This is a genomic window from Breznakia pachnodae (assembly GCF_030814225.1).
Taxonomy (GTDB): Bacteria; Bacillota_I; Bacilli_A; order Erysipelotrichales; family Erysipelotrichaceae; genus Breznakia; species Breznakia pachnodae.
The window spans coordinates 1,035,693-1,093,363 of record NZ_JAUSUR010000001.1; the positions used below are offsets into that span (position 1 = coordinate 1,035,693).

General features: G+C 32.4%; 47 protein-coding genes (1 of these 47 only partly in view). 9 read left to right on the forward strand and 38 right to left on the reverse strand.

Annotated elements, in window-relative coordinates:
- Nucleotides 1–106: 106 nt before the first annotated feature.
- The gene (locus J2S15_RS04960; protein ID WP_307406021.1) at nucleotides 107–2,032 is read right to left on the reverse strand and encodes a BglG family transcription antiterminator; all 1,926 of its coding nucleotides are present in this window, start codon (nucleotides 2,030–2,032) and stop codon (nucleotides 107–109) included.
- 225 nt (nucleotides 2,033–2,257) lie between these two features.
- Here J2S15_RS04960 and J2S15_RS04965 point away from each other — a divergent pair, with 225 nt between their 5' ends.
- Nucleotides 2,258–2,941, forward strand: coding sequence for a beta/alpha barrel domain-containing protein (locus J2S15_RS04965; protein WP_307406023.1), 684 nt, complete (start codon nucleotides 2,258–2,260; stop codon nucleotides 2,939–2,941).
- Nucleotides 2,942–3,048: 107 nt separating this feature from the next.
- On the opposite strand, the gene J2S15_RS04970 is transcribed toward J2S15_RS04965, so the two are convergent.
- Genes J2S15_RS04970 through J2S15_RS04980 form a run of 3 tightly spaced genes read right to left on the reverse strand, consistent with a single transcriptional unit; the run spans nucleotide 3,049 to nucleotide 7,154 of the window.
- Entirely contained in the window at nucleotides 3,049–4,479 is a 1,431-nt protein-coding gene (locus tag J2S15_RS04970; RefSeq protein ID WP_307406025.1) for a glycoside hydrolase family 1 protein, read from the reverse strand.
- Nucleotides 4,480–4,487: 8 nt separating this feature from the next.
- On the reverse strand, nucleotides 4,488–6,305 hold the full coding sequence (locus J2S15_RS04975; RefSeq protein ID WP_307406027.1) for a beta-glucoside-specific PTS transporter subunit IIABC: 1,818 nt from the start codon (nucleotides 6,303–6,305) through the stop codon (nucleotides 4,488–4,490).
- Between the two features lie 3 nt (nucleotides 6,306–6,308).
- Nucleotides 6,309–7,154, reverse strand: a complete 846-nt coding sequence (locus J2S15_RS04980; protein WP_307406029.1) for a PRD domain-containing protein — start codon at nucleotides 7,152–7,154, stop codon at nucleotides 6,309–6,311.
- 310 nt (nucleotides 7,155–7,464) lie between these two features.
- Between J2S15_RS04980 and J2S15_RS04985 the strand changes: the two genes are divergently transcribed.
- Nucleotides 7,465–7,635 carry an antitoxin VbhA family protein gene (locus J2S15_RS04985; protein WP_307406032.1) on the forward strand — a complete coding sequence of 57 codons (171 nt, stop codon included), beginning with the start codon at nucleotides 7,465–7,467 and terminating at the stop codon, nucleotides 7,633–7,635.
- Between the two features lie 89 nt (nucleotides 7,636–7,724).
- Here J2S15_RS04985 and J2S15_RS04990 read toward each other — a convergent pair whose 3' ends face one another.
- From J2S15_RS04990 to J2S15_RS05005, 4 genes are all read right to left on the reverse strand, one after another.
- Nucleotides 7,725–8,537 (reverse strand): HipA domain-containing protein, encoded by an 813-nt coding sequence (locus J2S15_RS04990; RefSeq protein ID WP_307406034.1) that lies wholly within the window; start codon nucleotides 8,535–8,537, stop codon nucleotides 7,725–7,727.
- Entirely contained in the window at nucleotides 8,537–9,091 is a 555-nt protein-coding gene (locus tag J2S15_RS04995; protein ID WP_307406037.1) for a helix-turn-helix domain-containing protein, read from the reverse strand. Before J2S15_RS04995 ends, J2S15_RS04990 begins: the two co-directional genes overlap by 1 nt.
- A gap of 81 nt (nucleotides 9,092–9,172) precedes the next feature.
- Complete coding sequence (locus J2S15_RS05000) at nucleotides 9,173–9,592, reverse strand: flavodoxin domain-containing protein (RefSeq protein WP_307406039.1); 420 nt, start codon at nucleotides 9,590–9,592, stop codon at nucleotides 9,173–9,175.
- Nucleotides 9,593–9,605: 13 nt separating this feature from the next.
- Nucleotides 9,606–10,046: a metal-dependent transcriptional regulator gene (locus tag J2S15_RS05005; protein ID WP_307406041.1), complete on the reverse strand. Its 441-nt coding sequence runs from the start codon at nucleotides 10,044–10,046 to the stop codon at nucleotides 9,606–9,608.
- 163 nt (nucleotides 10,047–10,209) lie between these two features.
- Between J2S15_RS05005 and J2S15_RS05010 the strand changes: the two genes are divergently transcribed.
- Nucleotides 10,210–10,584 (forward strand): winged helix-turn-helix transcriptional regulator, encoded by a 375-nt coding sequence (locus tag J2S15_RS05010; RefSeq protein WP_307406042.1) that lies wholly within the window; start codon nucleotides 10,210–10,212, stop codon nucleotides 10,582–10,584.
- Between the two features lie 84 nt (nucleotides 10,585–10,668).
- Here J2S15_RS05010 and J2S15_RS05015 read toward each other — a convergent pair whose 3' ends face one another.
- The 3 genes from J2S15_RS05015 to J2S15_RS05025 form a co-directional block, all read right to left on the reverse strand.
- On the reverse strand, nucleotides 10,669–11,250 hold the full coding sequence (locus J2S15_RS05015) for an NAD(P)H-dependent oxidoreductase (RefSeq protein ID WP_307406044.1): 582 nt from the start codon (nucleotides 11,248–11,250) through the stop codon (nucleotides 10,669–10,671).
- Nucleotides 11,251–11,390: 140 nt separating this feature from the next.
- A complete protein-coding gene (locus J2S15_RS05020) occupies nucleotides 11,391–13,190 on the reverse strand; it encodes an ABC transporter ATP-binding protein (RefSeq protein WP_307406045.1) in 1,800 nt (599 codons plus the stop codon).
- A complete protein-coding gene (locus J2S15_RS05025) occupies nucleotides 13,183–14,943 on the reverse strand; it encodes an ABC transporter ATP-binding protein (protein WP_307406046.1) in 1,761 nt (586 codons plus the stop codon). Before J2S15_RS05025 ends, J2S15_RS05020 begins: the two co-directional genes overlap by 8 nt.
- A 188-nt stretch (nucleotides 14,944–15,131) precedes the next feature.
- Between J2S15_RS05025 and J2S15_RS05030 the strand changes: the two genes are divergently transcribed.
- Nucleotides 15,132–15,809: a response regulator transcription factor gene (locus J2S15_RS05030; RefSeq protein WP_307406048.1), complete on the forward strand. Its 678-nt coding sequence runs from the start codon at nucleotides 15,132–15,134 to the stop codon at nucleotides 15,807–15,809.
- Nucleotides 15,799–16,902 carry a HAMP domain-containing sensor histidine kinase gene (locus tag J2S15_RS05035; protein WP_307406050.1) on the forward strand — a complete coding sequence of 368 codons (1,104 nt, stop codon included), beginning with the start codon at nucleotides 15,799–15,801 and terminating at the stop codon, nucleotides 16,900–16,902. The genes J2S15_RS05030 and J2S15_RS05035 overlap by 11 nt, the downstream gene beginning before the upstream one ends.
- A gap of 33 nt (nucleotides 16,903–16,935) precedes the next feature.
- Here the strand turns inward: J2S15_RS05035 and J2S15_RS05040 are convergent, their stop codons facing one another.
- From J2S15_RS05040 to J2S15_RS05050, 3 genes are all read right to left on the reverse strand, one after another.
- Entirely contained in the window at nucleotides 16,936–17,382 is a 447-nt protein-coding gene (locus tag J2S15_RS05040) for a hypothetical protein (protein ID WP_307406052.1), read from the reverse strand.
- A 120-nt stretch (nucleotides 17,383–17,502) separates the two neighbouring features.
- Entirely contained in the window at nucleotides 17,503–18,735 is a 1,233-nt protein-coding gene (locus tag J2S15_RS05045) for a GNAT family N-acetyltransferase (RefSeq protein ID WP_307406053.1), read from the reverse strand.
- A gap of 100 nt (nucleotides 18,736–18,835) precedes the next feature.
- Entirely contained in the window at nucleotides 18,836–19,717 is an 882-nt protein-coding gene (locus J2S15_RS05050) for a sugar phosphate isomerase/epimerase family protein (protein ID WP_307406055.1), read from the reverse strand.
- 155 nt (nucleotides 19,718–19,872) lie between these two features.
- Here J2S15_RS05050 and J2S15_RS05055 point away from each other — a divergent pair, with 155 nt between their 5' ends.
- Nucleotides 19,873–20,256, forward strand: a complete 384-nt coding sequence (locus J2S15_RS05055) for a hypothetical protein (protein ID WP_307406057.1) — start codon at nucleotides 19,873–19,875, stop codon at nucleotides 20,254–20,256.
- A gap of 31 nt (nucleotides 20,257–20,287) precedes the next feature.
- On the opposite strand, the gene J2S15_RS05060 is transcribed toward J2S15_RS05055, so the two are convergent.
- The 6 genes from J2S15_RS05060 to J2S15_RS05085 form a co-directional block, all read right to left on the reverse strand.
- Nucleotides 20,288–20,824 carry a hypothetical protein gene (locus J2S15_RS05060; protein WP_307406059.1) on the reverse strand — a complete coding sequence of 179 codons (537 nt, stop codon included), beginning with the start codon at nucleotides 20,822–20,824 and terminating at the stop codon, nucleotides 20,288–20,290.
- Nucleotides 20,825–21,002: 178 nt separating this feature from the next.
- Nucleotides 21,003–21,497 (reverse strand): GNAT family N-acetyltransferase, encoded by a 495-nt coding sequence (locus J2S15_RS05065; protein ID WP_307406060.1) that lies wholly within the window; start codon nucleotides 21,495–21,497, stop codon nucleotides 21,003–21,005.
- A 110-nt stretch (nucleotides 21,498–21,607) separates the two neighbouring features.
- Entirely contained in the window at nucleotides 21,608–23,053 is a 1,446-nt protein-coding gene (locus J2S15_RS05070) for a glycoside hydrolase family 1 protein (RefSeq protein ID WP_307406063.1), read from the reverse strand.
- Nucleotides 23,037–23,372: a PTS lactose/cellobiose transporter subunit IIA gene (locus J2S15_RS05075; RefSeq protein WP_307406065.1), complete on the reverse strand. Its 336-nt coding sequence runs from the start codon at nucleotides 23,370–23,372 to the stop codon at nucleotides 23,037–23,039. The genes J2S15_RS05070 and J2S15_RS05075 overlap by 17 nt, the downstream gene beginning before the upstream one ends.
- 17 nt (nucleotides 23,373–23,389) lie before the next feature.
- Nucleotides 23,390–24,688, reverse strand: a complete 1,299-nt coding sequence (locus J2S15_RS05080; RefSeq protein WP_307406067.1) for a PTS sugar transporter subunit IIC — start codon at nucleotides 24,686–24,688, stop codon at nucleotides 23,390–23,392.
- A gap of 19 nt (nucleotides 24,689–24,707) precedes the next feature.
- Nucleotides 24,708–25,025 carry a PTS sugar transporter subunit IIB gene (locus J2S15_RS05085; RefSeq protein WP_307406069.1) on the reverse strand — a complete coding sequence of 106 codons (318 nt, stop codon included), beginning with the start codon at nucleotides 25,023–25,025 and terminating at the stop codon, nucleotides 24,708–24,710.
- A gap of 182 nt (nucleotides 25,026–25,207) precedes the next feature.
- On the opposite strand from J2S15_RS05085, the gene J2S15_RS05090 reads away from it, so the two are divergent.
- Together J2S15_RS05090 and J2S15_RS05095 are read left to right on the forward strand one after the other, a co-directional pair.
- Nucleotides 25,208–27,103, forward strand: a complete 1,896-nt coding sequence (locus tag J2S15_RS05090) for a BglG family transcription antiterminator (protein WP_307406071.1) — start codon at nucleotides 25,208–25,210, stop codon at nucleotides 27,101–27,103.
- A gap of 87 nt (nucleotides 27,104–27,190) precedes the next feature.
- A complete protein-coding gene (locus J2S15_RS05095) occupies nucleotides 27,191–28,159 on the forward strand; it encodes an NADPH:quinone reductase (RefSeq protein ID WP_307406074.1) in 969 nt (322 codons plus the stop codon).
- A gap of 40 nt (nucleotides 28,160–28,199) precedes the next feature.
- On the opposite strand, the gene J2S15_RS05100 is transcribed toward J2S15_RS05095, so the two are convergent.
- The 6 genes from J2S15_RS05100 to J2S15_RS05125 are packed head-to-tail and all read right to left on the reverse strand — an operon-like array spanning nucleotide 28,200 to nucleotide 33,471.
- Nucleotides 28,200–29,117, reverse strand: a complete 918-nt coding sequence (locus tag J2S15_RS05100) for an ROK family protein (protein ID WP_307406075.1) — start codon at nucleotides 29,115–29,117, stop codon at nucleotides 28,200–28,202.
- Nucleotides 29,118–30,158: a PTS fructose transporter subunit IIC gene (locus J2S15_RS05105; RefSeq protein ID WP_307406077.1), complete on the reverse strand. Its 1,041-nt coding sequence runs from the start codon at nucleotides 30,156–30,158 to the stop codon at nucleotides 29,118–29,120.
- A gap of 2 nt (nucleotides 30,159–30,160) precedes the next feature.
- Nucleotides 30,161–30,472: a PTS fructose transporter subunit IIB gene (locus J2S15_RS05110; RefSeq protein ID WP_307406079.1), complete on the reverse strand. Its 312-nt coding sequence runs from the start codon at nucleotides 30,470–30,472 to the stop codon at nucleotides 30,161–30,163.
- Nucleotides 30,469–30,924 carry a PTS sugar transporter subunit IIA gene (locus J2S15_RS05115; RefSeq protein ID WP_307406081.1) on the reverse strand — a complete coding sequence of 152 codons (456 nt, stop codon included), beginning with the start codon at nucleotides 30,922–30,924 and terminating at the stop codon, nucleotides 30,469–30,471. The genes J2S15_RS05110 and J2S15_RS05115 overlap by 4 nt, the downstream gene beginning before the upstream one ends.
- Nucleotides 30,925–30,938: 14 nt before the next feature.
- Complete coding sequence (locus tag J2S15_RS05120) at nucleotides 30,939–32,324, reverse strand: glycoside hydrolase family 1 protein (protein ID WP_307406083.1); 1,386 nt, start codon at nucleotides 32,322–32,324, stop codon at nucleotides 30,939–30,941.
- A gap of 4 nt (nucleotides 32,325–32,328) precedes the next feature.
- Complete coding sequence (locus tag J2S15_RS05125) at nucleotides 32,329–33,471, reverse strand: GDSL-type esterase/lipase family protein (protein WP_307406085.1); 1,143 nt, start codon at nucleotides 33,469–33,471, stop codon at nucleotides 32,329–32,331.
- 136 nt (nucleotides 33,472–33,607) lie between these two features.
- Between J2S15_RS05125 and J2S15_RS05130 the strand changes: the two genes are divergently transcribed.
- Entirely contained in the window at nucleotides 33,608–34,312 is a 705-nt protein-coding gene (locus J2S15_RS05130; RefSeq protein ID WP_307406087.1) for a helix-turn-helix domain-containing protein, read from the forward strand.
- Nucleotides 34,313–34,623: 311 nt separating this feature from the next.
- Here J2S15_RS05130 and J2S15_RS05135 read toward each other — a convergent pair whose 3' ends face one another.
- From J2S15_RS05135 to J2S15_RS05190, 12 genes are all read right to left on the reverse strand, one after another.
- Entirely contained in the window at nucleotides 34,624–37,290 is a 2,667-nt protein-coding gene (locus J2S15_RS05135; RefSeq protein WP_307406089.1) for a glycoside hydrolase family 38 N-terminal domain-containing protein, read from the reverse strand.
- Between the two features lie 57 nt (nucleotides 37,291–37,347).
- Nucleotides 37,348–38,409, reverse strand: coding sequence for a PTS fructose transporter subunit IIC (locus tag J2S15_RS05140; RefSeq protein WP_307406098.1), 1,062 nt, complete (start codon nucleotides 38,407–38,409; stop codon nucleotides 37,348–37,350).
- A 76-nt stretch (nucleotides 38,410–38,485) separates the two neighbouring features.
- On the reverse strand, nucleotides 38,486–38,797 hold the full coding sequence (locus tag J2S15_RS05145) for a PTS fructose transporter subunit IIB (RefSeq protein ID WP_307406101.1): 312 nt from the start codon (nucleotides 38,795–38,797) through the stop codon (nucleotides 38,486–38,488).
- 9 nt (nucleotides 38,798–38,806) lie between these two features.
- Entirely contained in the window at nucleotides 38,807–39,265 is a 459-nt protein-coding gene (locus J2S15_RS05150) for a PTS sugar transporter subunit IIA (protein ID WP_307406103.1), read from the reverse strand.
- A 1-nt stretch (nucleotide 39,266) separates the two neighbouring features.
- Nucleotides 39,267–41,237: a BglG family transcription antiterminator gene (locus J2S15_RS05155; protein ID WP_307406104.1), complete on the reverse strand. Its 1,971-nt coding sequence runs from the start codon at nucleotides 41,235–41,237 to the stop codon at nucleotides 39,267–39,269.
- A 517-nt stretch (nucleotides 41,238–41,754) separates the two neighbouring features.
- The gene (locus tag J2S15_RS05160; RefSeq protein ID WP_307406106.1) at nucleotides 41,755–42,966 is read right to left on the reverse strand and encodes a hypothetical protein; all 1,212 of its coding nucleotides are present in this window, start codon (nucleotides 42,964–42,966) and stop codon (nucleotides 41,755–41,757) included.
- A gap of 115 nt (nucleotides 42,967–43,081) precedes the next feature.
- On the reverse strand, nucleotides 43,082–48,760 hold the full coding sequence (locus J2S15_RS05165) for a TIM-barrel domain-containing protein (RefSeq protein ID WP_307406108.1): 5,679 nt from the start codon (nucleotides 48,758–48,760) through the stop codon (nucleotides 43,082–43,084).
- Between the two features lie 173 nt (nucleotides 48,761–48,933).
- Complete coding sequence (locus J2S15_RS05170) at nucleotides 48,934–51,072, reverse strand: toxin Cry1Ac domain D-VI-related protein (protein WP_307406109.1); 2,139 nt, start codon at nucleotides 51,070–51,072, stop codon at nucleotides 48,934–48,936.
- A 12-nt stretch (nucleotides 51,073–51,084) separates the two neighbouring features.
- Nucleotides 51,085–52,464, reverse strand: coding sequence for an RNA polymerase sigma factor (locus J2S15_RS05175; protein ID WP_307406111.1), 1,380 nt, complete (start codon nucleotides 52,462–52,464; stop codon nucleotides 51,085–51,087).
- A 199-nt stretch (nucleotides 52,465–52,663) separates the two neighbouring features.
- Nucleotides 52,664–53,983, reverse strand: a complete 1,320-nt coding sequence (locus tag J2S15_RS05180) for an RNA polymerase sigma factor (RefSeq protein WP_307406114.1) — start codon at nucleotides 53,981–53,983, stop codon at nucleotides 52,664–52,666.
- A 93-nt stretch (nucleotides 53,984–54,076) separates the two neighbouring features.
- Complete coding sequence (locus J2S15_RS05185; protein WP_307406116.1) at nucleotides 54,077–56,698, reverse strand: Spy0128 family protein; 2,622 nt, start codon at nucleotides 56,696–56,698, stop codon at nucleotides 54,077–54,079.
- 298 nt (nucleotides 56,699–56,996) lie between these two features.
- A protein-coding gene (locus J2S15_RS05190) for a leucine-rich repeat domain-containing protein (RefSeq protein ID WP_307406118.1) crosses the window boundary here: on the reverse strand, nucleotides 56,997–57,671 show its 3' portion. The gene runs 2,313 nt beyond the window's last position; only the last 675 of its 2,988 coding nucleotides appear in the window; its start codon lies off the right edge, out of view; the stop codon is at nucleotides 56,997–56,999.

Genomic DNA, 57,671 nt, shown 5'->3' on the forward strand with positions numbered 1-57,671 from the left:
CGAGTTTTTTCCTCTTATCTGCGGAAATTTCGTTCATATTCTTCCAACTTTTCAGATTATTTCCTTAGTTCTGCGGAAATAAACAAAAGACAGGGATTTGGCCTGTCTAATGATTTAAATATGTTTGCAATTCATTTTTATACTCCTTAGCATTTAACTCTAATAAACGTTTGGTCTGTTCCTTATTTGAAATAAGTAAATGCAAGTATTGTAAAGACTGCTGAAACTGTGCAAGTTCATTTAAAGAATGTCCAATGAATATAAGTAAGTGAAAAACTTTTTTCTCACTTATTAATTGATCTGTTGCATTTACACAGAAAATAAAATCACTGCTTTGATTGTATAATGTAAATGCCACTGCTACACCATTTTGTACAAATAACTTCATATTCTTACTACTCTTCATAGCGTGCTGGATATCTTTTTTCTGATTTTCATCCATCTGCATTTTTCCTACAACTTCATTAATTTCACTCCACAAATTAACTCGTTTATCTGCAACTTTAATATCACTATAAAGTTCTTCTTTTTTTACATCATTAAATTTTGTACTAAGTTTTTCTTTTATATGATCCAAATCGTTACGAGACAAAATAGAATTAACATATAAAATTGGTACATTAGCTTTATAAGTTATTGGAACCGAACTTAGAATCAAATCATATGTATCATGATTTATATTAGGAAATTCATATAATTCGACAACATCCAAGCTTGAAATATAATCATCAAACTGATTCATAATTTTAAACTTTTGTATTTCAATTGAACTTCTACCCAATGATGATACAAGCAATATATTCTTTTTAGGAATACTTCCAATCATTTTTTCTATAGATAACCCTATGTAAAGTGCAATATATCCACACTCATCCTCAATTACCGACACTTTCATTTCATCCTCAATTACATTTTTGGCAAGTAAAGCTAATTCATACGCAAATGGATAATTCATCTTGATATCTTCTAACATCATATTTCGAGATATCAAACCGCTTTGTAACCGAAGTATAAGCGGGTTCAAATGTAGCTTTAATACATTTTTAAAATATTCATCATTCCCCAAATCAATGCCAGTCTTCATATAGATCTCAAAAATAATTTTTTCAATCATGAAATGAACTCGTTTAGATACCTTCTTTTCCCCATCGTCATGCAATATCATTTTTTTCGCTAGAATATGTGAAGCAAGATAACAAATCTCACTTGCATTCCATATTTCATTGAACTCTTTTCCTAGAACATCAGCAATGGTTTTTGCAACTTGATATTCTTCTAGTTGCTGAAATAATTCGATCTTTTCTTTATCATACTCTACATAATAAGAATATCTCATTCTACGTATCGATACGATTAAATGAATTACTAAGTTTTGAAAAGAAACATCTGACATAAATATATGATATTGATTTAATGTATCTAACAATAGTTTCTTTATTAATGATATTTCTTCTTGGTTTACTGAACTAGCAAACAAAATAGAATCTTCAGCAAAATATCCATCGTCTGCTGAATTATGAAAATAATACTCTGAAATACACAAGCGTTTCTTAATTTCCTCTCCCTCTATTATCAAACCTTTTCCGGTTTGGTGAGATAATTTAAGATCATATTTTTCCAATTTTTTTCTTACTTGCTTAATTTCTGAAGTTAATGTAGATCTAGATACATATAATTCTTCAGCTAAATCATCTATTTTTATACTAAAATTCAACATTAGTAATTTTTTTATAATATAGGATACTCGATCATTTGGATTATCTGGAATATTATGATATTGAGAAACATCTTTTAGTTTTAAATCATTTAAAAACTCTTCAAACATTTTATAATTTCTTATTTCCAATAAATAACCTTTTCCTGCTTGTGAGTTAATAAACGCAATGCTCTCGTTAATTGATTGTTTTATTGCATTTACATCATCTCGTATTGTTCTACTTGTCACACCGAAATGATCAGCAAGTTCATTACCTGTAACATACTGATTATTTTTAACAAGATAATAAATAATTTCTTTTTCTCTTCGTTTCATAATTTCACCTACTTATTTTGATTATACCAAATTATATAAATATACAAATTTATTTTTCAAAAAGGTGATGCAATACACATAATTTTGATTAATTTAAGAATTAAGTCTACCATAATTTATCATAATTTTCACATATAAAAATGGTAGGCAACCATATGCTTCATCTTGTATAATGAGAGTATAGTTTATTACATTATAAAATGTATATGAGATGGAGGAAAAACTATGAAAGATAAGAAGGCCCCTACAATAAACACAAAATTACGTGGTCATACTGTAATGATCCCAGAGAATATTCGTAGAGCCACCGGTATCATCATCAATGGAAAACGCGTAAAATCAATTCTGTTTTCTACTGATGTATCAATTATCGCAAACTGTAATGCAGATGCCGTTATTGCAGTCTACCCTTTCACACCGACACTACAAATAACAAAATCAATTATTGATGTTGCACAAATACCTGTATTTGCTGGAGTAGGTGGTGGTACCACTGCCGGAGATCGTGTTCGCGAAATAGCATTGGATGCTGAACTTCATGGTGCAATTGGAGTTGTTCTAAATGCACCAACCAAAACCGATTTCATACAGAAACTAGTAGATTATGTTGATATCCCTATTGTGTTATCAATTGTATCTTTAGATGAAGATTTAGAAGAAAGAATGCTTCATTCAGGAGCAGAAATCATTAATGTATCGGGAGGAAAGAACACAGTGGAAATTGTAAAGGCATTAAGAAAACTTGATCCTGACTTTCCAATTATTGCGACTGGAGGTCCTACTTCAGAGAGTATTGACGCTGTAATTGAAGCTGGAGCCAATGCCGTCACCTACACTCCCCCCACAAACGGTGAGATTTTCAAAACTTTGATGGAAGATTATCGAAGTAGAGTTAAGGTATCAGAATAATAATTACTTATTTGGTTAAAATAGACATATATAGGTGAAGATAATATTGAAAACTAAATTAGCAATTGAAAAGAAGATTCAAAATTAATTGAACCTTCTTTTTTTTATTATCCCAAATTATCTCCGTTTTCCTTGATTAAATTCTTATACCAATAATAAGAATCTTTTGGTGTTCTAGATAAATCTCCAGAACCATCATCATGTTTATCTACATAGATGAATCCATAACGTTTCTTCATTTCTCCTGTAGTTGCACTAACCAAGTCAATTGGTCCCCACATTAGGTATCCAAAACATTCTACACCATCTTCTAATACTGCATTCTTCAATTGAGTTAAGTGTTTATTTAAATAGTCAATTCGATAATCATCATGTACAACTCCATCTTCTCCTACTTCATCAACTGCTCCTAATCCATTCTCACAGATGATAATTGGTTTTTGATATTTACGATACATGAAATTTAATAGATAACGTAATCCCAATGGATCAACGGTCCATCCCCACGCAGACTTTTCTAAATAAGGATTCACTACTCCACCAAACAATGATTCTTGATCACCTTCTTCAGTAGTAACACTACTTACCTGACTCATATAGTAATTCAATCCAATAAAATCTAAGATTCCTTCTTTGAATGCTTTCTGATCTTCTGGTGATACTTCTAAATTAACTCCCATTTTTTTGTATTCATGTAGTTTGTATTTTGGAAATTCACCATAGGTCATTGCATCAATCTGGTAGAAATCACGAATTGTATCATTAAATGATTTCATTACTTCTTCAGGCTTACATGTTCTTGGATAAGATGGTGTTAATCCAAACACACATCCTACCTGATTATTTGCATCAATCTCGTGAATTAACTTCACTGCCTTAACTGATGCTAATGTCATATTGTATCCAATTACCGCAAGATCTTGTTCTTTGTTTTTTATTTTTGAATACTCTACTCCTGCAAGCATATAAGTAAATAACGAAGATACATCAGTTTCCGGATCAAGATGATTCATCTCATTGAAAGTAACCCAATATTTTACTTTACCTTTATAGGCAGTTACTACTGTTTCCACAAACCTTAAATATAAATTAATTGTTTCTCGATTTAACCAGGAATTATATTTTTTCATTATAGCTATCGGTAATTCAAAATGGAATAAAGTAATAATTGGTTCTATCTTATGCTTAATTAGTTCATCAATCATTGATTCATAGAATTTTAATCCTTGTTCATTTGGTTTCTCATCGTCTCCATTAGGATAAATACGAGACCAGTCTATGGAAATACGTAATGCTTTGAATCCCATATCTGCAAACATCGCAATATCTTCTTTATAACGATGATAGAAATCAATTCCTTCATGTGAAGGATAATACTTATTATCTTGAAGCACAGGGGTAATCTCTCTAGGTGTTTCATAACTTCCACCTGTTACTGTATCCATTACATTCAAACCTTTGCCATCTACATCATATGCACCTTCTAATTGGTGAGCAGCAATACTTCCACCCCATAAAAATTTACTATCTAATTTCATGATTCCTCCTATAAGATAACGGTTACTAATTCTTGTTCATTTGTCATATTCGGAACTACTTCCAAATAATCTTGTGTATTTGTAATCACCATTGCAACAGTAGTGTCATATCCTTTTTCTTTAACTTTCGCGAAATCAACTTCAATCAGTGGATCATTGGCACTTACTTTATCTCCCTGTTTTACTAATGCAGTAAAATGTTCTCCATTTAATTCAACTGTATCAATTCCAATATGAAGAAGAACTTCAATGCCATCTTCATTCTTAATACCTACTGCATGGTTTGTTGGAAATAAAGTTACTACTTCACCTGAAATTGGTGCTTTGATTAATTTATCTTCTGGAATAATTCCAATCCCTTTTCCTAGTGCTCCTGTTGAAAATGCTTTGTCTTTTATTTCTGATAAAGGAATTGTCACTCCAGCAACCGGTGAAACCAAATTCACTTTATTTAATGCTGACTTTCCTTCCATAATTTCTGGAGTTGCTTCTTGTTCTTCTGTTTTTGGCATCCACAATAAGTATCCTGCAACCACCGCACCAATAAAGGCAATCGCAAGTGCTGCAATCATAAAGTAGAAGTTACTGAAACCAGCATCATCAATAAATGATGTGATTCCAAATAAACTAACCATTGCATAACCTTTTACTTGCATAATTCCCGCAAATAAACCTCCAAGACCTCCACCTATAATAACCGCTAAGAATGGACGGCGATATTTAATAAATGCTCCAAATACTGCTGGTTCTGTGATTCCCATAAAAGCACTAAATGCTACCGTACCAAAGAATTGTTTTTGCTTTGCATTTCTTGCTCTTAAGAAATATCCTACCATTGCTCCACATACAGCAAAATCAGAAATGATATATCCAGGTGTAAACATTGCATCAAATCCATTTACTGCGTATTCATTCAGAATAAGTGGAACAATGAAGTTTCCTGCTCCCATCATAATTAAGAATGGCTGGCATGCTGCATACAATGTAACTACTAACCAACTACCAAATGTATCACTAATAAATTGGAATATATAACCTAATCCATCACTTAACCATGTTCCAATAGGACCAAAGAATAGTAATGTTACAGGTAATGTAACTAATATTGTAATTAATGGCGTAAAGAAATAATCCAATGACTTTGGCATCAATTTCGTCACCATTTTGTTTACTTGCCCCATAAACCATAAGCCAAGCAAAATTGGTAAGAATGAATTAGAATACGTAATTGTTGGTAATGATAAACCAAATAATTCTAAACCTTCTACTCCATTGATTGATGTTGATAATAATGTTACTGCTAGTAATATTCCTAAATACATTGGTGCACCAAGTCGCTTTGATGCAGATACTGCCATAAAGATTGGCAGGAAATAGAACATTGCTGTTCTAATTGAATCAAATATCACATAAGTAGAACTCTCTGGAGATATTATTCCTGTTACTGTAAAAATCGATAATACCCCAGCAATTAACCCAGCAGACATCATAGCTGGTAAAATTGGTGTAATTGATTCTGATACAATATCTAAAATTCTTTTAACAATATTCTTATTCGTTTTTGTTTCTTCATTTGATTCAAATCCTAACAAATGCATAATCTCCGGATGAATTTCTGCAACTTCAGTTCCAATAATAATCTGAAATGATACCTTATTTGATACCACATCAATAACACTATCCATTGCTTTAATTGCTTCTGCATCTGCTAAATCTCTATTTTTAAGGGTAAAACGTAATCTTGTCATACAGTGAACTACGGCTTCAATATTATCTTTTCCACCAACTAATTCAATAATTTGTTTCCCAAATTCTTCATACTTCATATATTATTCCTCGCTTTCATTTCGTTGTGTTACACGATGAATGTGTAACATTAAATATGTTTCTTCATCTTGTGTCAGTTCTTTCTGGAAGCGATTCAATAAATATACTCGTATCTTATTCACACATATATATGCTTTTGGATACATAATTCTGACTTGTTTATTTAATTCTGTATCTTCACTATTATAGATTTCCCCTAATGTAATTCGCTGCGCGAAATATTGTAGATGTGTTACTAGACGATTATAGTTCATTGATCCTTCATCAAACTGCATTTGGAAATGGATTCTGATAATCGTTAGAATATCACTAACTGTTTCCATAACCTTAATAGCATCTTTTATATCAACCTGAGATTCCTGAAGATTAATAAAGTGTAAAGCAATTGCAACTGCTTCACTTTCAGGGAATTCTACTCCAGTTTCATTTGTAATAATTTCTAAAGCACATTTTCCAATCTCATAATGCTTAGGATAGAATTTTCTTACTTCCCATGCCAATGGGCTGATAATAAACTGATCTTTCATTGCTCTTTTTAATGCAAAATCAATATGATCTAATAATGTCAAATATAAATAGTCATTTACTTTTTCTTCTATATTCTTTTCCGCATATTCAATGACTTTCAATGTAGCGTCAAGTGTACCTTGCTGGGCATGACTTAACAGATAACTATAGTTCTCTAACACATCATTGGAATCAGGCACAAATACTTTTTCTACTTCGTCCAGTTCCAACGTATCTCCTACTTTCTTACGAAAGGAAATCCCCTTTGATACTACAATTACATCGATCTTGCCACGTTCTACAAGAGCTACATTATTATTTAGTATTTGACGAATTTTCATAGTACTGCCTCCTTTCTACAAAAAGAAAACTCAAACTACACAGAAAAAATCTTCCATCATAGTTTGAGTCTGCCTGCATCCCAGTAACATACTCACTCTTCCATTCTATCATCGAATGAAAGCGTTTTCTTGTTTTGTATTTTTATCATATCATAATTTCTTAATTTGTCAACATTACGTAAAACTACAGATAAATCCTACTAAAAAATCTATAATTTTTTTGATAGTTTTAATCTAGATATACTGATTATTTCTATCTTTAATGATATAATTATTTTATAAATTACAATAGAGAAAGGCGGTGATTTCATTGAAAGAAGAAACAAAAAATATCATCGATAGAGTAAATGCTACAATGGCCTTAGAAGGAATGCCATTAACTGAAGAAATCAAAGAAAAACTTAGAAAATGTATAGAGGGAGAGAGCACCACTGAAATCGAAAGACAAAAGATTATTGATAAATATTTATCTAAAATATAGGTAGCGTAATTTATGAGGCAATACACTTAATTGCTTCTTTTTTTATTTTAAATGTGATCTTAGATAACGTTTAATAACTAATGTCTCTATTATCTACTAAATAAGTATTGATACTTATCCATTTGATAGAAAAGCACATCTTCTATTCTTCTCTTCACTTCTTCGGAATATAACTGATCCTGCTTTAATAAATTAGACACATCTTTTTTCGTGAACTGAAACCTTAAGTTTTTTCCATATAACTGTTCTGATGTGTCAAGTTGATCATCAAAACTAGCAGAAAATGTTTTTGACTCAACTGTCTCTATTAAATCATAAAATGATTCTTCTAAAGGATAATCTAGTCTTATGTCTGATAATAAGGACGCTCCGTTGTCAAAGATAGGACAATATTGATACTCACCATTTGAATCCAACAACACAGCAATATTATGCATATGTCTGTCTTCATTTAAGAATATTGCATCTATCGTTAGTAACTTGTTCATATATTGCCCAAACTCAGTTAGTCCTGTTATTCGTATTGTTTGATTTACTAAAAACTCCAATCGCTCTTTGTCTCCATTTATCTTATATATGGCTTGTTGAAGGCTATGTCCATAATAGTTATGAAATAAACGTTCTAGAGTAATTAACTGCCAACCTTCAGATAAAAAATTTATACTTTTACATCCTAACCAAATTCTCCTCTTATACTGTATTTCCTCTATTTCATAATTTGTAATTTCGTTATTATGTAGTGTTGATTTAGTTATCAGTTTAGATACTATATATTCTACAATTCCTTCATATCCAGTATAGTCAGCTTTATACCAATAAGATTCATTTCGCCACTTTAACTGGTTTCCCTTTGATGATTGACGATCAATTGTTTTAATGTCTTGTTCAAATAGTTCTATCATTATTTCTTCCTTTCGATTTTAATCCAAAAGTCGTCTTCAGCCATCCTTCCTTCCGTTTTTTCTATAATCAGAAATGGATCATAAAATGGTAAATTTAAGTCGTTTAGAATAAGTTTCATATCAGCACGTTCCTTGGGGAAACAACGTGATACAATAAAATTTATATATTGGTCGTAACTTGGTGTTTCTATCACTCCAAAGGCTTTAAAGATATCATCCTTTACATAATTATAAACCTTTACTTCCTTATGTCTTTCATCAATATCAATAACACTACAGACTTCATTCTTAAACATATACCATAGACGAAGTGGAACTTCTAGATTTGGTATTTCCAAATCCTTTACAATTTGAGGATTCTCACTTAATATCTTAACTAAAGAAGAAATTATTCCTTTTATTTCATTATTTTTTATTTCCCATGCAGCAACTGTTTTTTCCGATACATTTGCAAGCATAGCGAACTCTTTTTGCGTTAACTTTAATTGTTTACGTAGCTTCTTGATATCATTACCATCTATTGCTGATGCTATTGCATATTTATTTTGATTCATAATACACCTCTCAATATTATGATCTACTAAAAAAAAGTGGTTTTCAATTAAATAACCACCATTTTTTAGTATATTTATTTTTTATTTCATCTTATTAATTACAGAAGAAGAAAAATCCATTGCTCTATCTAAGTCACTTTTATTTGGATGTCCACGATGCATTGCAGTAAAGGAACCCCAACAATGATAATTCTTGTCTATCACATTAATGTCCTTCGCTTTAAACAATTCCGCCATCTCATTATTTCCTTTTTTTAGCATAGCCGATGTGCTAAATAATGCTACATTCTTTACCTTACTTGAGTCTAGTTTTGAAATAAATTCTTTCACATGGTCATCAATACCAAATGCATATACTGCAGTTCCAAAGAATAATAAATCTATTGGTTCTTCAATTGGAGCATTTGTATCTTTACTTTCAACTTTTGCCACTTCCGCAATTGCATCAGCAACTTTCTTGGTATTTCCTCCACGTGAGTAGTATCTAACTTCTATATTCATGAGTTTGTCCTCCTTACTCATTTTCAGTTCCATAAACTTTATTTATAAATGTTAATTCTTTTTCACAGATATTATCCTGTGTTCTTAGCTTCTTACAATTGATTACTTCTGCTGTACGATTAATAACCTGATCACTTAACGTTCGTTCCATTTGCTTTGCATCTCGTATTGCTGTTTCACTATCAATCCCCATGGACTGAAGCGCATGAGCCAAGACGCAGTGACGCTTAATAATTTCCTCAGCAGCCAGGTTACCTTTTTCAGTTAATATAATCCGATTATTTATTTTTTCTACATACCCTTTTTCAACCAATGCTTGAATTGCAATACTTATACTCGCTCTTGTATGATGCAAATGATTCACAATGTCAATTGAACGTACCGAGCCCAACTGTTTATACAAAACATAAATAGCTTCAATATAGTCTTTTTGTGATACACTTAAGTCTAGCATTCGAACATCTCCTTACTATGTTATAAAATCAACACTTATAAAATTAAATTGTATTCAATTTATCTCTATGATATGATTTTATTGCAAGAATAAGAATTATACAAGTACTAAGAATGTACATACTTAGTATGGTAAAACTTACTATTGGAAATGAGGTAACTTTATGAGCATTACACAAAAAAATCAGCAGTCACTTTGTCCACTTCGCCATATTCTAAATGTTTTTAGTGGGAAATGGAAATTACCAATTGTCTGTATGCTAGCTGCTGGTAAACCATTACGCTATAGTTCAATTAAACGAAAGATTGGTGATATTACGAATGTAATGCTGTCACAATCCTTAAAAGAATTAGAGAGAGATGGTATCGTTCATCGTGAGCAATACAATGAAGTGCCTCCAAGAGTTGAATATTCATTAACAGATAAGGGGAAAGATGTTGTCCCTGTGATTCAACAGGCTGCACAGTGGGCGTTGAAAGATATGCAGCAAAGTCTAGCTTGTGGTGCAAACTGTGAACAATGCTTTACTACAAAATAAAAGAAGTTGAATGTCCTCGTAATCATTGAGGTTGTTCAACTTCTTTTTTAAAGACGATATTATTATTCTATTGTTTCGTCATTCTTACATTTCTTTAAAATAGGTTTTGATTTCATTCATCTTCTCATCAGTATATTCTTTTCCTCCAGATACAATTGTTTCAATTTGGAAATGTTTTGCTACATCGATTCCACAAACTTGTAACGTATCTTTAATAAAACTTCCGATGATTGGATTTTGTAAATAGCCATCATATACCTCATTGGTCATTTGCATTGTTGTAATTACTACTGCTTTTTTATCAGTCAGTAAACCTACCATATTTCCATTTTCATCATATTTATAGGCAAACCCTACCTGCAATACTTTATCACAGAAACCTTTTAAAATCGCAGGCATATGTCCCCACCATAATGGGAATGGAAATACAAGTACATCAGCTTCATCAATCTTTTTCATATATTCAACTACAAGTGGATTATCAATTGCTCCAGTTCTCCACTTCATTAAATCATCTGAAGACATTACTGGATTAAATCCATCACTAACTAGGTCGATTACAGAAACTTGTTCACCTTTTTCTTTTAAAACTTCAGCAACATTTTCCACAACACCTACATTAAAACTTTCACTATACGGATGACTACTAATCACTAAATAATTCATCAATTCACTCTCCTTCACTACTAACGTAGAACTCTATTCGTATCGTATCATTTTCCTTTTTAAAGTCAATTGATATACTCGTCAAGTCACGTCTTGAGGTATAAGATTTCGTGTTCATTAAGTATACATTAGTTACTCTTTTAAGCTGTTACTGTATCAAACTGACTATTGTATAAGTCTGCATAGAATGTTCCTTGTTCCAACAAGTCAACATGAGTACCCTTCTCTACAATATCTCCATCTTTCATCACTAAGATAAGGTCTGCATCTTTGATTGTTGATAGTCTGTGAGCAATCACAAATGATGTTCTACCAACTGTTAGTTTATCCATTGCTTTTTGTACTAAGATTTCCGTTCTTGTATCAATTGACGATGTTGCTTCATCAAGAATTAATAATGGAGCATTTTCAATCATTGCTCTGGCAATTGTAATCAATTGTTTTTGACCTGCTGATAATTCAACATTATCATCTAGTACAGTATCTAATTTATTTGGTAAGGTATTAATGAAGTGAGTTAATCCTACTACATCACAAACTTTTTCAATTTCAGCATCACTGATATCTTCCTTACAATAGGCAATATTTTCTCTCACCGTTCCATGGAAGATCCAAGTATCCTGTAATACCATACAGAATAAGTCATGTACCGATTCACGTTTCATTTCATCAATTGGTACACCATCGATAGAAATTGATCCACTGTTCAGTTCATAGAAACGCATCAGCAGATTAACAATAGTTGTTTTACCAGCACCTGTTGGTCCTACAATGGCAACTTTCTGTCCTGCTTTGATATCTACTGAGAAGTTATTAATAATGGTTTGACCCTCTTTGTATCCAAAGTTCACATTCTTAAACTTCACATCACCATTTACATTCTTTAAGACTTTTGTTTTTTCACTTTCATCTGACAATTCTTCTTCCTCTAAGAATTCAAATACACGATCACTTGCTGCTGCAGTTGATTGAAGACTTGTTGCAGCTTGAGCAATTTGTGATAGCGGTTGTGTAAACAATCTTACATACATCATAAATGCTACAATTACTCCAAAAGTAATTGATCCATTGTGTACTAGGATTGCTCCTACTACACATACTACTACATATCCAAAGTTTCCAATAAATGACATTAATGGCATCATCAGTCCAGATAAGAACTGTGACTTCCATGCATTTGTATAAAGTTTTTGGTTTATATTATGAAATTCTTTTTTTGCTTGTCGTGTTGCATTATACACTTTCACAATACTGTGACCAGCATAGATTTCTTCTATGTGCCCATTGATATTTCCTAATTCATTTTGTTGTCTTGAGAAGTACTTTTGAGACTGTGCAATAATTACAATCATTAATACAAATCCTATTAAAGTAGCAAGTACTGCTGATATTGCTAAAATCCAATTTGTGTAGAACATCATTACTAATGAACCAATTAACATCGTAATGGAACTTACTAAGATTCCTAAACTTTGATTTAAAGTCTGACCAATCGTATCTACATCATTGGTAACTCTACTTAATACATCTCCAAAACTTGTTGTATCAAAATATTTTAAAGGTAATAAGTTAATCTTGCTTGATATCTCTCCACGCATCTGTTGCGATATTTTTTGCGATACCGTTGCCATAATAACTCCCTGAACTATATTAAATAAGAATCCTAATCCATATAATACAACAAGTAATAAAGCAATACTTGTAACTGCATCGATATCAATCCCTGTAGCCAATCCTTCAGTTATTAAATCGGTAATTTCTGATATTTTATCTGGACCTATAATATTTAAGATAGATCCAACAATCGCAAGAACGATTGCAGTAATCATTACTGGAAAGTATTTCTTACAATACATGATCAGTTTTTGAAATGAAGTTGTCATTTTTCCAGATGATTTTTCAGCAACACTCATGTTGTTTCCTGGCATTCCACTAGGCATAAGACAATTCCTCCTGTGATAATTGTGAACTAGCAATTTCTTGATAGACTTCACATGTTCTCAATAATTCTCTATGTTTTCCAATTCCTACAACTTCTCCATCATCCAATACAATAATCTTATCTGCATCTTTGATGGTTCCAATCCGTTGAGCAACGACAATCGATGTTGCACCGCTACCTTCATCATTTAATGCTTTTCTAAGATCACGGTCTGTCTTGTAATCAAGTGCTGAGAATGAATCATCAAAGATATAGATTTCAGGGTCTCTATAGACAGCTCTGGCGATTGACAGACGTTGTTTCTGTCCTCCAGATAAGTTAGCTCCACTTTGTGCTATTTGTGCCTGATACCCGCCATCAAGGCTATCTACAAACTCTTCCGCCTGAGCAATTTCAATTGCCTTTCCTACTTCATCAATAGAATCATCCTTACTATTTTCTCCGTAGTCTACATTTGACTCTACAGTTCCACTAAAGATGGTTGCTTTTTGTGAAACATATCCAATCTTACTATGTAATGTTTCTAACTTATATTCTTTCACATTAATTCCATCAACTAGTACTTCACCTTCACTAACATCGTAGAATCTAGGAATCAGATTAATTAAGGTACTCTTACCACTACCTGTTGCTCCAATAAAGGCGACGGTTTCGCCACTTTCTACTTTGAAATTTACGTTATGTAATACATAATCACTGGCTCCTGGATATTTGAAACTTACATTCTTAAATTCTAATTCTCCACTAACTGCTGACGTTTCCAAATCATATGTTCCATCTTTAATATTCGTTTCTCTTTCAATAACTTCAAGAATTCTTCCTGCTGATACTGAAGCTCTAGGTAACATAATAAAGATCATTGTTAGTAGCATAAATGCCATAATTACCTGAACTGCATATGATGAGAATACAATCATATCTGAGAATAATGAAATCTTATCTATCATTGCTGCTTCATTAATAAGGTAAGCACCTAACCAATAAATCACCAGACTTAGCCCAGACATAATCAAACTCATACCTGGCTGCATAATCGACATCATTCGATTTGTGAACAAGTTGGTATTTGTCAGTTCATCATTTGCCTCTTCAAATTTATCTTCCTGATAATCTTCTGCATTGTAGGCTCTAACTACACGTAACCCAGTTAAGTTTTCTCTTGTTACCTGATTTAAGTTATCTGTTAATTGTTGAATAATCTTAAACTTAGGAATTACAAAGATAATAATTACAGATAACATTACCAGTAACACAACAACTGCTCCTGCTGTCGTTGCTGTCCACTGCCAGCTCTTTCCTGCAATCTTTAGAATCGCCCACACTGCTAAAATCGGTGCTTTAATAATTGATTGTAACCCCATTGCCACAAGTTGTTGCACTTGGGTAATATCATTGGTTGTTCTGTTGATTAAACTAGATGTAGAGAAATCATTCATCTCTTCCATTGAGAATGATAAGGTTTTATCATACACCTCTCCACGCAAACGTTTTGCTAACCCTGCAGCAACCTTTGCTGCAAAGTAACCAACAATACAAGAGGACACTAAACTACCTAATGCACATAACAGCATCCATCCTCCTTCAAACACAATATCACTAACAGTACTTCCTTCTGTTTGTACAAGTGTTGTTATGTTTGACATATAATCTGGAAGTTTTAAATCTAGCCAAACTTGAATGATAATTAACCCTAAACTTATGGCGATAAATCCCCATTCATGTTTTTCTATATATTTAAATATTTTTAACATCTTTTTATCTCCTTTCAATTCATTTTTATTTTTCAACCTTCTTGGTTGCTACTTGAAGTATAATCGATGTATTTAAACTAAATATTAATCGAATATGAACTCAATATGAACTTTTTAAATTAGTTTACAATAAATTCATAATTATCGTTTATACTTAATATAGAAAAGAACTATGTGGAGGTGATTTTATGTTTAATATACTAGTTGTAGAAGATGATCGAGAGATTCAAAAACTATTTTGTACGGTTCTTAGAAAGAATGGATACAATGCCATCAGTGCGGATAACGGGATTGAAGCACTGGATGTTTTAGATACCCAATATATAGATTTAATTATTTCAGATATTATGATGCCAAAGATGGATGGATATGATTTAACCAAGTCCCTACGTGAAGCAAACTTTAAAACACCCATTCTTATGATAACTGCCAAAGATGACTTCTCTGATTTGCAGAAAGGATTTGATGCAGGTACTGATGACTATATGGTAAAACCAATCAATGTAAATGAAATGTTATTAAGAGTATCCGCACTACTTAGAAGAAACCAGGCAATCTCTCAGCGAAAAGTTGTTGTTGGTTCTACAACCTTTGATATGGATTCCCTTACTGTATCTAATGATACTGAAGAAGTGATTCTACCTCAGAAAGAATTCTATCTAGTATATAAACTAATCACTTCGCCAAATCATATATATACCCGACAACAATTAATGGATGAAATTTGGGGCATTGATAGTGAAACCGACATTCGAACCGTAGATGTTCATATCGGAAGATTAAGAGATCGTTTTAAAGATAATGAAGACTTTGAAATTATTACAGTTCGTGGTTTAGGCTATAAGGCGGTAAAGTATGAGAGATAGAAGAGATCAAGGATGGAGAGTGGGAAGAGATCCCAGAATGCCCTACGGAAAAAGACAAAGACCCAAATTATCCATGCGAATGGTAGCAGCTTTCTCTTTAACCGTATTTCTTATTGTTTCCCTAACCATGGTTTCGATTGGTGTTATTGTAGGAATTGCAAACCTTTTAGGATTGCTTGATCGACCAAACCCAATCATTTTAGTTTTTGGTGTACTACTTGCAAGTACTTTAATGAATACTGTATTTGCACATGGAGCGGGATCAAGATTTCTATCACCCATTGCACAGTTAAACAATGCGATGGAACAAATAACTAGAGGAAACTTCGATATTCATATCCCTGAACACCGTGGACCAAGAGAAGTTGGAGAAATGACGCGAAACTTTAATATCATGGCACAGGAGCTTAACAATACACAAATGCTTCGAAATGACTTCGTAAGCAATGTATCCCATGAATTTAAAACACCACTTTCTTCCATTGAAGGATATGTAACATTACTTCAAGATCCTTCCTTAAGTGAAGAAGAAAAACAAGCATATATTGAAAAAACATTAGAAAGTACCAAACGTTTGTCTTCACTAGTAAATAATATCTTGCAGTTATCAAGATTAGAAAATCAGGAGATTGTTCCTGATCAAACAATGTTCTCATTAGATGAGCAAGTACGACAAATTGTATTGATGTCACAAAATGAATGGTCAGATAAAAAAATCAATCTTGAGATTGATTTGGAAGAAGTACAATATTATGGAAACTCCAATTTTCTGGCAATGGTATGGCAAAACATCTTCAACAATGCATTGAAATTTATAAGTAACGATGGAACAATTGAAATTACCCTAAAGAAAAATGAAGATTATACAGTTGTTTCAATTGCTGATGATGGAATTGGAATGTCACCTCAGACCAAACGTAGAATATTTGAAAAATTCTATCAGGCTGATAATTCACGTGCTCACGAAGGAAATGGCTTAGGCTTATCACTAGTAAAGAGAATCATTGATTTACACAACGGAAAAATCGAAGTACAAAGTGTAGAGGGCGTAGGAACAACTTTTATTATTTCTTTACCAAATAATGCAAATTAAAAAAGAGTATCACTGATACTCTTTTCATTTGCATTATTTACAAGTTACATCATCAGAACTTTTGATTTCAGCTACTGCGTCATCGAAGTCCATGTCTTGAAGTTCACTCATTGATGAACCAGTCATGTTGAATTCACTTGGTAATGAATCAGCTTTTTGAACATCTAAAGTCATAACTACTGTCATTACTTTTCCATCAACATCAACTTCAATATCTAATCCATCGTAAGCTGCATATGATGATTCAAAATAATCTTGAAGTTCTTTAACATATTCATCATCGATTTCTGCATATGAATCGTCTTCATCTTCCATTGTAAAAATCATCTTCCCGATTTTTCCATCAGCATTTGTAAGTTCAACTGTCATTGGTGTAGTTCCGTCAACTTCACAAACTACTGAATCACTACTTGAACCTCCTCCTGAACATCCTGTAGCTAACAGGACAAGTGCAAACAAACTAACTAATAATTTTTTCATAATTTCCTCCATCTCTTTTATCTTTATATCATAAATACGATTGAAATGAAAGAGAAGTTTCAGATAATTATACAAAAATAATACAATTTTTCCTAAATATATTTTTTTATAACCTTTTTTCTAGAAATAATCAGAAAAATAGGGCTTTTCGTCATAAATAATTGTTTCTAATTGTTCAGCAAGTTTCTTTGAACATTGAATCCTTTCATTGCGATATAAATAGATTGGACGCTTATATCCCATCAGCATTGTTGTCAGTGTTCCAATGTCTGTTTCCAGTTGTTCACCAACTGGCTGATTACTTATTTTTATGGTTTCGTTTTCCCATTCAATTCCAAAAATTCGCTCATTCCAAGTAGCAAGTGGATCACTTACTTTGATATGAAATGAGAATCCAGTTTCTTTAAATGGATATAGTTTTAGAAATTCTTCAACATCCACAATTCTTGCCATGTAGTATGGTTCAATAATCTCTTTAATATAACCATCCAATATTTTATATGATAAAGGATCATTTATATATTGAAATCCTCTTACTTCATCAACCATGGAATCATGAGCTACAATAAAGTTCCATAAACCATTCCATGCATGATTACTAAGCGTAACAATTTCTTTCACATGCATAACTTCCTTGGCAATCCAGTAAATTAAGTATCCTTGGGCTACATCATTCTCATCATAATAGATAGCTGCGATTCGCTCTTCCTCGTTTTCCCAACGCCAATACTCATCCCAATAAAAATCATTTCGAATAAGCGTACCATGCGTTTGCAATGAAAACTTTCGATATATTTCCCCAACATCCACATCATCAATCGAACAACGTTTTACCTGTCCATTTACAATTTCTTCTACTTGTAACTGAGTATCACTTATTTTAAAGCTTAAACGATCACTAATCAGTTCCCATCCTTTTTTTCGATAATAAGGAATGCTATATGGGTATAAATAAGAAATATATTGTTTATTATCTCTCATTCTTTTTAATGATTCTGCAATCAGCTCTTTCATCAAACCCATATTTGAATATTCTGGGTAAGTACCTACTCCAGTCACTCCACCCATTTTAAATATCTTATTAAATATATTAACTTCACTTGGATAAATTGCAATCTGTGATACTAACTGGTCATCATGATACCAGCCAATTACTTGTGCATTCTTTAATATTGGTCGTTTCGCCCGAAGCAATTCCCCTTCTTCATATCCACTGTCATCAAGATCGGTCTGTGTGATTTGAAATACATAACGAAGCAATTCATCAAACTGATGAATATCCTCCATCGCAACATCTTTCATTATTAATTGTGACCTTAACTCTTCCTGAGCCATGCTCTCATTCCTTTCCATTTAACTCACGGGATAGTATTAACTATCCTCTTATAATCAGTTTATCCATAAGTACAAGGAAAGTCAATTGACCTGATAGCCAAAAACAACAGATAATCGCTTACCTGTTGTTGATACTTGTCAGTTCTTTCATTGATGTAATTGTGTCTTCATAACCTACTTCTGGTTCTAGTGATAGACATCCCTGATATTGAGAATTCATTTCTTTTAATAATTCAGGATAGTCAATATCACCCTCTAATAAACTTTTGTGTAAAAATGGTTTTTCAAGGCTACTATCATAAGTATAATTTTTCAAATGAACATGACCAATATAGTCTTTAATAAGCTCATATTCACTCATTAAGTCTAATTCTAAATACTTTTTAGGAACTTTATGTTTTTCAGCACGATACGAGTTTGCTGGATCCCATAACAGTTTTAAGTTTGGATGATTTACTCTCTTTATTACTTCTAGTGTCATTTCACCTTTTGGTAAATGAGAATATGGACAGTTCTCTAAAACTAGTGTAATACCATATTCTTCCGCAATCTTAACCGCCTTAGATAGATGTATGCTAATATTTTCTATATCTTTATCACTTCCTACAACTACAATATCTTCATTGTCTGGAAAGCGAAAAGGAAACACTCGTACATTCTTACAATCTAGCTCATTAGCTATCTTGCATGCATTCTCTAAATATTGCAAATGGGTTTCTATATCTCCTTCTATTGTATAAAACTCCGGATTGAATAAGGATACTTTGTATTCAGGATACAGTGGGCATAAGAAAAAAACCGTACTTGCCAGATTTGCAACCTTCAGCTCGTACTTTTCAACTAAAGTTTTTATCTCTTTTACTTCATCTTCACTACAAGCTTCAATACTTTTACCAAATACATTGTGTAATTCCACATGCTTATAACCTAACTCTTTCATCACTTTAAAAGATGCTTCTAAATCGGATTGAATCTGATCTGAAATAATTGCAGTATACATAAATACAACCTCCATTTCTAATTTCATTATATCGCTATTTCTAAACAATCCCACCAATTTTTCCATTTCCAATACATTTTTATTGGAAGTAGTTGATTTTTATCTTGCGATATTGAATAATCAACATAAAGGGATATTTTGAAAGGAGATAAAAAATGGAGTTTATTGCGTCAAAATCCTATAAAGATATTATTGAATTTGACGAAAGGAATGGTAACTTCAGATTTACTCAGGGAGATAATAATATCTATTCACTCAAAGATATTGTAAGATGTCGCAAATCAATCGAATTTGTAGGTAGTATAATGCATAATATGTATACCACCAATGATACAAACAACACACATTTATTTTCTTCCAAATCCGAAGATGTCAGAATCAGAATCAAACTATTCTTTTTTGATGGTTCTTATACTTATGGATATATCTCAAAAGAAAATATCCAACGTAATTCTTTACCCTATAAAAGAGAACTGGAAACAGCTGAAGCGGTTGCGAATCTTATAAGCGTAATCGCAAATGAAAATCGAGAAAATTAAAAGCAATTGGAAATGAACCAATTGCTTTTTCTTAGATAATTCCTAATGCCAGATTTCTTAATTGTCCTTCATACAGACAATCCAACTCATCAAGTTGAGTATAATCAGAAGGTCGCATTAAACTTGGATTCTTTGGAAGCTGCAGTGCTTCACTAAGCATCAGTACTTCACTGACAAACTCCGAGCAAAAATAGTGCTGATTTCTTTTGAATGAAATATTCATTCGACAAAGCACTAAGCCTAGAATATTGAACTTATAAAGATTTTCTTCTTCCATCATTCCTGTAACTAATGCCTTTGCTTTATAGTAACTGTCTTCACTTACCTTTAACTCATACAGGGCACAAGGTATACTGTCGTTACGTTTATAGAATCCATCCTGTAATGGTTCTATTCTCAGTCCTGCTGGTAATGGTGTGTAAAGATACTTTCTGGCAAAACTATACATAGGATATAAATCTTTATCAAATGCTATTGAAATGTGAGTATATTCATCAGCTGTTGCCAATGATATCATCTTTGATACACAAGTATCAGATTTTGTTAGAAATATATAAATCGATTTCATGAATTCATTCTCCAAACCCTCGTCCTCTTACTATATAACTATAGATTACTTCACGCTCTATAATTTTACTACATTTACTATATAACAGCAATGTGAATTTGATATGAATGATTGATTGTTGTCACAAAATTAATAAAAACATCTGACTTCAATTTAAAATCAGATATTTATTTCACTATTATTTTAGTTTATATTCATACAATGCACATTGATCACCATCTTTTAAATCTTCAATGCTTAATAATTCAAAACCATTACGTTCATAAAGAGAACAAAGTTTATGACTATGTGCTCTTACATCTAACTTAACACTTTTAACACCTATATCTCTTCCCATTTGTTTAAATGCATCCAAGATATATTTTGATACTCCTTTTCCTCGATATGGATGCAACACTGAAATTTTATGGATATATAATGCCGTTTTAGGTGCATCATCAGGCCAGTATAATTTATCTTCATCCACTACACAAAACAAACCTGCTATATCTTCATTATGATATACAAAATAATAATTATCAGGTTGTGATTTCGTTTTTAGGGTATCCCAAGAAACACTTTGTTTTGACCACTGATCGGTAATCCCCATCAATTGTAATTCTTCCACTTTCTTTATTAGTACTGCTTCAATCTTATCAATATCATTTTCTGTTGCTTGTTGTAGTGAATACATATGTCCTCCTCAAAAGTTGTTTACTAGCATCTCATTATATCAATAGGACTATCTAATTACAACCCAAAAATATACTTGACTCATAATTTGAATCAAGTATATTTTTTAGGCTATTCCAAGTTCTTTCCATTCGTAGCAATTACATTTTTATACCAATAGAAGGAATCCTTTTTATATCGTTTACACTCTTTCACATCATCATCTGTTCGGTCCACATAGATGAATCCATAACGTTTAGCAATACCATTACTTGTTGAAAGTAAATCAAATGCAGACCATGGATTATAGGCAATCATCTCTACCCCATTGGCAATTGCATCTTTCATTGCTTTGATATGTTCACGAATATAAGCAATACGATATTCGTCATGAACACTTCCATCTTTTTCTAATACATCATAAGCCCCAAATCCATTTTCACAAATCATCATTGGTTTGTGGTAACGATCATTGATATCTTCTAGCACATACTGTAATCCCATTGGATCAATTGGCATAGAGAAATCGGTATCACCAATAAACTCATTCTTACACCCCTCAAATAAATCCGGTTGCACTTCATAAACCACACTTCCGCCTTTTCCGGTTTTATTGTTTTGTTTAGAACGTCTTGCAAGTCCAGGTGTTGCTGCTTTTACACAAGCACTTTGATAATAATTAATTCCTAAGAAATCAAAACACTCTGCACCTTTCTTCATGATCTCCATATCACCGTCCATAATTTCAAAATCTAATCCCTGACGTTTAAGATATGCCATTACAGAATCGGTATAGATTCCTTTAAAGTAGGCATCCATATAAAAGTAATTCTTAAATGCATTTGCATTCTTTGCAGCCATAATATCTTCTGGATCACAAGTATGTGGATAATAAGGAGCCATATCAAGTGCTGCTCCACATAATCCTCCAGGTACGATTTCATGAATAGCGATTGCTGCTTTTGCGTGAGCTAAGTTCATATAGTGATTTGCCTGATAACGAAATTTAGGATTGTATTTATCTTCCATAGATATTTTATTCTTACGGTCCATATAATTAACAACAATACTTTGTTCATTAATGGTAAGCCAATACTTTACTTTATCTTTATACTCTTCCAAAATGAAACGAGCAAAGTATTCAAAGTCATCGATAATCTGACGATCTCTCCATCCACCGTATTTATCTACAAGTGCCATTGGCAAATCATAGTGCCACATGGTAACGATTGGTTCAATATTGTGTGCTTTCAGTTCATCAATCAGATTGTGATAGAATTCTACTCCCTTGGGATTTGGCTCACCAACACCATCTGGCAATACTCTGGCCCAATTAATTGAGAAACGATAAGATGTAAAACCCATCTCCGCCATTAATGCTACATCCTCTTTATAGTGATGATAGTGGTCGCTGGCAACACTTGCATCTGCATATCCATATTCATCATGAATTTCACGGTTAATTACATCCTGCTGATTGTCTTTCTTACCATCCTCATTTGCTGCACCTTCACATTGATATGCACTAGTTGCAGCACCCCACATAAATCCTTCTGGAAAACTATTTACTATTTTCATTGATTTTCTCCTCCAATCGTCTGTTCATCTTAATCATCTGTTCAATCATATTTACTTCTGATGCTATTGTCATTAAGGTATCCTGAGCATGGATGAATAAAAGGCCAATTTCCATCTTATTTCCTCGTGCTTCTTCCTGAATAGCTTCTGTCTGCTGAAGGTGCGCTTTTTTTACACATTCTTTAGCTGCATCGAGTAATTCATTTGCTTTTTTCTTATCCCCACTCATTTCTGCTGACATTGCACTCATCACATTATTTCTGGCATTGCCCGCATTCAATATAATTTGCATAGCAACATTAATTACTTTTTCATCCATACAACAATTCCTTTCTATTAAGCATTCACTACTTCAGGTTTCTTCAGTTTTTTTGCTTCCTTTGCTTCCAATTCTTCTACTTCTTTTCCTTCTTCTGCTAATACTTGTTTTTCAAATGTTTTAAAGAATGGGTAGTAAATCAATAAGTCTAATGCCAATACTACTAACCACCAGATAATTCCACGCATATCTCCAGTAAACATTACAGTTGATATTGGCGCTGGAATTGTTGCAACCATAGCTAGTTCTATTGTTGGTATTGCCAAGAATCCCAAACGCATAATTACATATACAATGGTTGCATTCACAAAGGTACAAATATACATTGGAAGCATCAGTACTGGATTAAATACCATTGGTGCACCATACAATATTGGTTCATTGATATTAAAGATTGATGGACCAATACACACTTTCCCCAATGTCTTTAATCGCTTACTCTTTGAGGTTAATAGCCATAAATTAAAAGCTAAGGTACATCCCATTCCTCCAAGTACACATAAGGCAATACCATTACATACTTCTGAAGTTGTAAGATTGGTAGCGACTCCACCTGCTGCAACTAATGCAACATTTGCTGCCTGTGCTGGAATGAAGATTGCATTTCTAGGTCCTGACCATGTCCATCCAGAAATCCCCAGTGAATAGAAGAATACAGGAATAAAGATAACCAGTAAGAATCCTGGATATGTCTGTGCAATTGCTTGTACTGGCTCAAATACTAATAATACTAAAGGGTATAAATCTACATCAAAATCAATAATCAAAATTTTTAGTGTTAAAATTGTTAAGAAAATTGGAATAATGTTTGTAATCCATTCTTGAACAAATTCTGGAATTGTTTTATTGTTTTTAAATAGTTTCAGTTTTGCAATCATATGAAACACAAATGCCACATATAATCCAATAAAGATTGCAACTACAATACCTGTAGGGCCAAAACGGTTCCAAGTTACTGAATAGATTCCATCAACCGTTTCACCTTTCATTGTTAGAATATAAGCACATATACCTGTAAGTCCTCCAACTACCTGATATCCACGATGTCTTAATGATCCCATCAGTTGATATACCATCATAAATGCTACAAGTAATGCCAACATACTGAATGTATATGTTGAAATCATACTTAGGTCTGGTAGGATATTTGGAAAGTAAGGTTGTATAACGTTATAAAAGAAAATCACACAACCAGTTAAGATAAATGGTAAACACTTCACTACACCCGCTGAGAATCCTGATACCCATGGGCGATTTGTAAACTTTTGTACTGCTGGCGTCAATGAGTATTGAAGCCAGTCCATAAATTTTTTCATACGTTCTCCTCCGATTAAACTATTGTTCTTCTAGTGTCTTTAATGCAAAATCGACTAAACCTTCACCATCAAGCGATCCATAAATCTCTTGTGGAATTACCGCTACTGGAATATCAAATGGTTCAACAATTTCTTCAAATTCATCGAGATGACTTTCATAGTGTGGCCCTAATAGAAGTACATCATAATCTTCAATGACATCTTCTACCACACTCTGACTTTTCGCATCAATATTCATGTCTGCTGCTTTTTTCTCTGCTGCCTTTTGTGCCCGCTGAGCTAGAAACCCTGAACTCATTCCAGCACCACAACATAATAAGACATTATATTTTGGCATATCTAAGTCCTCCTTTTTCTTACACCCTCATTATGCATAACTAACAAAAATGAAAAAAGTTCTGGGTTTTCCTATTGGGGCGAAATCCTGAACCCTTTTTTTCTGAAATTATCCTGTATAATGAAACTATAATCAGATAACTTAACTATATTTCTTATATCAGATTCATAAAGAGGTGAACTATGCTAACAAAAAGAGACATTCTTAATTATTTAAATAATTCGAATTCACAACCGTTAACAACCAAGAGCATAGCAGCTCACTTTCGTGTTACTCCAAGAACGATACAAAATTATTTAAGGGATATTAAGGAAGAATATAAGGACTGTATTGAAATAAGTAAACAAGGAATTGTTGTGAAAAAGAAACTGGAACTACAGCAGGATAATCCTGTGCCTTTAACGTACCAAGAAAGAAAATCTTATATCTTGCGTAAGTTATTAGTAAATGATACGTCAATTGATTTAAATGATCTTGCTGATGAATTATGTATTTCTGAAGTAACCTTACAAAATGAAATTAAACGAATCCGCAGAAGTCTTGAACAATATGTATTAACTTTAAAAACCAAAAACAACCAGTTATTCATAACTGGTCTAACAAAGAATAAAAAACGTTTGATGATTCAGCTCATCTATAATGAAGCAGATAATTCGCTTGTAAGTTTAACAACGCTCAATGATATCTTTCAAAATTATGATGCAAAAGAAATTCGTGAAATCATTATTCAAAAGTTAAATGAGAAGCATTTCTTTATTGATGAATATTCGCTAATTAATTTATTATTACACGTTTTAATCGCAATGGATCAATCACAGTCATTACAGAATATTAGTTATGATGAAGTAAATTCTGACTTTATTGAATTAAATCGTCACTTTGTATCAATTATTGATGAGCTATGTCAGACATTGGAAGATATCTATGATATTAAATTTTCTAGCAGTAATCGTTATCAGTTCACATTATTATTAATGACTCGTGCTGTTAGAAATAAAGAAATTAATGAAATTGAAACGGTAAAGTTATCAGTAAGTAAAGACATTATAAATCTGGTACAAGAGATTATTGATCAAATATATAAAAACTTTGATATTGATTTAAATATCAATGAGTTTATTATTGCTTTCTCGATTCATATTAAAAATATGCTGATTCGCTTAAGAGAAAATGTATCAATTCATAATCCATTGCTATATAGTATCAAACTAACTTCACCTTTTATTTATGATATTGCAGTCTATATTTGCAATATCATCAGTAAGCAACAAAATGTTGAAGTATATGATGATGAAGTAGCTTATATTGCTTTGCATATTGGAGCTCGAATAGAAGAGTTAAACAATACTCGTGAAAAGTTAAAAGCCACATTAATATGTCCACAGTATTACTCTTATTATAATAACCAGTTAAAGAAGATTGAAGCTCATTTTCATGATGATATTATGATTGATTATATATTAACTAATCCCACAGAACTGAATTTCACGCAGAGCGATATTATTATATCGACGATACCAATAACTGATATTAATAATAGTGTAGTTATTTCTAACTTCTTTAATGATAATGATAAAGAAATAATTAGTGAACTGATTAAACGTGTAAAAAAACAGCGTTCAAAAGATAAAATAACGAAAATGTTGAAGAAGTTATTTCATAAAGATTTATTTATTATGAATGCACAATATAAATCCAAAAATAGTGCAATTCATAAAATGGGAAATCTATTAATGGAAAAAGGATATGTTTCTGATGAGTTTATTGACAAGATGTTGGAACGAGAGAATATATCTCCTACAAACTTTGGTATGATTGCAATTCCCCATCCCATTGATTACTACACCAAGAAAACTGTAATTGAAGTAGCAATCTTAAAAGAACCAATTGACTGGGGAAATACCTCTGTAAAAATCATCTTTATGTTTTCTATCAGTAAATTAGATTTTTCTAATTTCTCTGATGTCTTCTCTTTTCTTGCAAGTACCTGCAGTGATGATACTAATCTGGATAGTTTGGTAAACTGTAAATCGTATGAAGAGTTTATGACAACTATCTTAAATCTGTATTCACTATAGTATTTGATAATATCGAATACTATTTGAGTATATAAATTACATAACCAATAAGAAAGGATTATACTTATCCTATAGCGAGGTAAGGATATGAAAGCAATTATAGTTGAATCATTTGGGGATGAAAATGTATTACAGTACAAAGAAATAGAAACACCACAACCAAAAGCCAATCAGGTAAGAGTAAAGATAGCTGCTGTAGGCGTAAACCCAGTAGAAACATACATTCGTAGTGGTAATTATACACGGCTGCCACAACTGCCGTATACGCCTGGTAATGATGGTGCTGGAGTTGTTGATGAAGTTGGAGAGAACGTAACACGACTAAAAAAAGGTGATCGAGTTTATATCGCAGCAATCCTTACAGAAGGAAACACTGGAACTTATGCAGAGTATGTTGTAGTTGATGAACAGGCAGTTCACTTACTACCTGATTCTCTATCATTTGAACAAGGTGCTTCGATTGGAACACCAGGTTTGGCTGCTGCTTATGCATTGTTTAATCGTGCACAACTAAAAGCAGGAGAGAAAGTTCTTATCCATGGTGCCAGTGGTGGTGTAGGTACTATTGCTGTACAATTAGCAAGACAGAATGGTGCGATTGTTTATGGAACCGCTGGTAATGAAGAGGGTATGAAACTGGCAAAAGAATTGGGTGCACATTATGTTTATAATCATCATGATGAAGATTATCTCTCTAAGATACAAAAAGATTCTCAGGGAATTGATGCCATCATTGAAATGGCAGCGCATCAGAACTTAGCCAAAGATACATCCATTCTTAATCCATTTGGAAAGATTGTCGTTATTGGCAGTAGAGGTGCCTTGGAGTTTGACCCTAGAACATTGATGAGTAAAAACTTACAGGTGCTTGGTATGAATCTTATTAATATGAAAGATGAAGATTATACTTCACTTCTATACAAATTAACTGCATCTTTCGAAAATGGTTTAAGAACCGTTATTGAAACAACGATGCCACTTAGTGATGCAAAGAAAGCGCATGAACTAATAATCAGTAAAGATTCTAAGAAAGGTAAAATTATACTAACTATATAAAGGTAAAAACCAATTTCTAATTACGAAATTGGTTTTTATTTTAACTCAAATGATATTCATCAAGAAGATGTTTTAATGCTCCAATCACATTCGCCTGATTGCCGTTCTTGCAAGATTTAATAATAGGATAAAGCCATTCCAATCTTACTTTCTGACCTAGAAATCTTTCGGCTGCTGCATCCATCATTTGATATACTGTTTCCTGAAGCACATCCGATAATTCTTCTCTTTCACTTACTCCACCACTAATTAGAATAATATCTGGAGATATTGAGAAATGAGCATTAAAGATACCCAGTGACAAGTATTTATAAAAGTTTTGAATAACTGTTTTTGCTTCATCGTTTCCTTGCTCTGCCAGTTCAAATACTTCTTTTCCTTCCTTTACTTTATATTCCGTTTTATTCATATTTCTTATTAGTGATGAAACTGATGACAATTCATTCAAAGAATAATATTGATTATCCTCAGAATTTAGAATCATATATCCAAACTCACCTGCAAAGTTCCTACTTCCTTTTAGTATTTTTTGATTAATCATTACGGATCCACCAATTCCAGTACCGACTGAAATAAGAACTGCATTATTTACTTCTTTCGCATAACCAGTAAATAGCTCCCCTAAAAGTGCACAGTTCGCATCATTCTCAATGCTTACAGGAAATGAAAACAACTCTTGAAAATGTTCTTTAAAATTAAAGTTATGAATTGATGACAAGGCACTAAATCCTTGAATAATTCCTATTTCACTGTTTACGATACCTGGAGTAGAGAAAGCAATACCCTCAATTGTATAATTTTCTTTACTCTTATTAATATAAGTCTCTAATTCATGTAAAATATATTCTTTTTCATTCTTTGATGGAAGAACAAGAAAGTCTAGCACAACTCCATCTTCTTGAAGCACACTACAATTAATTGTAGTACCACCTAAATCAAAACAACAGTAACAGTTCATCTACGCTTCAACCTCATCATAACTAAAGTCTAATTTCCCTCGTTTCAGTAATGATTTTCTTCGATATAAAATTGCAAATGCCAGTAAGATTACTGCAACAAATAACAACACTAGTGCTAATACAGGTTGATTAGTAGTTCCAAATGAGAAAATTGGGCCTAAAGTTACTGTAGATGAAATGCCAAAGAACGCATATGCTCCACATAATAATGCTGAAACAATCATATTACAAGGAATCATAAATGCTACATCAGCAAGCATAAATGGAATTGCTGGTTCTGATAATAATAAGAACCCCATAATAAATGCTGATTTCCCTGCCAGTTGCTCGTCTTTATCAAATAAATCTTTTTTGCGATTGATAATAGTTGCTAATCCCGCACCAAGTGAGGGTAGCATATAGGCTGCTGTGGCCATTGTCATTGGCCAATAGATTCCTTCAGTCAGCATTGAAATCGCAAACAAACCTGCTACCTTGTTGATTGGTCCACCTAAATCAAAACCAATCATTGCACCAAGAATCAATCCCAACAGTATAGCATTTGAACCTGCCATACTTGATAGCATGTTTGTTAGAGAACTTGTTGCCCAGACAACTGGTTCATGAATAATAAATTCAATTACAAATACCCCAACAATTGCTGATACAAATGGAATTACGATCATTGAGAAAATGGCTTTTCCACTTTCCTGTAATTTTACCTTTGTTAATGCTCTACTTATATAACCTACTATTAAACCACTTATTAGTGCCCCAAAGATTCCTAGTCCCATGGAGTTTCCATAAATTCCTACAAAGAATGCTGGAGCCAATGACACTTTCTTTGAAATTGCATTGGCAATAAACATTACAAGAAAGATATCATATTTTTCTAATCCGATATCTGCCATTATGCTAAAGATATCTTTGAACGGTCCTTCTGGTAGAAATGTAGAAAATGCCATACATAGTCCACCTACAATAATGACTGGTAACATATACCCCATTCCAGTAATTATATAACCTTTTGTTTCTGATAATACTGATTTTACTTTTTCCATTGTTAGTCCCCTATTATTTCAATCATTTGTTTATAAATATCATCTGGTTTCTTTAAGATTTTTGTTGTATCTGTCTTCACAATTTTCTTATCTTTAAATCGTTCCATTCCCTCAACTGCAGTATCAATGGCCAGCAGTACACAATCTGCTTCCATGATATCCTGACTTCTTAATTCACTTTCAACACCTGAAGCTGACTGGGTTTCCACAGTTACTTCAAACCCTTTTTTAGCTCCTAACTTCTTAATTGCCTTTGCGGCCATAAATGTATGCATAAGTCCTGCTGGACATGCTGCGATTGCTACTACTTTCATTGAATTTCCCTCCTTATAATAGTTAATAATTCTTCTGTAGTATTTGCTTGTGTTAATTCTACACATATTTCTTCTTCGGTTAACATCTCAGCTATTTTAGCTAATATTTTTAAATGGGTTCCACTCTCATGTAAAGGTACGCAAATCAAGAAAATCAGTTGTACTGGTTCATCATCCAATGTTTCCCAAAAAATCTTTTCTTCACATTTTGCAATGGAAATACTAGTTCTTTTCACATGTTTACTTTGGGTATGTGGAATTGCAATTCCTTTAATAAAACCTGTAGAGACTTCTGACTCTCTTTTCATAATGTCCTGATAGCAGCCATCTGCATCAGAAATTGCATCTACATTCAACAAAGGAATGCACAACGATTTTAAAATAGCTTCTTTTGTCTTTCCTTTTACATGCAAATCAATTAATCGTTCATCGATAAGTTCGTTTATATTCATATTGACCTCAATTTCTATAGTTCTTTTCCATCACTCTTAATAACATTTTGAAACCATGCAAAACTTTTCTTTTTATAACGTTTCATATCTAGCAATTCTGCATCATTGCGATTTACATAAATAAATCCATAACGTTTCTTCATCTCTGCACCTGAACTTAAAATATCAATTGGAGCCCATGTAAGATATCCCATACAAGGAACACCATCAACATCCATAGCTAAGTTCATTTGTTCCAAATGCTCTTTAAAGTATTGAATTCGATAATCATCATCTACTGTGTGTTGTTCATTTAATTCTTCAATCACACCAATTCCACTTTCAAAAATAAATAATGGCTTATGATAACGATTGTATAATTCATTCATAGAAATTCTTAATCCTACTGGGTCAATTGTCCAATCCCACTCTGTAGCAGTTAAATATTCATTTTGTGGAAATGGGCTTTTACCACTGACAAATGATCCAAAGATTAAATCATTTAAGTCATGTTTTCCCGGTTCTTGATTTGTTACTTTAGAAAAGTAATAACTGAATCCAACAAAATCAGCTGTATTCTCTTTTAATAACTTCAATTCCTGTTCGCTCATCTCTGGCAGGATTCCATTTGTTTTCCAGTCAATTAATAATCTTGGTGCATACTCACCACGTACCATAACATCCAAGACTTCATAATTATATTCGTTCTGCGCCTTCATTGCCGCCTCTACATCTAATGGATGTTGAGTTTGTGGATAGATGGGACAATACTGAATCATCGCTCCAACTTGAGCATCTGTTACCTTTTTATGAATATGTTTTACACAAATAGCATTCGCCAACAATAAGTTATGAATCACTTGGGTTTTGGTTTTCTGATAATCTGGATCATCAAACTTCATACCACTAAAAATCAGTGCAGGCATATGACAACCGTTTTGTTCATTCATTGGAATCCAAATTTTAACTTTATCTTTAAATTCTTCTGTTAGCAGAGAAACATATTCTTCATATGCACGTATTGTTTCTTTTGACTTCCATCCACCATATTTCTTTTGTAGAGTAAGTGGAATATCAAAGTGATATGTACAGATAATTGGTTCAATATCATTTTTTATTAATTCATCTACAAAGTCATGATAATACTGTAATCCGACTGTGTTTATTTTTCCTTCTCCTTCTGGAAAAATACGTGCCCAAGCAATTGAAAATCTATATGCTTTTAATCCTAGTTCTTTAAACAGTGCAATATCTTCTTTGTAACGATGATATTCATCAATTGCTACACTCCAATCAGAACGTCCTTCTCGTACAGGTAATACATCATAAATTGATTTTCCCATTCCATACGTTTCATCTTTTCCACCTTCTGTTTGATGAGCGGAAACTGATCCACCCCATAAAAATTGTTGTTCTTTCATTTTTTTACCTCTCAACATTTATAATTTTTTGCGACTCTAATCTTTTAACTATATATTCTGCGAGTACTTCACCACCTTTATCATTTAAATGCAATCCATCCCCACTTTCATATTCCTTTTTCAACTCTCCTGTACACTTATCCATTAATACTGAAGATAAATCTATTACACAATCCAAATCATCACTTGCCAATATTTCTTCATTTATCTTCATCCAAAGTTTTCTTCTATCTTCATCCATATGTTCAATCTCACCAAATGGGTAAATCGTACAACCAACCACTTTTATCCCTTTCAGTTTTGCTTTCATAATAAGTTTTCTGTATCCATCCATCATTTCTCCAACAGTAGGAAGTTCATTATTATCAGGCCCGTTTTGTGTTCCTGGTTGATACAAATCATTTCCACCTAATGCCACAATTAACAAAGAAATATTTTCTAATTCCATTACATCCCAATCAAAGCGACAAATCCCTGCTTCTCCAAATAATTCGCCATAACCAGGATATCCTGTATTTCTTAATAAACGATTTCCACTGATTCCCATGTTGATAATACTAATTTCATTATTATAGGATGATAATTTCTTTTGTAGTGGAATCGTCCACCTTGAATTAAATGTATTCGAATCACCAAATACAACTACTGATTTTGCCTTTATCGTTTCACTATATACATCAACTCTAGACAAGAGCATTAAAGGCTGATACTTAATATTCAAGACCTCATCGCCATTATTTACTTCAAAATTTAATGTCTTAGTATAATCCCCTTGTATTGATTTATTAGTTTTAATTAGATCATTTCCAGAAGATAGCTTTCCTTTTAGAATATAAAAGCGAATCTCTATTTCTTCCCCTTTTTCCACAATCACATCAATTTCATCACATATAAGTTGATCACCTTTAGAAACTATTAAGCAAGAATTTCCATGACTTGTAAGTTCATATAATCGATTTCTTACAATTACAATCGCCTGTTTAATTTCAACATCCTCAGTATTGTATCTTCCCGACCATATGATACGTGGTTTTTCACCACTGATATTCATTTTTATGCTTGTCTGAAAAGTAATATCTTCTACTTCCTTACTAAATACAGTTGCATCTACATGTGCCTGTGCCCATGTGGTAAACCACTTTTTCATTACTCTCCTTTCTGCAAATACTTCTTGCTATCTCTACTTGCATTCTAGCAATCAATCTCATACAATATATATGTAAATGTAACTTTTACTATAAAAAAGTAACCACTTTTGCAAACGGTTACATATTGAGGTATTTATGAAAAATAATAGTATATTTGAAACTTCTGTATCTTCATTTATCTTTGATTATAAACATCATACTTATGAAGAGGAAAAAAATAATCTAAGTAATCTTTTAAAAAGTGAATCATCTCTTGGTATCTTATCCGTTGACTTAAACACTTACATGGAAGTATTGGGCCCAGATCCAATACGTGCAATGAAAAACTCATTAATTACGTTTATCACGCTTCTATGTCGTAGTGCAATTGACCTTGGTGTTCCTGCAGAAAAGAGTTTTTCACTAAGTGATTACTATATTAATGAACTTGAATCCTGCGATACACCAAAAGCACTTCAAGTCCTTTCAGATGATTTATTAAATACATACAAAGGATTAGTAAAAGAAACTGATATTTATAATTATTGTTATCATGTCGAAAAAGCAGTTCGCTATATTAATGCGAATATTTATAATAACTTACAAGTTCAAGATGTCTGCTCCTACTTAAAAATCAACCAACGTTATTTTTCAAGAATCTTTAAAAAGGATACACAAATATCACCATCAACCTACATTATCAATAAGAAAATAGAAGAAGCAAAAAAGTTATTAAAGATCCCTTCATACTCAATTAAGGATGTATCTGAGATTCTTAATTTCTGTAACTACAATCATTTTTCTTATACTTTTAAAAAAGTAGTTGGAATTACTCCAAAAGAATTTCAACATCTAAGATAAATTACACAAAAAAGTAAGCTCAATGGAGCTCTCTTTTTTCGGTATATTAAATAATCGTGGGGTGAAAAGTGCTATAAATAAATAGAGGGGTGTTTCAAATCGAGCTATAAATTATAAATGGGGTGTTTTTCACCTCTTTTTTTATTATGATTTAGTAAGCCTCAGTTATAAATAAGGCTTTAAATTCTTTGTGGGTATTTCACACCCCACTTTTTATTTAACCTTTTTTCTCTAAACCCCGTGTTTTTTTATAGGGTCCACAAAAGAAAAGGAAATGATTTAACTGCTCAGTTATTCATTTCCTTTTTGTATTATTTTGTCTCTAATAATAATGTAGTTAATTGATTTCTATTCACTTTACTGATCTTAACAATCCCGCTCATTACGGCTAAATCAGAACCATCTGGGTTATTTAATTTCTTTACAAATACATTTGTATTTACTTCTGGTTCTTCTGCAAGATTTAAAGTAGAAATCTTATTGAATATAAATCGATTCACACTTAACTCTACATCAGTTAATTCATAACTGTATGGATTTACTACTCTTAATACATATCCATCTTTTTGACTCGATGGTTTTAATGTTGTAGCAATCAATCCCGAATTACTGGATGCAATTGTTAATGTATCTGGTAAGCTTCCTTCAGTTGTATACTCTGCATATGAAATTGCATAAATAGGATTGTTGTATTGTTCTGCTAGTTGAATATAATCTACATCATTAGAAATTGGCATAAAGCTATACTCAGCTGTATGTTTCCCTAACATCTGTGATTGAGGAGTTGCATCTGTAGAACCACTTCGTCTTCCTGGACGATATTTTAAATCTGTATTTCCCATAAAGCCAACCGATGACAATAATGTAATAGCCAACTTTGTTGTATCTTCCTGATAGGTTTCATACTGAGGAAGTCCTTTATTCAAAACAATAAATCCAGTTCCATCTTCCTTTCTAAGTCCTGAGTACTTATGTTGATTAAACACTGGATAATAATATTCATGCCATTTATCATCAATACTAGTTTGTGACTCTGCAAATTCATTATCACGAATGATTTCACCTAGTTGAATATCCGCAAAGTTAGTAGACACTATTGTTCCAATATCAAATAGTACTTGGATTCGATGATTTTCTGCATGATTATCAATCTCTGTTTTAACATAAACCTGTGCATCTTTTTTACGCAACGTAACAGTTGTTGCAAGTTCTAACTTAATCAACGCTTCCGAACGACATTGATTGGTTGTCGTTTCAGGAATCATCATTTCATAAGTAACTTTTAAACTTGATTCTAAATTGGTTTCTTTTACTAATTCACAAGCTTTCATTGCTCCAATTGAATTATATTGTTTATCATTGTGGGATGGTGAGTAGTCATATTCATCACCAGCATTTCCATCATCAATAATAATATGTTGTTTCTTATACTCGATACCTGTAGTTTTATCTGTAATATTCCATGTACCATCTTTCACTATCTCAATTCTAATAACATCATTCTCTAAAGAAGTATCATTTGTCTGAATACATTTACTGTATTCAGGTCTCAAGCCTTCTTTTACATAGATTGTCTGATACCCATAGCCAACCTGATCAGCATATAAACTAATTGATGTTTTATCATAGAAGTCATCAGGAATTGGTGTAAACGATACCTTAGTATCTTTCAGATTAAATGGTTCTACTTTATTTATCTGATACTCTAATTCATTACCTGCAGCATCATATATCATAAAATCTTTATTCTTTACATAAATATCTGCATCTATATATGATGTACGCTTACCTAGATATGATGAAAATAATAAAATTGGTCTTCCTCTGTCACTTCCATACCGAATCATCTGATGCAGTTTTTCGAATTTTTCTTTTAATAAATATTCTGCAATCTGATCTGCATAAACCATTCTCATCTGCATTTCTTTATGTATAATATCTGTACAGCAGCAGCAAATACTATCATGCGCATGATTTTCAACAATATATTTCCAACCACGATCAATAATTGCTTTATCACTGTGAACCCCATATATTGAACCAAGTGCCGATACTGGTTCTAATAAATGAAGATATTTATTTTCAATTTCAAAATTTTGTTTTTTTATATCTAGCCTAGTTGCTCCTATGCTATTGTGAGTACGACTACGTTTCCCTTTTCTTAGTTCACCAACAACTGTTTCCATTTTATCTGTATATGGGCGTATCGCATTTATATACTCCATAGGAGAAGCAAGCACAAATTCATAATCCAGTTCCTTTTCTTTATATAATTCATTTAATCGTTTTACTGTACGTGGTAAGAACTTTTTTACATAACTTTGATCTGAACCACACATTAGTAAATAATGATCACTAATATTTCGTTGTGTAAGTAACTCAATATTTTCTTCAATAACATTAATATTGTTGGCATCATCCTCATTTAAGAACATTGCATTTCCATAACCAATTGGCATCCAGGTAGCAATTAGTTGACTTCCATCTAACCCTTCCCAGATAAAATCATTATATTTGGAATCACTTTCCGCAAACCCTCGATAAAAGATTGTACTATCGATTCCAAATCCTTTCATTAGGGTAGGAAAAGTAGCAGACTGTCCAAATGAATCTGGTGCATACCCGATTCTTAAGAAATCTCCATATTCATCTGAGATACTTTTGCTAATCAACAGATTACGAATAATTCCTTCTGCTGTTGGCAAATGTTCATCTGGTTGAACATACCATGGACCAATTGGTAATTGTCCATTTTGTACATACTTTTTAAAATGTTCTTTTTCTTCTGGACGTACATCAAAATAATCATCTATAAAACTAGTTTGTGCATCTAACAAATAGTTTGTATAGTCTTTATCATTATCCAAAGTTTCTAATAAATCATCCATAAAATGGGTTAACTTTATTCTATTCTCCTGAAATGCACGATACCATTCACGATCTAAATGAGAGTGAGGTACAATATAAAATTTTTTCATCATGTCTTCCTTTCTATCAAAAGCAAGCAACTTAGAAAAGTCTAAGTTGCTTATTACTTAAAAACTCATTTCAAAATCTACATCATCTTCTGTTGTTTCAGCATCACTTGCTTCTTTTTTAAAGATTACTTGTAAAGTTGTAGAAACAACTACTCCTACTACAATACACACTACAAACATCAGTGGTTTATCTGCAGCTGGAATTCCAATAATCCCAGATACTCCAGTTGTTGAGATACTTAATCCCATCATTAATGCTCCACCAATTGCTGAACCAATGATATTTGGTACAATTACATGCAATGGATCTCTAAATGCATAAGGCAATGTAGCTTCCGTTATACCAACTAAACCAGTAACAATTGCACCAGGTGCATTCTTACGCTCACTTTCCGTAAACTTCTTAGGAGCAATAAGACTAGCTAATCCAGTTGCGATTGCTGGAACCATAATTCCAGGGAATACAGCTGCATTTGCCATAAATCCTAAACCACTTGGATCTGCCCAAACTGCAAATACAAAGGTTAACGCAATTTTACCTAAAGGGCCTCCCATATCAAATGCACACATTGCACTCAATATAGCTCCCAAGATAAATGCTGTACTTGTATTTCCTGCAAGACTTAATAATCCATCAATAATTAAATTGTTTAATTCTCCAACAACAATCCCTACTGGATATGCCATCATAAAGTAGATTACTAATGATGCAACAACCGGAATAATCAATGTTGACTTCAAAGAAGCAATAATTTCTGGGAATGGTAATTTTTTAATCCACTGAACCAAGAATCCTGCAATAATACCTGCAATTAGTCCACCTAGAAAACCGCTTGCTGCCGTATTTTCCAAAATTGGATTGGCTGCAATATATCCTCCAATAAACCCAGGAGCAATACCTGCTTTATCAGCAATTGCATACGAAACATATGCTCCAAAAATTGGTGGAATAAATCCCATTACTGTCCACGCAAAACCATTTAACTTAACAATAACATCTGTATCTAATCCAAAATATGTAGTCAGTATTCCTGTACCTGCAATCGTAAGACCAGCAACTACAATAAAAGGCAACATATATGACACACCTGTCATAAGTGCTCGTTGTATATTTTTCATATATTTTCTCCTTAATATATTGAACAAAGAATTTATTTTGCGTTAGACGTCATTACGAAAATATTTCTTTTATCCACTAACCTTGTAACTTCTCTTCTATTTTCTTTAGTAAAGTTTCTGGACTTTTTACCGCACTTTGAATTGCCACTTTAACTGTTGGTTTATTTTCAAAGCGATCCATTTTAGCAATACCCACTTCAATTGCAAGTATCACAACATCCGCCTCCTTTACTTCATCCATTGTAATTTCATTTTCTATTCCTAAGGCACCTTGTGCTTCCACTTTAATTTCATGTCCAAGTTTAAGTGCCGCCTGTTCCAGTGAAGACTTTGCCATATAGGTATGTGCTACTCCTGTTGGACAGGCACAAACAGCTACTATTTTCATTTCGACCTCCTATTGTATTACTTCATTTAAAGATTGCATCATTTCATAAATTTCATCTGCTGATGATGCCTTCTTCAGTGATTCAACAAACGATTCTACCATAATCATTTGAGCAACTTGAGCCAATACTCTTATATGCATCTGATTTTCATTTGCTTCTGGAATCATTAATGCAAATAGAATCTTTGCATACTCACCTGTATCCGTCCACGCAATACCTGTATCATTAATCACGATTGCTACACTTGCATCTTTAATACTCTTGTTTCTACAATGCGGTATCGCAATCTCATTATCAATGTAAGTTGAGAACTCAGCTTCTCTTGTATAAAATCCATTCTTTACTTCTTCAACTGAAGTAGAGCGACCTGTATCTTTTAACTGTTGTGCAAGAAATCTAAACACTTCATCCTGCTCTTTGAATTGCATATTCATAAATATCAATTCTTTTGTAATAACTTCTTTCATCCTATTCTCCTTTTTGTAATACATCTAAAAGCATTTGTGCATCACTTTGTTTACATAACTCATCGAATTCTATTTCATCATTAAATGCTCGATATATATCTAGCATAGCTGGAATATGATAATGATTATCTTCGACTATTACTGCCAGCACCAGTTCTACTTCCTGCTGTCTTTCATTCCACCATAATGGTTTATTTACTTTAATGACAAACAGATTGCTCTTCTTTACTAATTCGTGTAGTCGAACACATACCATTGCAATTCTTTTATCTTTAAATACTTGATCATTTAATTTCTTACAATTAATCGATAATATTTTTTCTGTATGCTCACTTGTATTTCCATTCTTAATCCACTCATCACTAATATAGGAAAATAATTGGTTCGTACTTTTGACATTGCTATTCCATACGATTGTCTTCTCATTCAACAACATCGCCTTTGTAAGATTTTCTTTTCTTTCTTTTATCATTGGTCTTTGATAAGTAGGCAAATACATTTTTAATTCTTCAATATCCTTAGCACTTAGAAGCGGATGAATTGTATGTACTTGAATCCCTTCTATTTCTAAACGCATAGTACTAATTACACAATCGATATTCAATAATTCTAGAGTTGAGGTTAACTGCATTGTTCCTATTACTGCAGCTACATCTATTAGAAATAATTCTTTAAGTTGATTAATTAAAATTGAGGTTAATTCTTCACTCTTATTACTTACAATCACTGCTTGAATCGATTTCTGCATATGTACTCTTTGATTCAAATCAATTAAATGATATGCCAATATCCAAATTTCATCATTATTAAGTTTTCCATTCACCATTTCATCTATTGGTTTGCTTGATAACTTAACGAGGTTAAACATATCTGTATAAAAACTATCTTTTAGTGTAATTACATTTTTTCGTACAGGAATCGACAGTTTTCTTTGAATCCAAATATTACGTATTTCATTTTGAAAAGCATAAGATAAATCCTGATAAATAATATCTGATTTTTCAGATGAATCCTCCAAGTTAGCAATAAATGATTCTGTAACTTTCTTCAAATATCCTTCGTTTATAGGAAAATCTAGATTATATAATGAATATGAAGTGATGTATAATGCATATGCAATATATTCTTTTTCTGATTCATTAATCGTATATCCAACATAATCCATAATCTTTATAAACAGACAATCAATTAAATTACTCGCTTTACTTATTACATAAGTATCACCCGTAGGCTCTACCTGCTTTCTCATCATTAACCGTTTTATCATGACACTTAAATGTCCAGCTAATAGTAAGAATTTCATATCTGATAATTGAATAACCAATACAGTCTTTATAATCTCTATACATTCTTTTATAAAGTTTAAATCAATATCTTCAAACAAATGCCAATATACTCGATAAGGTATCTTTTGATCTGTATCTAAAATCAAACTTGCTATATCTACAACGTCTGATCGATCCATATTATAGATATAAGAATGTACAACTTTCTGACGCAATGTCATTTCATCACTTTCCAAATACATTCCCTCAAGATTACCTTTTAATTGAAACTGATCATCATTATATTGAATTCTAAACTTTTCAATATCTTTAACAATTGTACTTTTAGATACAATCAGATAATCAGCTAATTCATCTATAATTAAAGGCTTTTCACTCATTGTCATCAAATACATCATTTCCAAAATACGTTCTTCTGGTAAGTAACTCATCTTGACAACTTCTTTTTGATTGATTAACTCATATAGAAAATTTACATTTACAGCATCATCTTCAATCATGATGCCTTGCTTTCCTTGGCGAACTAACTTCTTCATCTTTTTCTGTGATAGAAAGAAATCAATATCATTTAAATCTCCACGAATGGTTTTTTCCGAAACATGCATCTTTTCTACAAGATCACTTATCTTAATATTTTGTTGCTTGATTATCTCCAATAGAATAATCCTTGATCGCTTGTTTAGCAATGTAGTTCCTCCTCACTGTCATTATAGTATTCCTATAATTTATCGTAAATTGTAAATCTGTTCCCTAATTTTTGCGACAAGTTTTATAACTTGCATATATATACCTATCTACTAAATTCATTATAACTCCATCTGTGATTATAAAGGGGATTTCTTGCATTCGATAGATGCGAATAACACACAAATTTTAATCATATAATAATTATGAGTAGAAAATTTGAACAAAAAAACAATTCCAATTGATTTTGAAATTGTCATTAAGTTTATATATTTTTACGTATAGAATATAAATCCTAATTTTATCACTCGTATCTTTCTATGGTTTCATAAATAATTGAGAAACCTCATTGACTTTTTTGCTAACTCCTAATATTTTTGCATATTTTGCAAGTCTGTTTTAATTATGTTTAGAGTTCGAAAAATAATTTTGAATAGCTTCAATATATACTTGTAATTCAATTCGATTTTTATTAATGATGATATCACAGATTATTTTATTTGAGTCTCTAGATTTAAATTATTCCGAAAGAGTTTCAACATCTTCGATAACAATTGCTCTTTGATCTTTATCATAATGTATATTAACATTTAAAATTTCATTTAATTTTGATAATGTTATATATTTTGTCTCTTCATCAATTGTCTCAAGTCTATAAATATCTTCACCATTCAGATACAATTTTCCTTCTTCAGTATCAAAACTCATGGTTAAATACCTATCTTCAACCGTAAAACCATCCTCATTATAATATGATATTTTGACACCTGTTTCTTCTTCGTATGAAGATGTAACTGAATATTGGTCGAAACTTCTAATAAACAAACTAACGTCCTCTTGACTTATCACATACTCCTCTGCTTTATCACTCCATCGCGCAATAATATCTTTATATGTTACTTCTCCATCTTTTGTGATTAGTTTTTTCACTATTGTTTGACCACCATTTTCAATAATATCTTGCTCTTCCAAATATCTACCATAATTCTGCCATGTATACTTTTTATTTTCTTTATCATAATAAAATACTTGGTATCTGTAATTATTTGGTTCCGTTATTTCCTTCGTATCTAGAATACCAATAACTTGATAGCTCCCATAAGAATCATTCATATCTCTTACCAACACTTCAATGTTCGCTTTTGCTTCCTGACATAAACTCGAATCATGCTGGAGTGTTAGATCTTCATAACCAACTACAAGTTGTACATCAAAATTATCTACAAAGTATTCTCCATATAAGTGATTTAGTTTAACTCCACTTGTTTCATCAAATAAACTAGTTAATATTTCCTTCTTTTTTTCTGGTCTTATCCCCAGTTTTAGTTGCATTTTATATGTAATAATTTCATCAGAATATTTTGAATTTTCTTGTATAGAATAGTTTAAAGTTTCAAACCCTAGTCTTACTTCATCATCAAGTCTAGTTTCAATATAAGCAAGTAATGTTTCTTCAAATGATTCCATATTATTAAAAGTAAACCATCGTTTATTACCATCTATATCCTTATACTCAATCTTCCACTGCATCCCTCGATCATAGGTAGGAATAAGAATTGCATCTCTTGAGTATACATCATAATTACTCTCTTTGATATCGTAATTTTTAAAACTGTAATCCAAAAAAGTTTTATATTCTTCATACGTATTATCTGTAAATTTTTCTTTCGTACATCCCGAAGCTATAAGTATTATAATTATCATAAAAGTAATGATTTTTCTCTTTCTCATTAGTTACCATCCTTAAGTAATATTCTAATAGAAATACTTTATTATTGGGAATAAAGTTTCATTTATAGCATAAAATAAAACTGGTTACTTTTTAATAACCAGTTTTAGGTAATTATTATTTTATTCTCTTAAAAACTTTACGTTTCTTATAAATCACTAGCATTGATAATGCCCCTAACATGATAAATATCATTTCTTGATTATCAACTCCAGTAGTTGGTCCATTTGTTGATGAACCAACATTTGAAACTTTGTCTTTCACTTTCAAATCATCAAATGTTTTAGACAAGTCTTTATAAGTTTTATCAACTGTTGTTTGATCAGTAGCATTATCTTTTACATCTTTTGCAGTTTCCAATTCTTTATCTAAGTCTTTTAAACTGTCATCTGTATAGATATCGCGATTAATGTTTTCACTATCATCAATTAAATCAGTTAAATCATTTTTATCTACTACTGTTTCATCAGTTGTTGTTTCTGCTTCTTTTTCTTGAAGTGCAGTTATTGCATCGCTAAGTGATTGTACCATTTGGTCAATTGCTTCTTGTGTTGCTAGTGTTTTTACTAATTCTTCAGCCTGTGCAATCACATCAGTCAAATTAGCAGCACTAGTTTCATCATACAAACTTACATCAACATTTTTAGCTTCTTCAAGTTTTTGATCAAGAATTGTTGAGTCAACAGGAGTTTCCTTTACAACCAATGCATCAAGACCTGATTGTAATTCAGCAACTGCTTGATCAACTTCTGTTTGTTCATTTGCTGTAGTCATTAATGCTTCTGCAGCTTCTTTGACTCCTTTAAGACTAGCTATACTATCATCTGTATAGTTACTTAAATCGCCATTAGCTTTCGCAAGAAATTCATCATATTTAGAAGTATCTAGTACATTGTTACCATCAATTTCAATTTCATACAATGATAACATTCTATTTTCTTCGCTACCTGTTTTTGTACCTGTAGCACTACCAGTTGAAGTTTTAGGGGTAATGATTATTTCTTTAAATAAGGTATTATCACTACCTTCACTTTTTTTACTTACTCCATTATAAGTAAATGTGAATATATCTTTCGCTTCTTCATAGCTTCCTAAGTTTACTTCTTTGCCATCAGTTGTAATTCCTTTCGCGAATATAGAAGTAACAATTCCATTAGTATTAGCTTTACTTATACGATTGTATACACGTACTTCACTAATTGATCTTGGTTGATCAAATATAAAATGCATGTCCATGGGTAATTTCACTTCAGCTGTAATATCTTGTTTATCATCTATAAACCATTTGAACTCAGCCATGCTGGTTGTAGTATCACCATCAAATAACAATTTTTTCCAGTTAGCTTGTTGCCATAGGTTTGTAGCATCTACTGCCTTGTTACCATCCATGAATGTTATATCTGATACTCCTTGACCTGGTTTTAGTGTGTTCTTTGTTAAACCATCTTTTGCATCTTTTAATGTAGCTTGTACAGATAGAACATCTTTGGTAAGTACATCTTCATCATCAGCAACTTGCGTTGCTTTCGTATATGCATTTGTAAATGCATTCCAACTATCTACTGTATAAGCAAGTTTATTTCCCGAATCTATAATTGTTTTTGATTCTTTTACTAATGCAGTTAACTCACTCTTATCTGCTTTTACATCACCTCTAGTAACTTGTGCATTTACAAGATTATTTTGAGGTCCAATTAACATAAATTCATTAGGGAATACTACATCAGCATCTTGTTTTGCTTTCATCTTAATTGTCATTAAATCAATATTTCCAGATATCATATCTTTATCTCCATGATTAGCAAAACTAATTGTTTCAACTTCATCATTGCTACCATCTTTACTTGATGTAGAAGATAAATCTAACATATCTTTTAATGTATCCGCAGGTGTAACACTAACTAATTCGTATTTTGTTTTATCATAAGTGAAGATAGCACCTAAAGCATTTACATTCTTTAAGTCATTACCTTTGATTGCTACATCAAATGTTTCTCCAGCTTTTACAGTCTCTTTCTTATCGACATCTACATATACACTACCTTCGGCATTTCCAGTGTTAGTAGTTCCACCATCAACTTTGTTCATTACAAATGAGTAATCATAAATATCGAATACACCATTCTTATTAACATCAGCATTTTTAGATGCTATTTGAGATTCAAATGATGTATTACCTTCCAATAAACCTTTATAGTTTTTAATTTGGGTTACATCATCTTCACCAATTTCACCATCTAAGTTAAAGTCTCCTAAATCATATCCTGTGGAACCTGGAACTTTATCTAAAATAAATTCTCCTACACTGGTATAACCATCGTTACCATTACTATCCTTAGAATTACCTTCAAGTGGAACTATTTTTAGATATCTCGCAGATAAATTATTCATATCAATATATTTTTTTTCTGCTGTTGAACCTTCAGCCCATGGTTGTGTTTTACCATCAAATACTTTGGTCCAGTTTTGACCATCTAAGCTTGTATATAAATCAAGTTTATAAATATCACCTAATCCATTTGTTGCATAGTCACTTCTAGCAACATAAGTAAATTTATCTAAGTTATATATTCCTTTATAATCTACTATAAATGCTTTACCTAATTGATTTGGAGCTGAACGAAAATAAGTATCATCTAATTTTTGATCAAAAGCGGATTCTAAATTACCCCATCCTACTTCTCCTTCATATGTTGGTGTACCTACTAATGTGTCTTTCCATGGATCAGCATCTGTAGTAAGTTTTAGCTCATCACTCCATTTAGAATATCCATCAGCATTGCGAGCACGCACTTGATAAGTATGTTCGCTGCTGTAGATAAGTCCTTCATGGTTAAATGTTGTAGTATCTGCAGTAAATCCTCCACGTAAGATTCCATCAACTTTTAATTCGTATGAATCTGCATCTGTGATTTTGTTCCAATTAAGTTTGATTGAAGTTGCTGTAATATCACCATCTTGTTGTTCTGCAAACACTGGTGTTTCAAGAGTTGCATTTTCTTTATCATTTGAATCTTCTGAAGTATATTTGTATCCTTTAATTACAAGGGTTTGTTCATCAACACTAACATCTGTTTTAGGGAATGACACATATAGTTTTGGAGTAGTTGTAATCTTAGTCTTACTAAATTCTCCATCACCTGTAGCGTATTTATTTAAATCAGGTGTTTCATTGTAGAAGTAAGCACCTTGACCTTTATCAACTAAAGAATCAAATTCCACTTGGTTCTTCGCTTCCATTAATTCAATATCTTTACTTCCGTTTTTAGCACTTACTTTTGTAGGTTCTGCACTCATATTCACAACAAATTTTGTGGATCTGTTTGAATCATATCCAGTATAAGAACCTGTAGAAGATTTAGCAACTAACGTAGCTGTTCCATCTTTTACAGTTGAAGTAAATTCAGTACTTACACTTCCGCCATAACTTACATCACTCTTTTCATTTCCATTTTCATCTACTCCATCAATGTACATTCCATCATCTTCATAAGAAGTATAACTTGTTGTACCTTTGCTAGTAGATGGGAAGAATTCAACAATTCTCTTTGTTTTATCCAACCCTTTGTCATTTGTTTCGGTTTGAGCAAATGGGTTATTGTTATCTTCATACATTGGAACAATTGATCCACTCTTCACAAACAAAGGTAATTTCCATACTGGAGCATCAAAGTTATTTAAGATTTGACCACCCTTGTATGACTTACCAGTAAAGTAGTCAATCCATGTTTCTTTGCTATCTGGTAAGTAGATATCATTTCTAACATCATTTCCTTTATCATCAGAAGCAGTATCTTGATAGATTGGAGCAACCAAGAAGTTTTCACCAAACATATATTGATATTGTACTGCATCTCCATAAGCTAACTCATCATCTGGATATTCCAAGAACATGGCACGAATCATTGGTAATCCATCGGTTGCTTCTTGAGCAGTCGTATAAATATATGGCATTAATTGTGCTTTTAGTTTTAGATACATACGGTTCATATCATCAAAATCATCACCATGTCCATAAGGTTTCTTGGCAATCGATCCCCATCCATCCATATCTAGCATTAATGGTGTAAATACTTTCCATTGGAAGTCTCTGGTTGTAATTACATTAGTAGCTGTACTACCACCAAAGATTCCATCCATATCACTACCAATATTTGGGTTACCACTTAGTGATTGTCCAATATATGTTGGAATGTGGAAACGAATGTATTCCCATTTACCACCAGTTTGGTCACCTGTCCATATTGCAGCATGACGTTGAGAACCAGCCCAACCATCTAAGGTTACAATATTTGGTCTTGTGTTTGTTGAAGCTATTTTTTCAAATGCTGTTTTAGTTGCATTTAATCCAAAAGAATAACCAGAACCAACCCAGGCAACATCCGTTTTTAAACTTTGAATACCGGCCACATTTACTTCTTTATCAAAATCTCTTAAGGTTTGATATCCATGGTATCCATTCTTATCTTTTTCTGAAGTCGCAACATCCAAACCACTTTGTGTCCATAGTCCTGTTGCTACTCCATGTTCATTTGCATAGTCAGTAAATTCTTTTAAGTTATTAATGTTTCCATCCACTGCTTTTGCTTGAGCATCCTTATCATCACTCGTTCCTAAAGGATAGTTTTGATAATATCCATTTTGACCATAACCTGCTCCATATCCATCATTTGGTAAGAACCAACCAAGAGGCATATCATTATCTGCATATCCATCAATTACAGCGCGAGCTGAGAATTTATATAGTTCTTCACTTGATTTATCAGTTAATGGTGAAGTACCATTTAATGTTTCTGGAATGTATGGTGAATCAACAGCAATTTTTCCATCATCACCTAACGGCATTTTATAATCTTTATTTCTTCCATATTCATAATATGTATTTCCATCTTCTAACACCGTTGCAGTACCATCACCTAGTTGTTCTTGTGACCAAGTATCACGATTGTATGCATTTAGGTGTCCTAAATAGAATGCATATTCTGGTAGTAACGTTGGATTACCAGTTACTTTATAGTAATCTTTTAAAATATCAGCTGGTTTATTTCCTAAGAAATAATAAGCATCAAAGCGATTTTCACTATGTTGAGTTGATATCGTTTTATCATCGTTATTTCTAAAATCATAAGAACCTTGTTTAAAGGTATTTCTTAATACTCCATATCCCTTAGTAGACCAATAGAATGGGTTTGGTGATGCAACACCCCCATCTGTCCATTTATTAGTGTTAGAAATACTAATGACTTGTCCTTTGTGAGAGAAACGACCATTTTGTGTTCCTCCTCCATAAAAGTATTCACTATCATCAGTCTTCAATGTTTGTTTGGTAGAATCCCCAAGAGTAATTGCAGAACTTTCTGCAAGCACTTCTTTTCCATCCACTGCCACACTCATGGTTGCAGTTTCTTTATTCAATATAATAACTGTAGAACCCGCAGTAATTACTTCAGCCTTATCACTTTCTTTTATTGTTGGTGTTGGCTTTGTATAATCATCGGATGAATCACTTTGATTTTGAATCGTTGCTTTGTGATCCTTAGAACTAGGTTCTGCATACTCATTAAATTCACCTGTGGGATCGATGTAGAAACGAAAGATTCCATCTTCTAAGAAAGTAATCTTTCCAACGATTCCATCATTGTATTTAATTGTAACAACATTGTCATCTACTGACGCGCTATCAATAGATGTTAAGTCAATCGTTTCAGCGGCTAATACTTTACTTCTAGGCATTGTCAGCATAGAAGCAGCTACCATAGCGAAAGATACCAATAAATACATAATTTTTTTCTTCATTGTTTCTCTCCTTTTTTTATATCTGTAACCGATTACAATGAAACAATTATATATTATAAATTAATCATAATCTTTGTAGTTTTTAATTTAATTGGTATATTTTTTATTACTTTAGACAAGAAAAAATGCAAAGTATAATTTCCATACTTCGCATTTCGTTCTAAATATAGTATCTATTTTTTATTTAATTTCTTATTTTTTATTGCAAATCCTATCACTCCAAATGAAGCAATTATCATGCTCATATATATCCATAAGTTTGTTGTATCTGAGGTATTTACACTATTTCCAACTTGAGCACTTCCAGTAGATTCACCACTAATACTTGGTTTTAGTATAACTGGTTTTTCTGCATCTTTTTTTGATTCATCTAATTGTTTTTGCGCATCATTGATTTGAACCTGTAACTCATCTTTTAAGTCACCATCTGGTAATTTATTCACTAAATCTTGTGCTTTATCAATTTCTTTTTGTGTAACATCAGTATTCAATTTACCATCATCATCCAACAAATCACCTACTGCTGTTTTCGCATTAAGCATCGCCTGTGCCTTATCAATTTCCTTTTGAAGTTGTGTCTTTACAGTTCCATCTTCTAACTTATTCACTGCAGCCTGTGCAGCATCAATTGATTTTTGATTTGTAGTATCTTTTATATTTGTATGAGTACTATCAGTAAATAAATCACTCACTGATGTCTTCGCATTTAATATGTTTTGTGCTTTATCAATTTCTTTTTGTAATTGTGTTTTCACAGTTCCATCTTCTAATTTGCCAACTACCGCTTTTGCATTATCAAGTGCAGCCTGATTAGTTGTACCCTTAATATCTGTATGTGTGTTATCGGTAAATAAGTTATCCACTGTTGTTTTTGCATCTAATAGATTCTGTGCTTTACTAATTTCTGCTTTTAAGATTTCTTTAAACGTACTTTCTGGTAATGAATTCACAACAGTTAGCGCAGCATTAATTGTGGTTTGATCTGTAGCAGTCTTAATATCACTATGTTTACTATCAGTAAATAATTCATTTACTGCTTTTTGAGCAACAGTTCGATTGTTTAAGTATTCTTTCGCCAAATCAAGTTCTGCTTGTAAATCATTTTTGAATTGACCATCTGGCAATGTAGTTACAAGTGCTTGTGCATCATCTATCATTGTTGATGTTGTAGTATCCTTAACATCTGTTTTTGTATCATTTAATAAATCTACAACATTCGTTTGTGCATTTAACATGTTTTGAGCTTTATCAATGTTGTCTTGCCATTGCTGTTTCTCTGTTGGATCACTAATCCAATCAGCACTATCTTGTGCCTTTTTGATTTGTTCTTGAGTTAATCCATCTACAGGGCCACTTTGATCGTTATTTAATAATCCAGTTGATAAATCTGTATTATCAAATCTTGTAAGTGTGGAAATATCTGGTGCTGCTTGTATCATATCAGTACCATCAATCATTAGTTGTTGTAGTTTTCCATGATTTGCAAATCCTTCTGCTGGATTTCCTGTAATCCCACTATTATCACTAACGTCCAATAAAGTAAGATTTTCATTATCATAGATTGACTGTGGAATATCTCCACTTAATTGATTCTCACGTAAATATAGATTTGCCAAATTTGGTAAGCTTCCGATACTACTTGGAATACTTCCTGAAAAATTATTCCCACCTAAATGAAGTCGAACTAAATTATCTAGGTTTCCAATTGACTCTGGAAGTGTACCTGACAGTTGGTTATCCTGTGCATAGAATCTAGTCATCGTTTTTAAGTTACCAATGTTTGTTGATAATGTTCCTGTAAGTTGGTTATTTCCTAAATAAATATAGTTTATGTTTCCAAGTGTATACAATGATTCAGGGATTGTTCCTGTTAATTTGTTATTTGCCAAGTACAATGTTGATAATTGCGTCATATTACCAATATTAGCAGGAATTTCACCAGTAAAGTTATTTCCATTAAAGTTTAAATACTTTGCCTGTACAAAATATTCAATCCCATAGATTGTTCCACCAATTCCTTCATCAGTAAATGTTAATGCCGCTGTAGATGCAGTCCATAACCTTGCTTCAGCCTTGCTTATAATTCCATCAGGCGTTGTTCCATCAAGACCATCAACTGTTGGGTACTTAGCTAAAATAGCATCATGTAATGGTTTTGATGACTCTGGAAAAGCGGCATCAACAGTTCTTGTTGTTATTGTTTCATTTGTTGATTGAACTTCTTCATTTGCCTTAATTATGTTTGTTGTTACTAAACTGAACATAACTCCAGCTGCTAATAAACTAGCAAGAATTTTATTTATTCGTTTCATTTTTCCTCCAAATTATTTTGTATTTATTTCATATTTAATATAGTTATCATCCATCGTAAACAGGACAATATAAACACTTCCTTTAAATGTTCCATTTACAATAGACTGATCTGTTATTTTGTAGTTCTCTCCTAGATATTCTACATATGATTTGTCATAGTTTATCTTTGAATCATTATCAATATTCAATTCAAGATAATCTTTATAATAGTAAACTTCTATTAATTCAGGAGCATCTTTGTCTATATTTTTAATATTTAAAGATATTTCTTCATTCTTTACATTTATAATTAACTTCCCATTTTGTTTTACACTCACAATCAGTTCTTTATCATTCAAAGTAAAAGGAAGTTCTTTATCATTCAAAGTAAAAGGAAGTTCTTTATCATCTAATGTAATACTTACATCATGAATCGTTACTTCTTCTTGTAGTTCTAAGCGAACATCAACAGCATCCTTTTTAGGAAACTGAGGATAGTAGATAGCAGCGATATATTCATATCCTTTTATCTTTTTAGCTATATCTTCATTCACATTTGTATTTGTATCTATACTAGGATGATTTTGTTTATCATCAGCTCCTTGCAACAACCATATTGCTCCTATAATTATTACTGTACATAAGAATGTAGTAGCCATCGTTGCAATTACATGATTAGAAACAAAATTAAGTAATCGCTCCCACCAAGAAAGCCCTTGTGATTCGTATAGGTTTTTATCATAAGTAAAATCATTATTCTGACATAGCTCTTCTCTTAACTTTTGAAGAATAAGCACAAGTAAAGGAATAAATGCCAGGTTGTATAGTTTTATATCATTCTTGTCCTGGTAAGCTGAAATCTGTTCTTCCAGTTTCTTTCTACTATGATGCAATTGAACTTTAATTGCTCCCACACTACAGTCCAATATTGCTGCAACCTCTCTCATATTAAATTCTTCTAAATAATATAGGGTCACTATTTCTCTTTGACGTTTTGATAAGTTACCAATGAACCCTTTGATTAATTCTTTGGTTTCATCCAGATTATATTGCTCCTGAGGTATCGAATCTCTTCTTTCTTCTTTAAGCCTAGACTCAAAACTTTCACTAAACTCACTATCTTCAGGAAATTCATAATCTTTTCTTTTTCTAGTTCTCAAATGGTTATAACAAGCATTTGTAACTAATCGATACATCCATGCATTGAACGTTCTAACATCATTTAATGTATCCAACTTCTGATAAATGCGAATCATTGCTTCTTGTGTAGCATCATCCGCATCCGCTTTATTACCTACAATTGTATAGCACCAAAAATATACTTTATTAATGATTTGTGAGTATAATAACTCAAATTGCCCTTTGTCTTTTTGAACTTCTCTGACAATTTGGGTAAGCCCATCCTCTTTCATTTTTCGCCCTCCTTATACATCAAATTTACTTACCCTTAGTACATATACACTTGTTATTGAAAAAAGGTTAATAAAATTTGTAACTTTTATATTTTCGTATCCTTCTATTAGTCGTAAATATATATATAACCGTTCATTCTTTTTCACAAAAAAAGACGAATACCCCATTCGGATAATTCGCCTGTTTTACTTATATATTTTAATTAAAAACTATTTTTAATTCATTTCCAGCATAGTCATAAATATAAACTAAATCACTATAATCTTTCTTCGTTTCTATCGTAAGTATACGATTAACACTATCATAATGATACTCATTACTTTTTGAACCTTTTCGTATCAACACTATACTATCTGGGTCAACTCCAGAAATATCATCAGTCAGATAAATTGTGAACCTATTGTCCTCTTGTTTTCCATGTGCTTGTGGACTATCACGGTCGATGTTTGTAACCACTATTTCTCTTTGATCAATAACTTGTTCATCTTTTAATAGTTGAATCTGATAAGTACCGTTATAATCAATCTGATTAGTAATTACACCATCTATTGCAATTGCATCATATTCATTATTGGTTGTTTGTACTTCAATAAAGATAGATTCATTTGTCCATTGTGTAGGATAATTGATTGCAACAATCTCTGCTGGACTTATTGAAGGCTCTTCTTTTACTTCAACTACCTCTTTTGGTTTCTCTGGAATCACTTCTTTTACAGGTGTGGGTTCTTGTTGTAAGGATACTCCAGCGAAGATTCCTGCTGTAACAATTGCAAATATTCCTGTAATTACTTTTGCGTTGGCCGCAACAAGTATTCCAATATTTTCTACTACCGCTTCTTTAGCAAGCAAAGAACTTAGAGATATTTTTCCTGTTGTTGTCTGTTGAAACATCTGCTCGTAAACAATGCTAATTGTTTGAGGGAAAAATAATGCGAATCCATATATATGTGGTGATATTCCATGTTTCTTTAAATCTTTCTTTAGTAAAATCCTTACCTTATTTAATCTTGATTTAACTGTACCTTTGGGAATATCTAGTATTTCAGCTATTTCTTCTATTTTTAATCCTGCAAAATATTTTAATGTTCCTACACTCTTTAAGACATCACTCATCCCTTGCAGGGATTCTTCAATCACATTCATTATTCTTTGATTTTCAATAATGTCTGATGTCTTTTTTACCTTTATATCAACTACATCCTCCGCAGCCTTTTCCTCATTAAATACTACTTCACGATACTTTACACGATTATAATTTGAGCATGTATTATAGGTCATTCGATACAACCAAGAATGAAAAGCATTCTCCTCTTTTAGTTTACCAATATTCTGATAAACATTAATAAATATATCATGCGTTATATCCTTTGCTTCTTCATCATCTAAAATGTACTGCTTAACCATAAAATTTATTCGTTGAAAATACGTCTCATATATTGTTTCAAATGCTAACTGATCTCCTTCTTTCGCTTTTTTTACGACAGAAGAGGATATAAGATATTTCTTATCATTGTACATTATGCCCTGCCCTCTATTTCACAATCATTACGACCAATAATCAGTGAACCATTTTATAGTAGTTCACTGATTTTTAGTATTATTCTATATGACTTATTGTCTCTTCATCTTTCTTAACACCACAACCACTGTCAACATACTCATTGTAATTATTGATGCGTACCATACTACATTCGTTTGATCACCAAGTGGTGGATTCGTACTAGGATATGTAGTCATAGTAACTCTATCATCACTTTCCACAGCCTTTGAGGGTGTTTCATCTGGCTTATTTGGTGTAGCTGGGTCTGGATCTGTTGGATCAGGTTTCTCTGGATCAACTGGGTCTGGTTTTGGTGTTACTTCTTCTGTCTTTTTATAAACATTTTTAAAGACTATGTCATCCGCATTCTTATACTCCACACGATATTCATTTTTACCACTATCATACAGTACATTAACTTCTACTGTATAAATCGTTGTATCATATGTCCAGTACTTGGTTCCTGTATCTTTTTCACTAATTGCATAATAGTGAGTTCCTTCACTTACAACGCCCAAATCTATTTCAAATGTTCCCGTTCCTGTGATTGTTGCAGACGTTGTATCAACCCCAGCAATCGCAGTTCCTGTCGTATCCACTTCAACTGCTTCAAATGTGAACTTTTCAGTTGTACTTGTAATTCCTGTTATTTCTTTTGTTCCTTCAATTTGTGCTTGTGGATATTCTGTAAACTGTAAGTACCAGTATATTCGTTGAGTAGTACTGTCTTCTCTACTCATTAATCTGGCAGAACCAGTAATTGATCTACCAGCTTTATTTATCACACATGTGAATGGTTCCATTGTAAATGCACTTGCTTCGCTCGTAGTTACATCTGCTTCAATTAAGTCCAGAACTTCTCCACCCCAGGTATTGTCTTTCAGACTTAAATTTAAAGTTGTTGAACCTGTTGCTGCTCCATTAATATTTACATAATCACTAAATCCTACTTCTTCTGCTGACATTGATAGGTTTGCACTTACACCCGTATAACTTCCACTCATATCTAAGGTTTTATAATCTTGTGTTCCTGTTACTAATGCAATTTCACCTTTATTAGTTACATCGATTGCATCAAATGTTTCATCTTGGTCTATGTATACTTTACTTGTTTCATCAACTAACCAATAGTTTCCAAAATAAGTTGATAAAGCATCTTTTATATGAATATTAGTGGTATTTGTGAAATCTAAGTATGTAAACTTTGATGCTGATGTTCCAGCTATTACTGTGTTGTCAGTACTAAAATTACTGAATTCGATTGCTGTATTTGAACCAGTACCTGTTTCAATTGTTTTTCCTGCATAAGTAGTAAGAAAACCTGATAGATCAGACATATCATTTAATATCACTCTTGCCTGTCCACCAATGATATTACTTGCATGACTTGAACTTGCTACAATCGTTCCCTGTACATCTGCTGCTGAATATATATTTGTTGTTGCACTATTAGTTGTCTGAATATAATTGTTATTGTTATATCCACCAGAACCATATACATTTCCTTTTACTGTACCACTAATTAAATTGATTTCATTTGTATCAATAATTCCTCGTGAGTAACTTCCACCATAAATATTTTTATTTACAGTTGCACCATTTAAGGTAATTGTAGATTGATTAGTTACATCACCAAAGTTTCCACCACCAAGGACATTACCATCAAGAATCCCAGATGCTAATGTAATATTAGATGCACCAACAGTATTCTTCAATGTACCAGTAACAAGTCCTCCATATTTATCATCATCTTGTCGTATTCCACCACTACCATATAAGTTAGCCACAATTGATTGACCTTCTGGCAATGCGAAAGTTACATTTGCTGTTCCTTGTACTGTATTGCTAGACCAATATCCACCACCTGTGATTTTCTGAGGATTAGCACCACCCGTTGTTTTGGTAGTACCACCTGTGATCATCACATTGGTATTTCCATAAACAATATTATTTTTATTACCACCAGCGCCTGCAATTGTTCCACCAAAAACTCCACCAGCAATATTAATGAATGTTGAACCAAATACATCTGCATTTGTTCCTAATCCACCACCAACAATGTGTTGTTGAATCGTACCACCATTAATTGTTATATTTGTATTTCCTGTTACTGGTGATCCATTTCCTCCTCCATATATTTCACCTTGTCCATTTGTATCACTAGCAGAACTACCAACTTGTCCACCATTTACAACTATATTAGTTGTACCTGTAGATGCACCTCCGCTACCTCCACCAATAAGATACCCTCTAACTAGACCAGAGTTCATAATAATAGATGATGTATTAACAGTAGCATTAGCGCCATTACCTCCTCCATATAGCCACCATCCTGAGCCATAAGCAGAAGTTGAATTGCTAGCCCAAGAATCATTCCAAGGCCCATTGATGGTAAGACTTGTACTATCTACTGATTGTCCATTTCCTCCAGCATAAATGTTACCAAGATTCTTTTCAATCAAATTTGTAATCTCTACTTTTGAAGAATCAACCCCTTTACTGTTGCTTCCACCATAATATGCTGTTGAAGATACTTCACCATTCGCAAAGTCATTTTGATTCGTAATCTTCACTGGATGCCCATGTGCATAGTTAGCATCTACTTCTGCAGGTAGTGCACCAACACTCACAGTTGTAATCAAAACACATAAAATCGCAACTGCTGTTAAGGATATTTTTCTAAACTTTTTCATATTCTTTCGCCCTCCATAATCTGAAACTATCTACTACTTAACAAATGCCCAATTGTTTTTTCTAAATTTAGCACATGTTTTTTTACCTATGCAATACCTAATGTATCAAGACACACTGGCGTAGTAGTAAGTTACATTAAAGACACACAAGTGTCAAAAAGGTTCACTTTTTTTACTTCAATTTTTCTATTCTATTATTAGTCGTAAAATCATATTTATTCGTTCACTACTTTATAAAGAAAAAGTACCAGATTGTTTCATCTGATACTTTCATCTCATCTAATTTATTTAGATTCTATTAATTTACTTTCTTTCTTTTATACACTACTACGATACCTAACAGTGAAACTGCTAACATTCCATATAGTAATGTCATATCTGTTGTATCACCTGTATCCACACTATTACCATTCTTAGTTGATGATCCATTTGCATCAACACTTGGTTTAGAAATTGTTGGCGTATCTGTAGAAGGTGCTTTAGAAGGATTTCCTTCTACTTTCACTGTAAGATTTGTTTTCACAACTGCTCCACTTGTAAACTCAACATCTACATCGTATGTTCCATTATCTAATGTTTTCAAATATGCTTCACTTAATGTAATTACTGTACTTCCACTTGTTACTTCATAATTACTTGCATCCAATTCTTTTCTATCTATAGAAATACTAGAGAATTTTTCTACTGGTGCATCTATCTTTGTATAGACTGTTCCTTCTCCTGTAAATACTTTGAATGCTTCAATGATTACAAAGTTTCTCTCATCTAGTTGTTTTTGAGCATCTTTTAATCTATCATTTAATTCGTTTTTCAAATCACCTTCAGGCAATTTATTAACTAAATCTTGTGCGTTTTTGATGTCATCTTGTGTAACGTCATCATTTAAGATATCTTCATCATCAAATAAATCATCTACTGCTTTTTGTGCTTCTCTCTCATTAAATAAACGTTGTGCCTCATCTATTTTGCTTTG

Excerpts from the sequence above, each read along its gene's own strand:
- J2S15_RS05045 (WP_307406053.1), bottom strand. The coding sequence starts at position 18,735 with ATGGAAAGGAATGAGAGCATGGCTCAGGAAGAGTTAAGGTCACAATTA.
- J2S15_RS05040 (WP_307406052.1), bottom strand. The coding sequence starts at position 17,382 with ATGAAAAAATTATTAGTTAGTTTGTTTGCACTTGTCCTGTTAGCTACA.
- J2S15_RS05025 (WP_307406046.1), bottom strand. The coding sequence starts at position 14,943 with ATGTTAAAAATATTTAAATATATAGAAAAACATGAATGGGGATTTATC.
- J2S15_RS04960 (WP_307406021.1), bottom strand. The coding sequence starts at position 2,032 with ATGAAACGAAGAGAAAAAGAAATTATTTATTATCTTGTTAAAAATAAT.
- J2S15_RS04980 (WP_307406029.1), bottom strand. The coding sequence starts at position 7,154 with ATGAAAATTCGTCAAATACTAAATAATAATGTAGCTCTTGTAGAACGT.
- J2S15_RS05030 (WP_307406048.1), top strand. The coding sequence starts at position 15,132 with ATGTTTAATATACTAGTTGTAGAAGATGATCGAGAGATTCAAAAACTA.
- J2S15_RS05090 (WP_307406071.1), top strand. The coding sequence starts at position 25,208 with ATGCTAACAAAAAGAGACATTCTTAATTATTTAAATAATTCGAATTCA.
- J2S15_RS05130 (WP_307406087.1), top strand. The coding sequence starts at position 33,608 with ATGAAAAATAATAGTATATTTGAAACTTCTGTATCTTCATTTATCTTT.
- J2S15_RS05160 (WP_307406106.1), bottom strand. The coding sequence starts at position 42,966 with ATGAGAAAGAGAAAAATCATTACTTTTATGATAATTATAATACTTATA.
- J2S15_RS05170 (WP_307406109.1), bottom strand. The coding sequence starts at position 51,072 with ATGAAACGAATAAATAAAATTCTTGCTAGTTTATTAGCAGCTGGAGTT.
- J2S15_RS04990 (WP_307406034.1), bottom strand. The coding sequence starts at position 8,537 with ATGATAGAACTATTTGAACAAGACATTAAAACAATTGATCGTCAATCA.
- J2S15_RS05080 (WP_307406067.1), bottom strand. The coding sequence starts at position 24,688 with ATGAAAAAATTTATGGACTGGCTTCAATACTCATTGACGCCAGCAGTA.
- J2S15_RS04975 (WP_307406027.1), bottom strand. The coding sequence starts at position 6,305 with ATGAAGTATGAAGAATTTGGGAAACAAATTATTGAATTAGTTGGTGGA.
- J2S15_RS05145 (WP_307406101.1), bottom strand. The coding sequence starts at position 38,797 with ATGAAAATAGTAGCTGTTTGTGCCTGTCCAACAGGAGTAGCACATACC.
- J2S15_RS05055 (WP_307406057.1), top strand. The coding sequence starts at position 19,873 with ATGGAGTTTATTGCGTCAAAATCCTATAAAGATATTATTGAATTTGAC.
- J2S15_RS05075 (WP_307406065.1), bottom strand. The coding sequence starts at position 23,372 with ATGGATGAAAAAGTAATTAATGTTGCTATGCAAATTATATTGAATGCG.
- J2S15_RS05060 (WP_307406059.1), bottom strand. The coding sequence starts at position 20,824 with ATGAAATCGATTTATATATTTCTAACAAAATCTGATACTTGTGTATCA.
- J2S15_RS05020 (WP_307406045.1), bottom strand. The coding sequence starts at position 13,190 with ATGCCTAGTGGAATGCCAGGAAACAACATGAGTGTTGCTGAAAAATCA.
- J2S15_RS05050 (WP_307406055.1), bottom strand. The coding sequence starts at position 19,717 with ATGTATACTGCAATTATTTCAGATCAGATTCAATCCGATTTAGAAGCA.
- J2S15_RS05175 (WP_307406111.1), bottom strand. The coding sequence starts at position 52,464 with ATGAAAGAGGATGGGCTTACCCAAATTGTCAGAGAAGTTCAAAAAGAC.
- J2S15_RS05100 (WP_307406075.1), bottom strand. The coding sequence starts at position 29,117 with ATGAACTGTTACTGTTGTTTTGATTTAGGTGGTACTACAATTAATTGT.
- J2S15_RS05065 (WP_307406060.1), bottom strand. The coding sequence starts at position 21,497 with ATGTATTCACTACAACAAGCAACAGAAAATGATATTGATAAGATTGAA.
- J2S15_RS05070 (WP_307406063.1), bottom strand. The coding sequence starts at position 23,053 with ATGAAAATAGTAAATAGTTTTCCAGAAGGATTTATGTGGGGTGCTGCA.
- J2S15_RS05125 (WP_307406085.1), bottom strand. The coding sequence starts at position 33,471 with ATGAAAAAGTGGTTTACCACATGGGCACAGGCACATGTAGATGCAACT.
- J2S15_RS04970 (WP_307406025.1), bottom strand. The coding sequence starts at position 4,479 with ATGAAATTAGATAGTAAATTTTTATGGGGTGGAAGTATTGCTGCTCAC.
- J2S15_RS05105 (WP_307406077.1), bottom strand. The coding sequence starts at position 30,158 with ATGGAAAAAGTAAAATCAGTATTATCAGAAACAAAAGGTTATATAATT.
- J2S15_RS05140 (WP_307406098.1), bottom strand. The coding sequence starts at position 38,409 with ATGAAAAATATACAACGAGCACTTATGACAGGTGTGTCATATATGTTG.
- J2S15_RS05120 (WP_307406083.1), bottom strand. The coding sequence starts at position 32,324 with ATGAAAGAACAACAATTTTTATGGGGTGGATCAGTTTCCGCTCATCAA.
- J2S15_RS05115 (WP_307406081.1), bottom strand. The coding sequence starts at position 30,924 with ATGAATATAAACGAACTTATCGATGAACGATTAATTGATTTGCATGTA.
- J2S15_RS05035 (WP_307406050.1), top strand. The coding sequence starts at position 15,799 with ATGAGAGATAGAAGAGATCAAGGATGGAGAGTGGGAAGAGATCCCAGA.
- J2S15_RS05180 (WP_307406114.1), bottom strand. The coding sequence starts at position 53,983 with ATGTACAATGATAAGAAATATCTTATATCCTCTTCTGTCGTAAAAAAA.
- J2S15_RS05150 (WP_307406103.1), bottom strand. The coding sequence starts at position 39,265 with ATGAAAGAAGTTATTACAAAAGAATTGATATTTATGAATATGCAATTC.
- J2S15_RS05110 (WP_307406079.1), bottom strand. The coding sequence starts at position 30,472 with ATGAAAGTAGTAGCAATCGCAGCATGTCCAGCAGGACTTATGCATACA.
- J2S15_RS05010 (WP_307406042.1), top strand. The coding sequence starts at position 10,210 with ATGAGCATTACACAAAAAAATCAGCAGTCACTTTGTCCACTTCGCCAT.
- J2S15_RS05085 (WP_307406069.1), bottom strand. The coding sequence starts at position 25,025 with ATGCCAAAATATAATGTCTTATTATGTTGTGGTGCTGGAATGAGTTCA.
- J2S15_RS05185 (WP_307406116.1), bottom strand. The coding sequence starts at position 56,698 with ATGAAAAAGTTTAGAAAAATATCCTTAACAGCAGTTGCGATTTTATGT.
- J2S15_RS04995 (WP_307406037.1), bottom strand. The coding sequence starts at position 9,091 with ATGAATCAAAATAAATATGCAATAGCATCAGCAATAGATGGTAATGAT.
- J2S15_RS05005 (WP_307406041.1), bottom strand. The coding sequence starts at position 10,046 with ATGCTAGACTTAAGTGTATCACAAAAAGACTATATTGAAGCTATTTAT.
- J2S15_RS05095 (WP_307406074.1), top strand. The coding sequence starts at position 27,191 with ATGAAAGCAATTATAGTTGAATCATTTGGGGATGAAAATGTATTACAG.
- J2S15_RS05135 (WP_307406089.1), bottom strand. The coding sequence starts at position 37,290 with ATGAAAAAATTTTATATTGTACCTCACTCTCATTTAGATCGTGAATGG.
- J2S15_RS05015 (WP_307406044.1), bottom strand. The coding sequence starts at position 11,250 with ATGAATTATTTAGTGATTAGTAGTCATCCGTATAGTGAAAGTTTTAAT.
- J2S15_RS04965 (WP_307406023.1), top strand. The coding sequence starts at position 2,258 with ATGAAAGATAAGAAGGCCCCTACAATAAACACAAAATTACGTGGTCAT.
- J2S15_RS05165 (WP_307406108.1), bottom strand. The coding sequence starts at position 48,760 with ATGAAGAAAAAAATTATGTATTTATTGGTATCTTTCGCTATGGTAGCT.
- J2S15_RS05000 (WP_307406039.1), bottom strand. The coding sequence starts at position 9,592 with ATGAATATAGAAGTTAGATACTACTCACGTGGAGGAAATACCAAGAAA.